The sequence below is a fragment of the Marinomonas sp. FW-1 genome (assembly GCF_005222245.1).
Taxonomy (GTDB): domain Bacteria; phylum Pseudomonadota; class Gammaproteobacteria; order Pseudomonadales; family Marinomonadaceae; genus Marinomonas; species Marinomonas alcarazii.
In genome coordinates this window covers 3,395,686-3,453,356 of sequence record NZ_CP025987.1, presented here as the reverse complement: position 1 = coordinate 3,453,356, position 57,671 = coordinate 3,395,686, and the positions used below count along the sequence as shown (strand labels likewise).

51 protein-coding genes (2 of these 51 only partly in view) are annotated in these 57,671 nt (G+C 44.8%); 35 read left to right on the top strand and 16 right to left on the bottom strand.

Features of this window, described 5'->3' with window-relative positions; genetic code table 11:
* The 3 genes in view from hisF to hisB are tightly spaced (at most 57 nt apart) and all read right to left on the bottom strand, a layout consistent with a single transcriptional unit that may run on beyond the window.
* On the bottom strand, window positions 1-11 hold the 5' end (the start) of the coding sequence (gene hisF / locus C1X04_RS16060) for an imidazole glycerol phosphate synthase subunit HisF (protein ID WP_110576674.1). The gene continues 763 nt to the left of window position 1, outside the view; the window shows 11 of its 774 coding nt (coding positions 1-11); its start codon is at window positions 9-11; its stop codon lies off the left edge, out of view.
* A gap of 57 nt (window positions 12-68) precedes the next feature.
* The gene (hisH, locus tag C1X04_RS16055; RefSeq protein ID WP_137170788.1) at window positions 69-731 is read right to left on the bottom strand and encodes an imidazole glycerol phosphate synthase subunit HisH; all 663 of its coding nucleotides are present in this window, start codon (window positions 729-731) and stop codon (window positions 69-71) included.
* 27 nt (window positions 732-758) lie between these two features.
* Window positions 759-1,352 (bottom strand): imidazoleglycerol-phosphate dehydratase HisB, encoded by a 594-nt coding sequence (gene hisB, locus C1X04_RS16050; RefSeq protein ID WP_110576672.1) that lies wholly within the window; start codon window positions 1,350-1,352, stop codon window positions 759-761.
* Window positions 1,353-2,064: 712 nt separating this feature from the next.
* Here hisB and C1X04_RS16045 point away from each other — a divergent pair.
* The 4 genes from C1X04_RS16045 (at window position 2,065) to C1X04_RS16030 (ending at window position 7,500) form a co-directional block, all read left to right on the top strand.
* On the top strand, window positions 2,065-4,353 hold the full coding sequence (locus C1X04_RS16045; protein WP_137170489.1) for an AsmA family protein: 2,289 nt from the start codon (window positions 2,065-2,067) through the stop codon (window positions 4,351-4,353).
* Between the two features lie 290 nt (window positions 4,354-4,643).
* Entirely contained in the window at window positions 4,644-5,693 is a 1,050-nt protein-coding gene (gene mutY / locus C1X04_RS16040; protein WP_137170488.1) for an A/G-specific adenine glycosylase, read from the top strand.
* Window positions 5,694-5,710: 17 nt separating this feature from the next.
* On the top strand, window positions 5,711-6,886 hold the full coding sequence (gene chrA / locus C1X04_RS16035) for a chromate efflux transporter (RefSeq protein ID WP_137170487.1): 1,176 nt from the start codon (window positions 5,711-5,713) through the stop codon (window positions 6,884-6,886).
* A 329-nt stretch (window positions 6,887-7,215) separates the two neighbouring features.
* On the top strand, window positions 7,216-7,500 hold the full coding sequence (locus C1X04_RS16030; RefSeq protein WP_137170486.1) for an oxidative damage protection protein: 285 nt from the start codon (window positions 7,216-7,218) through the stop codon (window positions 7,498-7,500).
* A 105-nt stretch (window positions 7,501-7,605) separates the two neighbouring features.
* Here the strand turns inward: C1X04_RS16030 and C1X04_RS16025 are convergent, their stop codons facing one another.
* Complete coding sequence (locus C1X04_RS16025) at window positions 7,606-8,031, bottom strand: flagellar basal body-associated FliL family protein (protein WP_110576668.1); 426 nt, start codon at window positions 8,029-8,031, stop codon at window positions 7,606-7,608.
* Window positions 8,032-8,184: 153 nt separating this feature from the next.
* Between C1X04_RS16025 and C1X04_RS16020 the strand changes: the two genes are divergently transcribed.
* The 5 genes from C1X04_RS16020 (at window position 8,185) to trmB (ending at window position 11,589) form a co-directional block, all read left to right on the top strand.
* Window positions 8,185-8,688, top strand: a complete 504-nt coding sequence (locus C1X04_RS16020) for a disulfide bond formation protein B (RefSeq protein ID WP_110576667.1) — start codon at window positions 8,185-8,187, stop codon at window positions 8,686-8,688.
* A gap of 171 nt (window positions 8,689-8,859) precedes the next feature.
* Window positions 8,860-9,330 carry a sigma D regulator gene (gene rsd / locus C1X04_RS16015; RefSeq protein ID WP_110576666.1) on the top strand — a complete coding sequence of 157 codons (471 nt, stop codon included), beginning with the start codon at window positions 8,860-8,862 and terminating at the stop codon, window positions 9,328-9,330.
* Entirely contained in the window at window positions 9,302-10,285 is a 984-nt protein-coding gene (locus C1X04_RS16010; RefSeq protein ID WP_137170485.1) for a WD40 repeat domain-containing protein, read from the top strand. The genes rsd and C1X04_RS16010 overlap by 29 nt, the downstream gene beginning before the upstream one ends.
* Window positions 10,286-10,316: 31 nt before the next feature.
* Window positions 10,317-10,739 (top strand): DUF423 domain-containing protein, encoded by a 423-nt coding sequence (locus C1X04_RS16005; protein WP_137170484.1) that lies wholly within the window; start codon window positions 10,317-10,319, stop codon window positions 10,737-10,739.
* Between the two features lie 142 nt (window positions 10,740-10,881).
* Window positions 10,882-11,589, top strand: coding sequence for a tRNA (guanosine(46)-N7)-methyltransferase TrmB (gene trmB / locus C1X04_RS16000; RefSeq protein WP_110576663.1), 708 nt, complete (start codon window positions 10,882-10,884; stop codon window positions 11,587-11,589).
* A gap of 105 nt (window positions 11,590-11,694) precedes the next feature.
* On the opposite strand, the gene C1X04_RS15995 is transcribed toward trmB, so the two are convergent.
* A complete protein-coding gene (locus tag C1X04_RS15995; RefSeq protein WP_110576662.1) occupies window positions 11,695-12,093 on the bottom strand; it encodes an H-NS family nucleoid-associated regulatory protein in 399 nt (132 codons plus the stop codon).
* Window positions 12,094-12,443: 350 nt separating this feature from the next.
* Here C1X04_RS15995 and C1X04_RS15990 point away from each other — a divergent pair, with 350 nt between their 5' ends.
* On the top strand, window positions 12,444-14,606 hold the full coding sequence (locus C1X04_RS15990; protein ID WP_137170483.1) for a Tex family protein: 2,163 nt from the start codon (window positions 12,444-12,446) through the stop codon (window positions 14,604-14,606).
* Between the two features lie 99 nt (window positions 14,607-14,705).
* Window positions 14,706-14,906 (top strand): hypothetical protein, encoded by a 201-nt coding sequence (locus C1X04_RS15985; RefSeq protein WP_137170482.1) that lies wholly within the window; start codon window positions 14,706-14,708, stop codon window positions 14,904-14,906.
* Between the two features lie 181 nt (window positions 14,907-15,087).
* Here the strand turns inward: C1X04_RS15985 and C1X04_RS15980 are convergent, their stop codons facing one another.
* A complete protein-coding gene (locus tag C1X04_RS15980; RefSeq protein WP_110576660.1) occupies window positions 15,088-15,681 on the bottom strand; it encodes an FMN-dependent NADH-azoreductase in 594 nt (197 codons plus the stop codon).
* A 165-nt stretch (window positions 15,682-15,846) separates the two neighbouring features.
* On the opposite strand from C1X04_RS15980, the gene C1X04_RS15975 reads away from it, so the two are divergent.
* Window positions 15,847-16,764 carry a LysR family transcriptional regulator gene (locus C1X04_RS15975; protein WP_110576745.1) on the top strand — a complete coding sequence of 306 codons (918 nt, stop codon included), beginning with the start codon at window positions 15,847-15,849 and terminating at the stop codon, window positions 16,762-16,764.
* Between the two features lie 38 nt (window positions 16,765-16,802).
* Here C1X04_RS15975 and C1X04_RS15970 read toward each other — a convergent pair whose 3' ends face one another.
* Window positions 16,803-17,357, bottom strand: a complete 555-nt coding sequence (locus C1X04_RS15970; RefSeq protein ID WP_137170481.1) for an MSMEG_1061 family FMN-dependent PPOX-type flavoprotein — start codon at window positions 17,355-17,357, stop codon at window positions 16,803-16,805.
* A 295-nt stretch (window positions 17,358-17,652) separates the two neighbouring features.
* On the opposite strand from C1X04_RS15970, the gene glmU reads away from it, so the two are divergent.
* From glmU to C1X04_RS15905, 13 genes are all read left to right on the top strand, one after another.
* Window positions 17,653-19,014, top strand: coding sequence for a bifunctional UDP-N-acetylglucosamine diphosphorylase/glucosamine-1-phosphate N-acetyltransferase GlmU (gene glmU, locus C1X04_RS15965; protein WP_137170480.1), 1,362 nt, complete (start codon window positions 17,653-17,655; stop codon window positions 19,012-19,014).
* Between the two features lie 278 nt (window positions 19,015-19,292).
* Entirely contained in the window at window positions 19,293-21,119 is a 1,827-nt protein-coding gene (gene glmS, locus C1X04_RS15960; RefSeq protein ID WP_137170479.1) for a glutamine--fructose-6-phosphate transaminase (isomerizing), read from the top strand.
* Between the two features lie 413 nt (window positions 21,120-21,532).
* Window positions 21,533-22,534 (top strand): D-xylose ABC transporter substrate-binding protein, encoded by a 1,002-nt coding sequence (gene xylF / locus C1X04_RS15955; protein WP_110576641.1) that lies wholly within the window; start codon window positions 21,533-21,535, stop codon window positions 22,532-22,534.
* A gap of 80 nt (window positions 22,535-22,614) precedes the next feature.
* The gene (locus C1X04_RS15950) at window positions 22,615-24,144 is read left to right on the top strand and encodes a xylose ABC transporter ATP-binding protein (protein ID WP_110576640.1); all 1,530 of its coding nucleotides are present in this window, start codon (window positions 22,615-22,617) and stop codon (window positions 24,142-24,144) included.
* Complete coding sequence (locus tag C1X04_RS15945; protein ID WP_137170478.1) at window positions 24,137-25,267, top strand: sugar ABC transporter permease; 1,131 nt, start codon at window positions 24,137-24,139, stop codon at window positions 25,265-25,267. The genes C1X04_RS15950 and C1X04_RS15945 overlap by 8 nt, the downstream gene beginning before the upstream one ends.
* Window positions 25,268-26,482: 1,215 nt before the next feature.
* Complete coding sequence (gene xylB, locus C1X04_RS15940; protein WP_137170477.1) at window positions 26,483-27,931, top strand: xylulokinase; 1,449 nt, start codon at window positions 26,483-26,485, stop codon at window positions 27,929-27,931.
* Window positions 27,932-28,088: 157 nt separating this feature from the next.
* Entirely contained in the window at window positions 28,089-29,270 is a 1,182-nt protein-coding gene (locus C1X04_RS15935; protein ID WP_137170476.1) for a DNA-binding transcriptional regulator, read from the top strand.
* Between the two features lie 223 nt (window positions 29,271-29,493).
* Window positions 29,494-30,507: a substrate-binding domain-containing protein gene (locus C1X04_RS15930; RefSeq protein ID WP_110576636.1), complete on the top strand. Its 1,014-nt coding sequence runs from the start codon at window positions 29,494-29,496 to the stop codon at window positions 30,505-30,507.
* Between the two features lie 338 nt (window positions 30,508-30,845).
* Complete coding sequence (locus tag C1X04_RS15925; RefSeq protein ID WP_137170475.1) at window positions 30,846-31,790, top strand: D-ribose ABC transporter substrate-binding protein; 945 nt, start codon at window positions 30,846-30,848, stop codon at window positions 31,788-31,790.
* A gap of 53 nt (window positions 31,791-31,843) precedes the next feature.
* Window positions 31,844-32,458: a DUF2291 family protein gene (locus tag C1X04_RS15920; protein WP_137170474.1), complete on the top strand. Its 615-nt coding sequence runs from the start codon at window positions 31,844-31,846 to the stop codon at window positions 32,456-32,458.
* Window positions 32,458-33,978: a sugar ABC transporter ATP-binding protein gene (locus C1X04_RS15915; protein WP_137170787.1), complete on the top strand. Its 1,521-nt coding sequence runs from the start codon at window positions 32,458-32,460 to the stop codon at window positions 33,976-33,978. The genes C1X04_RS15920 and C1X04_RS15915 overlap by 1 nt, the downstream gene beginning before the upstream one ends.
* A 1-nt stretch (window position 33,979) precedes the next feature.
* On the top strand, window positions 33,980-35,044 hold the full coding sequence (locus tag C1X04_RS15910) for an ABC transporter permease (protein ID WP_110576632.1): 1,065 nt from the start codon (window positions 33,980-33,982) through the stop codon (window positions 35,042-35,044).
* A gap of 45 nt (window positions 35,045-35,089) precedes the next feature.
* Window positions 35,090-35,530, top strand: coding sequence for an RbsD/FucU family protein (locus C1X04_RS15905; RefSeq protein ID WP_110576631.1), 441 nt, complete (start codon window positions 35,090-35,092; stop codon window positions 35,528-35,530).
* A 92-nt stretch (window positions 35,531-35,622) separates the two neighbouring features.
* On the opposite strand, the gene xylA is transcribed toward C1X04_RS15905, so the two are convergent.
* The 6 genes from xylA to C1X04_RS18515 all read right to left on the bottom strand — a co-directional run bounded on the left by xylA (window position 35,623) and on the right by C1X04_RS18515 (window position 43,292).
* Window positions 35,623-36,942, bottom strand: a complete 1,320-nt coding sequence (xylA, locus tag C1X04_RS15900) for a xylose isomerase (protein ID WP_137170473.1) — start codon at window positions 36,940-36,942, stop codon at window positions 35,623-35,625.
* A 1,512-nt stretch (window positions 36,943-38,454) separates the two neighbouring features.
* Window positions 38,455-38,907, bottom strand: a complete 453-nt coding sequence (locus C1X04_RS15895; protein WP_110576629.1) for a transposase — start codon at window positions 38,905-38,907, stop codon at window positions 38,455-38,457.
* A 193-nt stretch (window positions 38,908-39,100) separates the two neighbouring features.
* Complete coding sequence (locus C1X04_RS15890) at window positions 39,101-41,326, bottom strand: YjbH domain-containing protein (RefSeq protein WP_245927063.1); 2,226 nt, start codon at window positions 41,324-41,326, stop codon at window positions 39,101-39,103.
* The gene (locus C1X04_RS15885) at window positions 41,326-42,096 is read right to left on the bottom strand and encodes a capsule biosynthesis GfcC family protein (RefSeq protein WP_137170472.1); all 771 of its coding nucleotides are present in this window, start codon (window positions 42,094-42,096) and stop codon (window positions 41,326-41,328) included. The genes C1X04_RS15890 and C1X04_RS15885 overlap by 1 nt, the downstream gene beginning before the upstream one ends.
* On the bottom strand, window positions 42,093-42,854 hold the full coding sequence (locus C1X04_RS15880; protein ID WP_137170471.1) for a YjbF family lipoprotein: 762 nt from the start codon (window positions 42,852-42,854) through the stop codon (window positions 42,093-42,095). Before C1X04_RS15880 ends, C1X04_RS15885 begins: the two co-directional genes overlap by 4 nt.
* Before the next feature lie 90 nt (window positions 42,855-42,944).
* On the bottom strand, window positions 42,945-43,292 hold the full coding sequence (locus C1X04_RS18515; RefSeq protein WP_175404963.1) for a hypothetical protein: 348 nt from the start codon (window positions 43,290-43,292) through the stop codon (window positions 42,945-42,947).
* Between the two features lie 382 nt (window positions 43,293-43,674).
* Here C1X04_RS18515 and C1X04_RS15870 point away from each other — a divergent pair, with 382 nt between their 5' ends.
* The 3 genes from C1X04_RS15870 to C1X04_RS15860 all read left to right on the top strand — a co-directional run bounded on the left by C1X04_RS15870 (window position 43,675) and on the right by C1X04_RS15860 (window position 48,717).
* Window positions 43,675-44,943, top strand: a complete 1,269-nt coding sequence (locus C1X04_RS15870) for a capsule assembly Wzi family protein (RefSeq protein ID WP_137170470.1) — start codon at window positions 43,675-43,677, stop codon at window positions 44,941-44,943.
* Between the two features lie 68 nt (window positions 44,944-45,011).
* Window positions 45,012-47,615: an SLBB domain-containing protein gene (locus tag C1X04_RS15865; RefSeq protein WP_137170469.1), complete on the top strand. Its 2,604-nt coding sequence runs from the start codon at window positions 45,012-45,014 to the stop codon at window positions 47,613-47,615.
* A gap of 157 nt (window positions 47,616-47,772) precedes the next feature.
* Window positions 47,773-48,717, top strand: a complete 945-nt coding sequence (locus C1X04_RS15860) for a Wzz/FepE/Etk N-terminal domain-containing protein (RefSeq protein WP_137170468.1) — start codon at window positions 47,773-47,775, stop codon at window positions 48,715-48,717.
* Between the two features lie 167 nt (window positions 48,718-48,884).
* Here C1X04_RS15860 and C1X04_RS15855 read toward each other — a convergent pair whose 3' ends face one another.
* The 3 genes from C1X04_RS15855 to C1X04_RS15845 form a co-directional block, all read right to left on the bottom strand.
* On the bottom strand, window positions 48,885-49,307 hold the full coding sequence (locus C1X04_RS15855; RefSeq protein WP_137170467.1) for a type II toxin-antitoxin system HicB family antitoxin: 423 nt from the start codon (window positions 49,305-49,307) through the stop codon (window positions 48,885-48,887).
* Window positions 49,308-49,344: 37 nt separating this feature from the next.
* The gene (locus C1X04_RS15850; protein WP_137170466.1) at window positions 49,345-49,527 is read right to left on the bottom strand and encodes a type II toxin-antitoxin system HicA family toxin; all 183 of its coding nucleotides are present in this window, start codon (window positions 49,525-49,527) and stop codon (window positions 49,345-49,347) included.
* A gap of 76 nt (window positions 49,528-49,603) precedes the next feature.
* A complete protein-coding gene (locus C1X04_RS15845; protein WP_137170465.1) occupies window positions 49,604-51,094 on the bottom strand; it encodes an MBL fold metallo-hydrolase RNA specificity domain-containing protein in 1,491 nt (496 codons plus the stop codon).
* Window positions 51,095-51,490: 396 nt separating this feature from the next.
* On the opposite strand from C1X04_RS15845, the gene C1X04_RS15840 reads away from it, so the two are divergent.
* From C1X04_RS15840 to C1X04_RS15805, 7 genes are all read left to right on the top strand, one after another.
* Window positions 51,491-51,811 carry a MarR family EPS-associated transcriptional regulator gene (locus C1X04_RS15840; protein WP_137170464.1) on the top strand — a complete coding sequence of 107 codons (321 nt, stop codon included), beginning with the start codon at window positions 51,491-51,493 and terminating at the stop codon, window positions 51,809-51,811.
* Between the two features lie 230 nt (window positions 51,812-52,041).
* On the top strand, window positions 52,042-53,028 hold the full coding sequence (locus C1X04_RS15835; protein ID WP_137170463.1) for an NAD-dependent epimerase: 987 nt from the start codon (window positions 52,042-52,044) through the stop codon (window positions 53,026-53,028).
* Between the two features lie 138 nt (window positions 53,029-53,166).
* Window positions 53,167-54,468: a nucleotide sugar dehydrogenase gene (locus C1X04_RS18700; protein ID WP_254682283.1), complete on the top strand. Its 1,302-nt coding sequence runs from the start codon at window positions 53,167-53,169 to the stop codon at window positions 54,466-54,468.
* Between the two features lie 61 nt (window positions 54,469-54,529).
* Complete coding sequence (gene gmd, locus C1X04_RS15820) at window positions 54,530-55,657, top strand: GDP-mannose 4,6-dehydratase (protein ID WP_137170462.1); 1,128 nt, start codon at window positions 54,530-54,532, stop codon at window positions 55,655-55,657.
* A gap of 1 nt (window position 55,658) precedes the next feature.
* Entirely contained in the window at window positions 55,659-56,624 is a 966-nt protein-coding gene (locus C1X04_RS15815; RefSeq protein ID WP_137170461.1) for a GDP-L-fucose synthase, read from the top strand.
* A 50-nt stretch (window positions 56,625-56,674) separates the two neighbouring features.
* Window positions 56,675-57,313: a hypothetical protein gene (locus tag C1X04_RS15810; RefSeq protein WP_137170460.1), complete on the top strand. Its 639-nt coding sequence runs from the start codon at window positions 56,675-56,677 to the stop codon at window positions 57,311-57,313.
* A protein-coding gene (locus C1X04_RS15805; protein ID WP_137170459.1) for an HAD family phosphatase crosses the window boundary here: on the top strand, window positions 57,300-57,671 show its 5' portion. It continues 264 nt past the right edge of the window; 372 of the gene's 636 nt are visible here — the first part of the coding sequence; the start codon lies at window positions 57,300-57,302; its stop codon lies off the right edge, out of view. Before C1X04_RS15810 ends, C1X04_RS15805 begins: the two co-directional genes overlap by 14 nt.

Genomic DNA, 57,671 nt, shown 5'->3' with positions numbered 1-57,671 from the left:
GCTAAGCCCATATAATGGCGCTCCTAGAGTCTAATGTACTTCTGTCTAAACAAACTCAGGGTTTGTTGTTATGGCTTGCCATCCCAGTGAAGGAAGTTTTTGTATAACTGAAGACCATCTTTATGGCTTTTTTCTGGGTGAAATTGCACGGCGAATACATTGTCGCGGGCGATCGCTACACAGAACTCTAAACCATAGTCACAGGTGCCAGCCACTTCGCTTTTGTTCTCAGGCACAACATAAAAACTGTGCACAAAGTAAAAACGAGCGTTATCAGGAATATCTTTCCACAGTGGATGAGCCATGGTTTGTTTGACCTGATTCCAGCCCATGTGTGGCACTTTAAGTTTGCTGCCGTCATGGTCTGTGTGTTTTTCACCAAAGAAGAGGGCATTACCTTGGAAATGATTCAAGCAATCAACGCCGCCATTTTCTTCACTGTGTGACATCAAAGACTGAATGCCAACACAGATAGCCAAGAACGGCTTTTCTGCCATGGCTTTTTTAATGCTAGGCACAAGCCCAGCATTGTGCATTTCACCAATACAATCACGAATAGCGCCAACCCCAGGCAGTAAAACTCTATCTGCGGCATCAATGACCTTAGGGTCACTAGTGACAATAACCGAGGTATTTTCATCTGCCGCGTGTTCTAGGGCTTTGGCAACCGAGTGCAGGTTGCCCATGCCGTAATCAATAACCGCGACAGTGGATTTTTTCATCTCACTCATATTCTTACTACTCATTCCAAGAGAATCTTACAAAGAACCTTTAGTGGAAGGCATTTGCCCAGCCATACGTTCATCAGCTTCTAGTGCCATACGCAATGCGCGGCCAAATGCTTTAAAGATGGTTTCCGCTTGGTGGTGAGTGTTTTTACCGCGAAGATTGTCCAAATGCAGCGTGACTTTGGCGTGGTTAATAAAGCCGTGGAAGAATTCAGAGAATAAATCGACGTCAAAACCACCAACAGAAGCACGGCTGAACGGTACGTGCATTTCTAGGCCTGGACGACCAGAAAAGTCGATAACAACACGAGACAAGGCTTCATCTAGAGGGACATAGGCGTGGCCGTAGCGCTTGATGCCTTTTTTGTCACCTACCGCAATGTCAAACGCTTGCCCTAAGGTGATTCCCAAATCTTCGACTGTGTGGTGAGCGTCAATGTGAAGGTCGCCAACTGCATGGATGTCTAAGTCAATCAGGCCATGACGTGCAACTTGTTCAAGCATATGATCAAGGAAAGGGACGCCTGTGACGCAGTTGAATTTACCGGTACCGTCTAAGTTAATCGACACCTTGATCTGAGTTTCAAGCGTATTACGCTCGACACTGGCAATGCGATCTGACATTAATTGGTTTCTCCACAGTGATGGTGACGAACAGTCGTCACGTTTTTATATAATATGAGCATGACATAATTTCCCCATTATAGAACGTGGGCTCTTTGGCTTCTATGCCTTGTCTAGGTGTTTTTTAATGAGTTGTCGCTATTGCATCGATAAACACTAAGTTCGAGTGCTATGATAGGTCGATATTTTGTTCCTTCCCCTTGAAGATAAGGGGAAGGAACAAAAAACGAACTTAACTCCTCCCCCTGTTAAGGGGGAGGCTGGGAGGGGGTTAATAAAGTTAACAACCCCATCCTAACCTTCCCCTTGAAGATAAGGGGAAGGAACAAAAACGAACTTAGCTCCTCCCCCTGTTAAGGGGGAGGCTGGGAGGGAGTAATAAAGTTAACAACCCCATCCTAACCTTCCTCTTGAAGATAAGGGGAAGGAACAAAAAACGAACTTAGCTCCTCCCCCTGTTAAGGGGGAGGCTGGGAGGGGGTAAATAAAGTTAACAACCCCATCCTAACCTTCCCCTTGAAGATAAGGGGAAGGAATAAAAAACGAACTTAGCTCCTCCCCCTGTTAAGGGGGAGGCTGGGAGGGGGTAATAAAGTTAACAACCCCATCCTAACCTTCCCCTTGAAGATAAGGGGAAGGAACAAAAACGAACTTAACTCCTCTCCCTGTTAAGGGGGAGGTTTGGAAGGGGCAATTTATTGAGGAGTTTGCCATGGTTTGGATAAAGCGACTTTCACTTTTAGTGGCAGCGGTCTTTGCCATTATTGCTATTTTGTTGGCGTACGTAATGTTGTTCGTCAATCCAAACGACTTTAAAGACGAACTCAAAAGCGTCGCGCAGGAAAAAGCCAATGTTACTTTGCGTTTAGACGGTGATATTAGCTGGTCGTTTTTTCCTTGGTTAGGTTTAAGCTTAGAAGACATTGGCGTGGCGCTCGGCACGGATGCAGAAATAGTGCAATTCGACCGTGCTGAATTTGGCTTGGCCATATTGCCGCTATTGGAGCAAAAAATTCAGGTCAACAAGGTCAGCCTTGTGAATGTAAAAGCACGCTTAAACAAAGACGCCCAAGGCCAAGGTAATTGGCAGTTAGAAACGGCTGACGGTTTGAATGCTTCAGGCTCCACAGCTTCTGCGTCATCTGATACAACAATACCTGCAAGCTCTGCGCAGACTAACGATCAAAATGATGCCATCAATAAAAAGCTACCAGACATTCAGCTTGATGAACTACGAATCGAGAACGCCCAAGTTGAATACCGTGACGAACAAGCCAATCAGCTTATTAATGCCACGTTAAACGTGCAACTTAACGACGTTCAGTGGGATAAAGCATGGCCAATGGTGATGGATATCGCGGTCACACAAAGTGACTTGCAAGGACAGTCTCCCATTAAGGCCAAAGCCAGCCTTAATGCCAATCTAGCGGTTTTCCCAGAAAGAGAGTTTCTATCATTGGATTCTTTGGTTCTGTCCGCTGACGTAGAAAGTGCCGCGTTACCAACCAGTCCAATGAATGCCAAACTGAGCGCTGTAAAAGTGGATGTTGATTTGCCGCAAGAAAACGTCCTGATCGATGGCTTGAATTTGAGTTCTTTTGGCGTCAATTTGGACGCTAAAATACAAGCTTATCAAGTCCTCAGTGAGCCGCAATTCTCTGCCGTATTGTCAGTAGGAGAGTTTAATCCTCGTTATCTACTGACACGTTTAAAACTTCCTCTGCCAGAGATGTCAGACGAAACGGCAATGACCAAAGCAAGGGCAAATATCACCGTAGAAGGGGATATGAACTCGATTACCGCACAGCCTATTTCCATCGTGTTGGATGACACCAGTATTGAAGCAAACGCCGTGGTAGATTTGTCACCGTTGCGCTGGGATGTAAAGGTGGCGGGTAAAAATATGAATCTTGACCGTTATTTACCTACGCCTATAGAAGCTAATGAAAATGGTTCAAAAGAAGCCATAACGGACGCGCAAATTGAAGAGCAAGTCGAAACTGACGCGAGTGATTTGATTCCAGTTGAACTGATTCGTGGTTTAAATGGTCATGTCGGTATGACATTTGAAGGATTGACCGTTAAAAAATTAAAGATTGATAAAATCAGTTTGGACTCCACTCAGCAAAATGGCTTGGTGACGGTGTCTCTTTTGAATGTAGCTTTGTATAAGGGAACGGTATCGTCAAAAGCCAGTCTAGATGTTCGTGGAAAAACACCCATATTAGATGTGTCGCCAGCAATTGATGGTGTACAGATTCAGCCACTGTTAGTGGACTTTATGGAAATGGATAAAATTGCTGGGGCAACTTACCTAGATGGCGACCTTAGAGCCAAAGGGAATCGCATTGATGACTTGATGTCGTCTTTACAAGGGGATCTTCTGGTAGAGATTAAACAAGGGGCTTTGGTTGGAACGAATCTAACAAAGACAGTGTGTGAAGGCATTGCTGCGGTCAATAAGGACCAGCTCAACGCTGAGCAATTCGGCCCAGATACACCGTTTGAAACCATGCGTTTTCCTGCCCATATCGTGAATGGTCGGGTCTCCACACCAGGTTTGAAAATTAGCTCAGCTGGTATTCAAGTCACAGGTGATGGTGTGGTGTCATTACCAGATTCGTCACTGAATTATCAGGCTAATGTGAGCGTCGCGGGCAGTGCATTAGACAAAGCATGTCGGGTGAATGAAAAATTGACTCGGTTAGCTTTCCCCATTGTTTGTAAGGGGCAATTTAGTGATGACCCAGCGGGACTCTGTCGCCCGGATCTAAAAGGCTTTGCTTCCCTCTTCGCCAATATCGCGAAAGAAGAGCTAACGCTCAAATTAGATAAAGAAAAAGCTGAGTTAAAAGCAAAAGCCGAGGCGGAAAAAGCGCGTCTACAAGAGAAAGCAGACGCTGAAAAAGCCCGTTTGAAAGCCGAGCTGGAAGAAAAGCGTAAGGCGGAAGAAGAAAGAGCAAAAGAAAAGCTAAAAGAAAAACTAAAGAGTTTGTTTTAATCTCTTTGGGTGTAATTCTTCGCCGCTCGCGGCGCTAATAATTATAACCAATTGTCATTCCCGCGAAGGCGGGAAACCAGGGGGGGTTGTCTAAATAGGGTTATTTTTGATGACGATAAGTGATTGATTCCCACCTTCGCGGGAATGACGGAGAGTTCGGAAATGACCTATGAACAAAGTTTAGCATTGTTCGAATGATATACTGATACCTTGCCTCCTGGGGCGGGGTGGTTCATTCATTGCCTAATTGAAAAGTAGATAGATTAAAACGCCGTAAACGTGAGAAATAAATGCAACCAGTTGAAAACTTTGCGCCCCGTGTTCTAGCGTGGTTTGATGAACACGGGCGTAAAAACTTGCCCTGGCAAGAGAGTAAAACACCTTATCGTGTATGGATTTCAGAAATCATGTTGCAGCAAACGCAAGTGACGACAGTGATTCCTTATTACCAAAAATTCATGACATCTTTTCCAACAGTAGAAGCCTTAGCGGACGCCGAACAGGACGAAGTGCTCGCCCACTGGAGTGGGTTGGGTTATTACGCCCGCGCTCGTAATATGCATAAGGCTGCAAAAATGCTGGTGGACGAATTCGACAGTGAATTTCCTCAGACAGTTGAAGGTGTGTGTGAATTGCCTGGCATTGGCCGTTCTACAGCGGCGGCGATTTTATCTATTTCCCGTGGCGTTCAAGCGGCGATTTTAGATGGTAACGTAAAACGAGTGTTGGCACGTTTTCATGCGGTACCCACTTGGCCTGGTGAAAAGAAAACAGAGAATGCCATGTGGGAACTGGCTGAGTATTATATGCCCAGCGAACGTTGTGGTGATTACACGCAAGCTATGATGGATTTGGGGGCGACGCTTTGTACGCGCTCTAAACCGCAATGTTTGCTTTGCCCACTACAAAGTGACTGCCAAGCGCGCCTTAGCCAAGACCCTACGCAATTTCCTATTCGTAAACCGAAAAAAGCAGCTAAGCCAGAGAAGAGTATTCAGCTTTTGGTGTTGGTGAATCAGCAAGGCCAATGCTTGCTAGAAAAACGTCCTTCCACAGGAATTTGGGGTGGTCTTTGGAGCCTGCCAGAGTTAGCTTCTGACGAATCTGTGGTGCTGCATATTGAGCAACGATTTGCGACGCAAGTTTCTGCTGTAACACCCTTGTCACCTTTTAGACATACGTTTAGTCATTATCACTTGGATATTTCGCCCAGTAAAATTGAGATTGCCGATACAAAACAGGTAATGGAAGGTGAAAAATATCAGTGGTTCAATCAACAAGATGCCATGGCTCAGGGCTTACCCGCGCCTGTTAGAAGTATTTTGGAACAACTAAACTAACTAGGAAAAGAACCACAATGACAGACAAAAACCTCTCTTATTTAAAGCGTATATCAGAGGTATTTTTCTCTTTCTTATTGCTAGGCTTCACCAGCTTTGGTGGGCCTGCTGCCCATCTTGGTTATTTCAATCAAACCTTCATAAAACGTAAGCAATGGGCCAGTGAAGCTCAATATGCTCAATGGATCGCCTTGAGTCAGATTATCCCAGGGCCCGGATCGAGTCAGGTAGGGTTTGCGTTAGGTTATCATCGCGCAGGGTTGCTGGGAGCAATCGCGGCTTTTGTCGCGTTTACTTTACCGTCTTTTATCGTCATGGTGTTGTTGGCGCAATTTGATCACCATTGGCAAGGTAATATTTGGTTTGATGCGGTGGTTCATGCTTTGAAGCTATTGGCGGTGGTCGTCGTGGCTGATGCTTGCGTGAGTATGTGGCGGTCATTTTGTCAGAGTAAAACCATGGCGGGCGTCGCGGTTTTTAGTGCTGCATTTGTTATCTGGTCGCCATTCGGTTTTGCTAGCTTAGCGGTTTTGCTTATTGCTCTGTGTTTTGGTGTGATAACGCGACATTCCGCTGGTACCACAGTCACGGAGTCTTTACCTAAAGTGCGTTGTGCGTGGGCCTTCTTTGGGATCGCCATGGTCGTATTTTTGCTGAGTTTTTTACTCGCTGGAGGCATGGCGGGTTTGTTCGCAGACTTTTACCGAGCTGGGGCTTTGGTGTTCGGGGGCGGGCATGTCGTTTTGCCTATGTTAGCGACGTTTGTGCCTGCGTCGGAATCGGACTTGTTGTTAGGCTATGCCGCGGCTCAAGCCGTTCCAGGGCCTATGTTTACCATGGCGAGTTTTCTGGGGGCATCTGCGACGCCAGCGGGTGCTAATGTTTGGTTATGGGCTGGCATGGCAACCTTGGCGGTCTTTTTGTCTGGTTTGTTATTAATGTTGAGTGCTCAAGGAGCATGGCAAGGCTTATCTCGTCATGTTCAGTTTCGCTCCGCGGTGGCCAGCTTAAATGCCGCTGTGGTGGGGATTCTATTAGCAGCGTTATATCATCCTATTGGTACATCAAGCTTGCTAAGTGTTTGGGATATCGCCATTGTTGGCTTAGGGTTTATTTGGCTAATATCTAAGCGCCCGTCGATTTTTGTGTTGATTCTGATGTTTGTACTGGTTGGCTTGGCGAGAAGCCTTTAAGGATCACCCCCTCCCAGCTTTCCTCTAAGCAGGGGGAGGAGCTAATAGGCTTTTTGTTCCCTCCCCTTATCTTCAAGGGGAGGGTTAGGGTGGGGTTGTTAATTGAGGCAGCTGTATCACCCCTCCCAGCTTTCCTCTAAGCAGGGGGAGGAGCTAATAGGTTTTTTTGTTCCCTCCCCTTATCTTCAAGGGGAGGGTTAGGGTGGGGTAGTAGGGGAAGGAGCGAATAGTTTTTATCTCGTTTTATGACTTATTTCTATCATGCCTTGAATTCTGTACGCTTAACGCCATTATTCAACTTATACATTTTTATTAGACGGGTAGCTTCTATGGCGAACACAGTTTTTTGTAAAAAATTTCAAAAAGAAATGGAGGCGTTAGATCGAGCGCCGTTACCAGGAGCCAAAGGCCAAGAAATTCTGCAAAACGTGTCTAAACAGGCTTGGCAAGAATGGCAGTTGCTGCAAACCATGATGATCAATGAGAAGCAGTTGAATTTAATGCAGCCAGAGTCACGTAAATATGTGATGGAGCAGATGGACAAGTTTTTTAATAACGAAGCGACGGACAAATTGTCAGGTTATGTTGATCCAGATGAGATTAAAGAGCTTTAACCAATCCTGAATACGTTAAGTTACTGTAAAAAATGCCGCTGGTTTATGTCGTAAACAAGCGGCATTTTTTTGAATTCAATCATAGCGTCGAATCAGTGACAAAGCTTATTGAGTAACAAAGCTAGCAAATAAAATGTCTTTAACCGGCTCGAGTCCGGTTTCTTCTTTTAGAGCGGTGTTTACTGCCAAAGCCGCTTCTGCACGAGTTTCCTCGCGTGCGATAGCGCCAGTAACTTGCTCTGTCGTACGAGAGCTTAGAAACATCACTAAGGCATCCCTGATCAATGGCATATTGGCTTCAATAAGCTCTGTGTGGGATGCGTCGGTACGAATACTGATGCTGGTTTTGATGTATTTCAGACGATCTTCGTTGCCAACATGATTAACAACAAAGTTTGGTTTCAATTCAACATAAGCTGGCTGCGACGTCGTTTCATCTTCTTCAGCATAAGCTGTCAGGCTAGTCGTGCATAAAAGCAGCAATAATCCAAAGATTCGTGATTTACTGTTTAGGGACATCATCAATGACATTTGGTACTCTCGTATTCATTCCAATAGACAGTATACTAACTGCCATTAATGTTTTCTGCAGTAGGAATTTCGCACTTTTGGATTTCCTAACTGTCATAACGTTTATATTTGCTTTGAATTACTCTTAATTAGTCAGTTTAGGAACCCTTGTATATGTTTGCGTTTTTATCCGCTCGTCGTTTTCATGGTTTGGTTGCGTTTGCCGCGTTTGCGCTTTTAGCGGTGGCATTCTACATGGAATATCAAATGGGTTTAGAGCCTTGTCCTTTATGTATGTTGCAACGCATCGTTTTTTTCTGTGTTGGTATTGTGTCATTGGGCTCGGCTTTGTCTGCAAAGGTTTGTGTTCGAAAAGGCTGCGCTTGGCTGGTTGTTGTGTTATCTGTCATGGGCGCAGCACTGGCTATTCGCCATTTATACCTGCAAAGCTTGCCTATGGATGAGTTACCAGCATGTTTGCCTGGGTTGAGTTACATGTTTGAAGTGTTTCCATGGCAGGAAATTATGCAAGCTATGATTATGGGCACTGGCGAATGTGGTGACGTGGTTTGGACTTTTCTTGGTTTGAGTATCCCAGGTTGGACCTTAGTCGCATTTACAGGCATGGCCGTGATTAATATTGTTATTGCATTAAGAGTTAACAAAAAAATACGTTAATAAACGAGTATTTTGGCGCTGATTTTAGCAAAGTGATGGTGAGGACAGTCATGCTATTCCCACCTTTAAAAGGTTACAAATCCTTCTGACTATCTTATTGCAGGGGGTTGTGTATCGGAATATGCTTGAGAAAAGATAGTAATAATAATTAACGCCTAATGGAGTCTGCATATGTTAGAAGGTTGTAAAACAGCCCAAGAGCGATGGGGCGGAGTTCATGTCATTATTGATCGCTGGTTAGCTCAGCGTCGACAGCTGCTGGAGATGGGAGTGTATTTGCGAGAGCGTGGAGATTTAACGCCAACCGATACGCCAAAGATCCAATCCTTTTGTGAGTTGCTGGTGGATTATGTTTCCGCGGGTCACTTTACCGTCTATGAACAACTGGCTATAGAAGCGAAAGAGTTTCACGATGATAGCGCTGTAGTATTGTTGCGTGAATTACTGCCTAAGATCGACAGTACGACTGAGATCGCCATTGAATTTAACGACAAATACGACACCAAAGAGCATTGTAACGAGCAGCTGGAAGCCTTGCCTTTTTCACTGCAGGCGTTGGCTTTGGTTATGGCTGAACGATTCGAATACGAAGATCAGTTGATCAAGGAATTGCATGAAGCGCACAGTGAAAAAAACGCTTGAGCTTGGTGTCATCGCATTCTGCTCAATAGCACTTTTATCCTGCTCGGCAGAAGCACCCACTCGAACGGCAAAATACGCTGTGCAAGGATTGCATGCCGCGGTCTTGAGCGATGATGGCTCGGCCGCTTTAATTGGTTCCATTCAGCATGGGGGCAGTTATTGGGTAAACGCAATTAACGAGCGTCGCTTTAACTGGAACCATGCGCCAAACGAATATACGACCCTGTTGGGAGTCGACATTGATCCTAGCGGGCAATTTGCCGCAACGGGTGGTGGTCGTTCCTTGGTGTTGTGGAGTACAACAACGGGTAAGTCTGATGGCTTTTGGACGACACCTGGCGACATTCAATCATTAAAACTGACCCAAAACGGTAACTATGCGCTGGTTGGCTTAAATGACCAAACGGCGCGTTTTTTTGATATCAAACAAGGTGGTATCCGACAAACATTGCGGACGGGAGCAACCGTTCGTGCTGTTGATGTCACATCAGATGGCTTGTTAGGCATCACCGGCGATGACTTTTCAAAAGTAATCCTATGGGATATGCAAACCGGCGAGAAAAAATTCGAGTGGCCTTTAGATAATGCGATTGCTAGCGTGGCGTTATCGGCAGACGGTAAGTATGCCTTTGGTGCTGCTCAACTTGGTAGTGCTAAAATTTGGTCGACAAGAACAGGGCAAGAGTTGACGAAAATAGACACTGGGGCGTTAAAGTATCGTAATGTTACGATCAGTCAGGCCGCTTTTTCTCCAGACGACCGATCTATTCTTCTGGGGGAAGTAACAGGGCGCGTGTCTTTGGTTCAGGTCAGTACGGGTGAGGTACAAAAAGAATGGGACGTTATTCAAGAAAACGCCCGACTCACCGGTTCTAGTGTCCTAGCGCTGGCGCATGGTTCGGGTAATCGCTACTACGCAATTGGCAGCAATGGTTACTTGAACGTATTAGAATAATCCCTTCATTTAAACGATAAGTACGCGAGTCATGACGGATAAAAACAGACCTGCAGTTTCCTCTATTACTCAAAAAACCTTGTCCAAGTGGGCGGCTTTGTTTGCTATTCAGGCGGCTCTTTCTGTTGCTGCTGGTGCGTTTGGTGCGCATGCCTTAACGGCGATACTAGATGCCAAAGCCCTTGGCTGGTGGCACACAGCGAGTCAATATTTAATGTATCACGCCTTGGCTGGCTTGTTGGTAGTTGCCCTGTCTTCCCTAGTATCATCTTGTAAGCGCATACTGATATTACTTTCTTTAGGAAATCTGTTTTTTGCTGGAAGCTTATATATTATGGCATTAACAGGTTACACCTACCTAGGAGCCATAACGCCGATAGGTGGCTTTTGCTATTTGTTAGCTTGGTGTTATTTGGCTTTATGTTTATGGCGGTCTACGCGGCATCAAGGCTAATTTTTGATCTGACAAAGCAGGACAGGTTTAGGGTTTTCGGGTAGTATTGCGTCCAAAATTTACAGTGGGTGTTTTGTATTATCAAATATTGATCAATACGCTCATTCAAATCGAACATATTTAAGCTAAGCGATACGAAATCATGCAAGAGCAAGATACAGAAATACAAGAGCCGAGTCATAAACGTACCATCAGAAGCTTTGTAGTACGTGGTGGTCGTATGACAGAAGGCCAACAAAAGAACTATGACGCAAACTGGGCGGTATACGGTTTAAATCTCCCTGATGGTCGCATTGACTACAAAACCGTATTTGGTCGTGAAGCTGATGTGGTGATCGAAGTGGGTTTTGGCATGGGAGCATCCCTTGTTGAAATGGCAAAGAATGCACCAGAGAAAGACTTTATCGGTATTGAAGTACACCCGCCAGGCGTTGCTAAGCTGATGATGCTAGCAAAAGAAGAGGGTGTAACGAATTTGCGTGTGTATTGTGATGACGCCATTGAAGTAATGGCAAATTGCTTACCACAGCACAAGGCGAGTGGCTTTCAGCTATTTTTCCCAGACCCTTGGCACAAAAAGAAACACAACAAGCGTCGTATCGTACAGCCATTGTTTGCTCAGCAAGTGGCAAATGTCCTAAAAGAGGGTGGCCTTTTCCATATGGCGACCGACTGGGAACCTTATGCCGAACATATGATGGAAGTGATGGAAGCACAAGAAGGCTACCAAAATGCAGCTGGCAAAGGGCAGTATCATCCTCGTCCTGAATGGCGACCTTTGACGAAGTTTGAACAACGCGGCGAGCGTTTGGGGCATGGCGTTTGGGATTTGATTTATTCTAAAGTCTAAATCAAATCATGAGAACGCTAAATTAGCATTCCATGTCTAATATCGAGTTAATAAAAAAGCGACCTTGGGTCGCTTTTTTATTATTCGAAAGATGAGCATCAAATATTATTTGATTTCTACGCTTTCACGGCTGTTGCCAGCGTCAAAGTATTCTTGGAATACTTTTGGTGTGCGGCCACGGCCAGTCCATTCGTGTGTTTGACCATCAACAACTAGACGGTATTTAGGCTCTACTGTTTTGCCTTTTGTTGCGCCAGCTTTTGGCGTGGTCAACAGGGCAACTTCTTCCATTGTTAAGCCGCTTTTCGCGATAAGATTAGCAATTTCTTCTGCGCGAGCAGATTTTAATGCTTGCTCTGCTTCACGTGCTGCTTCTTCTTCTTTCGCTTTCTCAAGCGCATTAGTGAAGCCTGCGATTAGGTTTTCAAGCTGTGCAACGCTTAATTCTTTACCAGCAGCGCGAGCTTTCGCTTTATTGCCTGCTAATTCAACTAATAAACTCATTGGTGTCCCCTATCTATCTGTTAAGAACGAATTGTGTGGTCCTGCATTAAAAAAGAGATCCATCTATTACACACAGTGGTGTGGTAAAATCGTTAGTCAAAGCATGTTACTTTTTAATAATCAGCTTCGTTTACTCTTGTTCATGAATTGAAATTCAGATAAGAGATGACTTTCAATCTTCTAATGATGCTAATTCAATATTTAAGAAGATGTTGAATTACTGTCATTATATTTTGGTGTGATTCTATACTATTTCAAGTTTGTGTGTGGATTTTAATAAAAAATAACCTAACATGCTAATAAAATAATGTTCGTAGACTGTTATAAAAGTGTAAATAATAGGGTAATAAATGAATTCTATACCAGATAACTTAAGCGCAGAATTTTCTATATTAAAAAAGTACAGCAATAACATCATTAAGTTATTTGAAGAAGGAGCCACGGTACCTTTCATTGCTCGCTATAGAAAAGAAAGCACGGGTGGTATGAGTGATATGGATTTGCGTGCCTTTTTTGATAGATGGCAATATTTAGTCGAATTAAACAAACGCAAAGAAAGCATACTGTCTTTATTAGCTAATGATACAAATGTCACCGATACCGTTAGACAGAAAATACAAAGTGCGACGTCTAAAAACGAATTAGAAGATCTATATGCCCCCTTCAAAAAAGCGCGCAAAACAAAAGCGGATGAAGCAAGAGAGCAAGGCTTGCTGCCTTTGGCGTGTTTGATATGGTCAGGTGAAAGGTCAGACAGTGTATCCGCAATCGAGGCCTGGGTAAGACAAAACAATATTGCAATATCGGCTGAATCGGCACTGGATGGTGTCATTGAGATATTGAGTGACGCTATTTCAAATGATAGTGAGGTTCTAAAAAAAGGGCGTACAGAGTTACTTAAGAACGGTCGATTAGTCAGCCGAGTATTGCGAGGAAAAAAAGAAATCGGCGAAAAATTCCGAGACTATTTTGATTACCAAGAAGACATAAATAAAGTGCCCGCCCACAGACTATTGGCCCTATTTCGAGGAAAAAAAGAGGCTATATTAAAGTTAAGCATGGCTTTAAAGAGCGGAGATTCTTATCCAGAGAACTTAATGTTTCCTCATTTAAACCAATTGCTTGATGATCAACAAACAGAAACTCATCGACTAACTTCTGTACAGCGGCGTTATTTAAACATCGCCTGGGAGAAGAAACTGCTTACTAAGCTAGAAAGCGATGTATTAACACAACTCAAAGAGCGAGCAGAAGAAGGAGCGATTCAGGTATTTGCTGATAACCTGCAAGACTTACTTATGGCCGCGCCAGCGGGGGCACATAGAGTGTTGGGTGTTGACCCTGGTTTCCGTAACGGCGTCAAGCTGGCGGTAATCGATGAGCAAGGAAATGTACTGGATCACGGTGTGATTTATCCCCACGGCCCGCAAAATAAGACACAAGAGGCCAACGCTCGACTCTTGGCACTAATCAGTAAATACCGCATTACTTGGGTAGCGATTGGTAATGGAACCGCCTCACGTGAGACTGAGTCTTTATTAAAGGCTTTGATAGCGGAGCAGGGCTTAGACTGCCGTGCCGTTGTTGTCAGTGAAGCGGGAGCTTCTGTGTATTCCGCATCGCCCATTGCGATTCAAGAATTCCCTGATTTAGACGTCACCATTCGTGGTGCGGTGTCGATTGCGCGACGTTTTCAGGATCCCTTAGCCGAGCTAGTCAAAATTGATCCTCAAGCCATAGGCGTTGGGCAATATCAGCACGACGTTAAAGCCTCTCTGCTCTCAAAGTCCCTCGCTAATGTCGTGGAGGATTGTGTGAACCGCGTTGGGGTGGATATCAATCTAGCATCGGTGTCTTTGCTGTCTTATGTTTCGGGTCTAACCAATCGACTAGCGCAAAACATCGTTGAGTATCGACAGAAAAAAGGTCGTATCGAGTCCCGAGCCGAATTGTTGAAAATAAAAGGGGTAGGCGATAAGTGTTTTGAGCAATGTGCCGGATTTTTAAGGATCTTGAACGGCAAAGAGCCGCTGGATCAGTCCGGTGTTCACCCGGAATCTTATCCTTTGGTGAAGAAAATGGCTCAGCAAGTTTCTCTCAAAGCGAATGACCTTTTAAACAACGTCCAAGCTTTACAGCAATTAAAACAGCTGGCACCCAGTTTTGCACAAGCGGGTGATTTTACCTATTCCGACATTTTGGCTGAGCTTGCCAAGCCTGGTCGAGATCCACGTCCAGAATTTCGTTACGCGTCTTTTGATCACAGTATTCAGAAGCTTGAAGATGTACAGGAAGGTATGACCTTAGAAGGCGTTGTGACCAATGTGGCGGCGTTTGGTGCCTTTGTCGACCTTGGGGTGCATCAAGACGGTCTGATTCACATTTCGCAGCTTGCTAACCGATTTGTGAAAGACCCAAGAGAGTTGGTGCGCGTGGGACAAGTCGTCAATGTTACTGTGATAGAAGTGGATATACAGCGTAAGCGAATCGCGCTGAAAGCCAATGGGCTTTAAGAGAGAGGCTTATGGACGTCAGATCACGCCTCGTCTCATCAGACCTACGGAGCGTCTCATTTATGATGTTATTGTAGGTTGGATGAGGGAGGCACGACCGTGATCCAACACTGTCAGATCACGTCTCATCCGACCTACGGTTTTGTGGGTGCGATGTCTTTGTTGGAATGTCGGATCACGCCTCGTACCTCGTCTCATCCGACCTACGGTTTTGTGGGTGCGATGTCTTTGCCGGAATGTCGGATCACGCCTCGTGCCTTGTCTCATCCGACCTACGTTTTTGTGGGCGCGATGTCTTAGCTGGAATGTCGGATCACGCCTCGTGCCTTGTCTCATCCGACCTACGGTCTTGTGGGCGCGATGTCTTTGCTGGAATGTCGGATCACGCCTCGTTTATGGGTGGTGATTTGAATCTAAGCAAAAAAAACCGATTAGAAAATTCTAATCGGTTTTTTTAAAGGGAAAACGCGAGGCTAATAAATTAAGCCGCAGAAGCGATTTTTGCTTTTGCTTGGTTGAAAGATTCTTCGCCAGGCTCGCCAAGTGCTTGACCACCAGCAATGAAAGTTTCTTTTACAGTGATACCAACAAAACCTAAGAAAGTGTTTAGGTAAGGTACTTGGTGGTCCATTGGTGTTTCTGCCAAGAAGCTACCGCTTGCAACGAAAACGTAAGCGTCTTTGTTAAGCATACCAACAGGGCCAGTTTCCGTGTATTGGAAAGTACGACCAGCGCGAGCAATGTAATCAAAGTAAGACTTCAAAGTAGAAGGGATACCAAAGTTATACATAGGTGCAGAAACAGTGACAACGTCAGCCGCTTCGATTTCGCTAATCAGTTCATCACCAATCGCAACAATTGCTTTTTGCTCAGCAGTGCGGTCTTCTTCTGGTGTGAATAGTGCGCCCAAAGTTTCACTTGTAAAGTGTGGTAGTGGGTTCGCATCAACATCACGAACAACCACTTTGCCATCTGGGTTTTTTGCTAACCAGTTTTGAACAAATTCATTTGCTAGTTGACGTGATTTTGAATTTTCGCCAGAAGCACTAGAGTCGATACGTAATAATGTAGCCATGTTTGATTCTCCGTAATAAAGGGGTTAGAGCCTTTAAGGCGCTATGTATTGATTAATGTCCATCATAATATAACCAACATATTCGATAAAAAAGTGACATTTTTTGGGGATATTGATCGAAAAATACGATACATTGTTTCTTCTTATTTTATAGCGAGAATGATCTTGAAAGCTCCGAGAGTAACCCTAGAACAATGGCGAGTCTTGCAATCAGTGGTTGATAAAGGCGGCTTTGCCCAAGCAGCGGAAGCCCTACACAAAAGCCAGTCGTCGGTGAGTTACACGGTTGCTAAGCTGCAAGAACAGCTTGGATATCCGCTATTGATCATTGAAGGTCGAAAAGCCAAATTAACGGAACGGGGCGAAGTGCTATTACGCCGGTCTCGGCATTTAATAAAAGAAGCGGTAGACCTAGAAGAACTGGCTCATACGTTGGGGCAAGGCTGGGAGCCAGAACTTGAATTAGTAGTGGATCAAGCGTTTCCCACACCCGCTCTATTGAGGGCGCTGCAAGCATTCGAACCGCAAAGCCAAGGCACGCAAGTTCAGCTAAAAGAAGCGGTATTGAGCGGAGGCGAAGAAGCCCTGCGAAAAGGTAGCCCAGATTTAGTGCTCAGTAGCATTGTCCCGAAAGGCTATCTGGCGGATCCCATTGTGGAAGTAGAAATGATCGCCGTCGCAGCGAGCAGCCATCCATTGCTACAAGAAGCCGAGCCCATTAATAATGAGCGACTGAGCCGAGAGTTACAAATCGTCATTAGAGACTCTGCCTCTGAAACGTCTGTTGATGCGGGTTGGTTAGGCACGGATCGTCGTTGGACGGTATCGAGCGTGCAATCCGCACTTGAAATAGTGACCAGCGGTATTGGTTTTGCTTGGTTGCCTAAGGCCGACCTAGATTATGCCCTGCAAAGTGGAAAATTGAAAAAGCTAAAATTGATCTCTGGCAGTGAACGAAATTTCCATATGTATGCCATCTTCGGCAAAGGCGAACGAACAGGGCCGGCAACTAGGCTACTGGTTGAGCTGCTTCAGGCGGAATGCAATGCCTGCCCAAGTCGTAAAACCTCAACATTATCGTGAGAACCCCTCGAATTAGAATGACGCTAATCAAGTCTCAATTACTCAGAGACTTGATCTTGAATGATAGCCAATAATGAAGGCAAGAAAGAGCGCTCTACTTTGTTCTCTTCGCTCCAAAGCTTAGCAACCGCAATGGCTTTAGGGCAGTGAAAGAGTAATTTATGCACTTGTATTTTCACGACTAACTTAGGGGGCTTGTTGTCCTCAGCGAACAGCTCAAGTGTGCCCTTGTCGGTGTGCAGGCTTGCTGTGCCTTTTACACGCACCACTTCACCAATGCCAGGAATCATAAACAGCAGCCCAACTTCGGGGCGTTCCACAATGTTTCTTAGGCTGTCCAAGCGATTGTTACCAGGAAGGTCTGAAAAAGCCAGCGTATTAGCATCCACAACTTTGACAAATCCAGCGTCTCCTCCACGGGGAGATACATCAGCAAAGCCGTTTTCGTCCGACGTCGACATGACCATAAAAGGGCAGTGCTTAATAAATGTGATGGCGTGTTGTTCTAGGGCATCAATCTCTTTTTTTAACGCTAAAGGGTGCGCCTCTTTATAAAGTGCATCAAGTTGCTGTGGCTCGCTGAGTTTACTCATGCTCATCCTTTGTTGTGGGTGGAGCAGTAACCACTGATAATGGTTACTATTAATATTGAACGGTATTTTATACTGCAAACGCCCTAATGTAACCACTCGCCTTTAGATTGCTCATTCTCTGACAATATAGATTTGTGTCTCGCTTAGAAGTGTTGAAAATCATTGATTTACTATTTTTTAGATAAATTGTCATTTTTTTTGTGACAATTTGGGTTGTGGCGTTTTTGGCAAAAAGGTCTAATAGCTTACATTCAAAATTATTCATTGCATAAAGACGCCAACACAAGGACGCTTCATGACTCAGGACATCGTAATTCTTGCTGCCGGAAAAGGCAGCCGAATGAAATCCGCCTTTTCCAAAGTACTGCACAAAGTAGGCGGTATCGCCATGGTCAGAAGAGTGCTGACAACGGCAAGTACACTGGAAAACGCCAATTTACATCTTGTGGTCGGTCATCAAGGCGAGCAAGTCGAAGCAAATTGTCAGGATTTTTCAGCCAATATTGTTTGGCAGAATGATCCACAAGGTACGGGCGATGCGTTACGTCGCGTTGCGCCTTTTTTACAAGCAGACGGCGCAACCTTAACCTTGTATGGTGATGTGCCGCTTATCCGTGCCAGCACATTGCAAAAAATGACGGCGCTATCAAATTCTAACACCTTGGTTTTATTGACGATTTCTCTTGATAATCCAACGGGTTACGGGCGTATCGTGCGTGACGAGCAAGGTAAAGTTACCGCTATCGTAGAGCAAAAAGACGCCTCAGCAAGTGAACTTGCTATCAAAGAAGTGAACACTGGCATTCTATTAGCCCCAAATGCACACCTTCAAGCATGGCTTGCCGCTTTAACAAACAACAATGCCCAAGGTGAATATTACCTAACGGACGTGATTGCCATGGCGGCACGTGATGGCGTTGATATCGTTACGGTTAATCCAGAAAACGAAGCCGAAGTCGCGGGTGTCAATGATCGTGTGCAGTTGGCTGCGTTAGAGCGAGAGCTACAAAATCAGCAAGCCATTCGTCTAATGCAAAATGGCGCCACTTTATTGGACCCATCTCGCATTGATGTGCGTGGTGAACTCGTCACTGGTAATGACGTGATCATCGATGTGAACTGTGTATTTGAAGGTAAGGTCACATTAGGTGCAGGTGTAGAAATTGGGCCAAACTGCCACCTCAAAAACTGTACCGTGGGCGATAATACCATCATCAAAAGCAACACGCTGATCGAAGACAGCCAAGTTGGGGAATCCTGTGATATCGGGCCATTTGCACGCTTACGCCCAGGCACGCAACTTGCCAACAAAGCCAAAATTGGCAACTTTGTTGAAACCAAAAAAGCCATTATTGGTGAAGGCAGTAAAGTGAACCACTTGAGCTACATTGGTGACACGGAAATGGGCGCCAACGTCAACGTGGGCGCAGGCACCATTACTTGCAATTATGACGGTGTGAATAAACATAAGACGCAAGTGGCCGATAACGTATTTATTGGTTCTAACTCATCGTTAGTTGCTCCCGTCCAAATAGAAGAAGGCGCAACGATCGCCGCAGGGTCTACTATTACGAAACAAGTTGGCGAGAAACAATTGGCGTTCGCCAGGGCGCGACAAACCAACAAAGACAATTGGCCACGACCCACTAAAAAATAACGTTTCAGCTTTTAAGCTCTTTGGATGTAATTCCTCGGCGCTAATAATCATAGCCACGATTGTCATTCCCGCGAAGGCGGGAAGCCAGTGGTATTGTCTAAATAGGGTTATTTCCGATGACCATAAGTGATTGATTCCCGCCTTCGCGGGAATGACGGAATAGAAATGACGGAATAGAAAAGGGGTCAGATCCCTTTTACAGAACATTCGTAATTAGACTATTTATTATTAAATTTAAGGGGGCAGACCCCTTTTGCAGACTCAAAGAAGGATTCTCCATGTGCGGAATAGTTGGCGCCATTGCACGTCGTAACGTATCAAAGATTTTAATCGAAGGCCTAAGCCGTCTTGAATACCGTGGTTATGACTCTTCCGGTGTTGCGATTAACAACGAAGAAGGTGTGTTTTCACACCGTGCCGTTGGTAAGGTTCAGGCATTAAAAGACAAATTCGCAGCAGAACCATTGGATGGCAAAATGGGCATCGCACATACTCGTTGGGCGACCCATGGCAAGCCAACGGAAGCCAACGCACACCCTCACTTCTCTGGTGATGACCTTGCTCTAGTGCACAACGGCATTATTGAAAACCACGAGCCTTTGCGTCGTGAATTAAAAGCCAAAGGTTATGAGTTTAAATCCGAAACAGACACCGAAGTCATCGTTCACCTTATTCACGATGCCATGAAAACACAGCCAGACTTGCTTAAAGCCGTTCAAGCTGCGTTAACAAAACTGCATGGTGCTTTTGCGATAGGTGTGGTGCAAAAAGACGATAACGAACGCTTTATCGCGGCCCGAAAAGGCAGCCCGCTTGTTGTTGGGGTTGGTATTGAAGAAAATTTTGTCGCCTCTGATCAGCTTGCTCTGTTGCACGTTACAGACCAATTCATCTTCTTAGAAGAAGGCGATGTGGCGGAAGTAAGCCGTGATCAAGTATCTATTTATAATGCAAAAGGCGAATTGCAAGACCGTCCAATCAGCGTCTTTAACCACAACGTCGATGCCACAGACAAAGGCGAATTTCGTCATTACATGATGAAAGAAATCTACGAACAACCAAAAGTGATTAGCGCGTGTTTAGAAGGCCGCATCAGCGAAACGAAAGTGCTGACTAGCTGCTTTGGTGCTGACTCTGGCTTTTTAAAAGAAGTGGAAAATGTTCATATCGTTGCTTGTGGCACCAGCTACCATGCAGGCATGGTGGCCAAATACTGGATCGAAGATTTGGCTGGACTGCCATGTACCGTTGAAGTGGCCAGCGAATACCGCTACCGCAAAGTAGCCGTGCCTAAGAAAACCTTGTTCTTAACCTTGTCCCAGTCAGGTGAAACGGCGGATACCTTGGCGGCGTTACGCTTGGCAAAAGAGCTTGGTTATCTGACGACCTTGGCTATTTGTAACGTGCCATCTAGCACGCTAGTGCGTGAGTCAGCGCTTACTTTGTTGACCAATGCTGGCCCTGAAATTGGTGTGGCATCCACCAAAGCCTTTACCACTCAGCTAACCGCACTATTGATCACCAGTGTCGCCATTGCGGTTGAAAACGGTTTGTCCGCAGAGAAAGAAAAAGAGCTTGTACAAGCCATGCGTTCTTTGCCTGCCCATGTGAATGATGCGTTATTGGCTGACACTCATATTAAGAAAGTCGCCGATCAATTTGCTAATAAAACCAACGCGTTATTTTTGGGGCGTGGCACCATGTTCCCAATCGCGCTAGAAGGTTCATTGAAGCTGAAAGAGATTTCTTATATTCATGCGGAAGCTTACCCGGCAGGTGAACTGAAGCACGGGCCATTGGCATTGGTTGATGAAGATATGCCGATTATAGCTTTGGTTCCACATAACGACATGTTGGACAAACTTAAGTCAAACCTACAAGAAGTCGCCGCCCGCGGTGGTGAATTGTTCGTCTTTGCAGACAAAGACACAGACCTTCATAATGAAGAAAACATCACCTTCACAGAAGTGCCAAAAGTAGACAGCATCCTAGAGCCGATTGTGCATACCATTCCGCTGCAATTGTTGTCTTACCACGTTGCTGTAGTAAAAGGCACAGACGTGGATCAGCCGCGTAACCTAGCGAAATCCGTTACCGTTGAATAGTTTTCATAAGAACTAAGCAGTAGAGAAGCAATGGGTTATAAATAGCCTTTGCTTCTCTCAGCTGATTTTCCATCCGCTTCGGCCTTTAATAGGCTGTAAATTTATCAACTAGCAATAAGATGTAATGATAAAAATTTCATTGCTTGAAGCATGGTCAGATAAAAGAACATAGTCAAAAATCCCCCCTTGTAAGCAAGCTGCTGTCGCTCAACATAGCTAAGTAAAAGAGAGCCATTGTTGGCTGATCATGAGAGAAAACTCACACATATTTTTACTTCACTAGTGTGATTTTTTTATAAAAAACGCTACACGCAAACAAAAAAAGATAATACCGCTTCTTAAACCATCACTTTACATTTATCCCACTCCATATAGGAGATCGTTCACTTATAAAAATAACAAGGGATGAAAAAATGAAAAAAATAATGTCTATGAGTTTGCTGGCAACCCTCTGTGCAGCAACGTCTCTTCCTGCTCTAGCTGATGGCGAGAAAATTGGTTTGTTGATGTCAGACCTACGTTTAGAGCGCTGGCAGAAAGACCGAGACTTATTTACTTCTGCGGCGGAAGCCATGGGGGCAAAAGTCTATACCCAATCTGCTAACGGTGATGTCACCACGCAAATATCCCAAATCGAAAACATGATTTCTCGTGGCGTTGATGTGCTGGTTATCGTGCCTGAAAACGGTGAAGTATTAGGTAACGTACTGGCTGAAGCGAAAGCGGAAGGCATCAAAGTCTTGGCTTATGACCGATTAATCAAATTTGCAGACATCGATTTGTATGTGTCCTTTGACAACATTCGCGTGGGTGAAATGCAAGCCGAAGCCCTGCTTAAACGTAAACCAACAGGCAATTATTTTCTAATGGGCGGTTCGCCTACCGATAACAACGCAAAAATGTTTCGTCAGGGGCAAATGAACGTGCTTCAACCGGCCATTGATTCTAAAAAAATTAAAGTGGTTGGTGACCAATGGGCTATGGGTTGGTCTGCCGAAGCGGCCTTGAACATCATGGAAAACGGTCTAACAGCGAACGCCAATAAAATCGATGCAGTGGTTGCTTCCAACGACTCAACGGCGGGTGGCGCGGTACAAGCGCTAGCGGCACAAGGCTTAAGTGGCAAAGTGGTTATTTCTGGTCAAGATGCAGACCTTGCAGCAGTGCGCCGTATTGTCGCTGGAACACAAACCATGACGGTGTACAAACCGATTTCTAAGCTGGCGACAACCAGTGCGGAAATGGCCGTTAAGCTGGCTCGTGGTGAAAGCATCAAGGTGAATGGTCAGGTTAACAACGGCAAAAAAGAGGTTGATGCTGTGTTGTTGACGCCTATTTCTGTCAATAAAGACAACCTAGATTCCACCGTAATTGCCGATGGTTATCACTCACGTAGCGCTGTTTACAACCCTTAGTACATTCCTATAAACAGCACCCGAAAAGGGTGCTGTTTGCTTTTCTGGTTTAAAAAAGAGATGTAGAAAGAGGCGTAAACATGAAGCAACCCTTATTGGACATGCGTGGGATCATAAAAAGTTTTTCCGGTGTCCGTGCATTAAACGGCGTCAGCATTCAGCTAGAACCTGGTGAAGTCTTGTCTATTTGTGGTGAGAATGGTTCAGGCAAATCCACCTTGATGAAAGTATTAAGCGGTGTCTGGCCGTTTGGCTCTTACGAAGGTGAGATTTATTTTGAAGGGGATCTTGTTAAGGCATCCAGCATTCGAGATACCGAAGCCTTGGGTATTGTCATCATTCACCAAGAACTGGCACTCGTTAAAGAAATGACCGTCTTAGAAAATATCTTTCTCGGCAATGAACTGGGTTCATTCGCAAGGCTGAATGATGAAGAAATGCACCGTCGTACGTCGGAACTGCTGGCGCGAGTCAAGTTGGATATTTTGCCAGATACACCAATCCGCGAGCTTGGTGTGGGCCAGCAGCAACTGGTCGAGATTGCCAAAGCCTTAAACAAAAACGTAAAACTATTAATACTGGACGAGCCAACGTCTTCTCTGACCACCACAGAAATCGAAATCCTATTGAATATTGTCAGCGAGCTGAAACAACAGGGCATTGCTTGCATCTATATTTCCCATAAATTGGAAGAAGTATTGGCTTTGTCCAATTGGGTTACAGTCATTCGTGATGGCGATCATATAGACACTCGATCCGTCGAAAATCTAACGCAAAATGACATTATCAGCATGATGGTTGGTCGTGAACTAGATGAACTCTTCCCAAGAGAAGATCACGACATTGGTGATCTTGTATTAAAAGTAAATCATGCGACAGCAAAACAGGCCGGTGCCGCTCGAGCTCAGGTTGACGACGTGAGTTTTGAGTTACGCCAAGGAGAAATTCTAGGTATCGCAGGTTTGATTGGCTCTGGTCGAACGGAACTGATGCAATGTTTGTACGGATCGTACGACGGACATTATGAGGCCGACATTGAACTGCATGGTAAGCCGTTAATGATTCGCTCTCAGCGCACGGCGTTGGAAGCGGGCATTGCTATGGTGCCAGAAGACCGAAAACGCCACGGTATCGTGCCCATTATGAGTGTTGGGCGGAACATTACTTTATCGGTATTGAAGCAATACTCTTCTTGGTTTGGCACAGTGAATGAAGATAAAGAAAGCCAAGATATTGATCATTATATTGCTCAGCTGAAGGTAAAAACAGCGTCCCCTGACTTGTCTATTAAAAACCTGAGTGGCGGTAATCAACAAAAAGCCATTATCGCTAAATGCTTATTAACACACCCGAAAATTTTAATACTCGATGAGCCGACTCGTGGCATTGATGTGGGCGCGAAATACGAAATTTATAAGCTGATGTTTGCACTCGTCAAACAGGGCGTGTCCATCATCATGGTGTCGTCTGAACTATCAGAAGTTATTGGGATTAGTGACCGCGTCCTAGTCATGCACGAAGGGCGACTAAAAGGGCAATTTGACCATCAAGGATTGACCCAAGAAATGATAATGAATTGCGCGATAAAAGAGGATACAGCGAATGTTTAAAACAATAAAAACCAGTCAATTACAACTGTTTGCCATGTTGGCCGCCATGTTGTTAATCGTCGTGTTCTTTTCCTTTGCGACAGACGGTGCCTTTGTGTCACCGCGAAATATTTCTAACTTAATTCGTCAAACGGCCATTGTAGGCGTGCTCGCCATTGGCATGGTATTTGTGATTATCAGCGCGGAAATCGATTTATCCGTTGGCTCTATGATGGGCTTATTGGGTGGTGTGGCCGCGATTTTGGATGTCTGGTTTCACTTTCCTATTATGCTCACCGTTTTAATCACGGTCGCTGCGGGTTTGGTGTTGGGCTTGTTTAACGGCTGGTGGGTCGCTTATCAAAAAGTGCCGTCTTTTATTGTCACCTTGGCAGGCATGTTGGCGTTTCGTGGGATTTTAGTGGGCTTAACCAACGGTGCGACGGTTGCGCCTACCTCCAGTTCTCTGGCGATTGTGGGGCAAAGTTACATTCCGTCTGGTTGGGGGATCAGTGTTGTGTCCTTGCTATGCCTTGGCTTGGTAGCCAAAGTTTATGCCCGACGCAAAGCAAGACATAAGCACGGCGTGGAAAATCAGTCGGCTAAGTTTGAATACGCCAAAGCAACGATTGCCGTTGCCGTGTTAATGGGCTTGTTGTTTATCTTGGAAAGTTACCGCGGTATTCCAACGCCAATCTTGATCATGGGCGGGCTGATTTTAATCGCCACTTATGTAGCAAAAAGAACATCGTTTGGTCGTCGAATTTACGCGATTGGTGGCAACATCGAAGCGACTCGCATGTCGGGAGTTAACGTAGAACGCACTAAAATGTTGGTGTTTGGCTTCAATGGCATGATGGTCGCGGTGGCCGCTTTAATACTCACATCTCGACTTGGAGCGGGCTCTCCTGCGGCGGGAAACATGGCAGAGCTGGATGCTATCGCAGCCTGTGTTATTGGCGGCGCCAGTTTGGCTGGCGGGGTTGGGGCGGTATTTGGTGCCATCATGGGTGCACTGATTATGGCGAGCTTGGACAATGGCATGAGCATGTTGGATGTGCCGACCTTCTGGCAATTAATCGTAAAAGGCATGATTTTATTGCTCGCTGTTTGGTTGGATGTGAAAACCAAAAAAGCGCAGTAAAACTTCGTGCGCGAAGGTTGGATAGGTTTTGTAGGTCGCGGCTTTAGCCCGACAAGACCTAATTGGATGCGCATGGCTTTTTGTCGGCATAAATGCACGACCTACACTTTTCTCTGTAGGTCGCGGCTTTAGCCCGACAAGACCTAATTGGGTGTTGTATGGCTTTTTGTCGGCATAAATGCACGACCTACACTTTTCTCTGTAGGTCGCGGCTTTAGCCCGACAAGACCTAATTGGATGCCGCATGGCTTTTTGTCGGCATAAATGCACGACCTACATTTTTCTCTGTAGGTCGCGGCTTTAGCCCGACAAGACCTAATTGGATGCGCATGGCTTTTTGTCGGCATAAATGCACGACCTACACTTTTCTCTGTAGGTCGCGGCTTTAGCCCGACAAGACCTAATTGGATGCCGCATGGCTTTTTGTCGGCATAAATGCACGACCTACACTTTTCTCTGTAGGTCGTGGCTTTAGCCCGACAAGACCTAATTGGGTGTTGCATGGCTTTTTTTGTCGGCATAAATGCACGACCTACATTTTTCTCTGTAGGTCGCGGCTTTAGCCGGACAAGATCTAATTGTATGCCGCATGGTTTTTTTGTCGGCATAAATGCACGACCTACACTTTTCTCTATAGGTCGCGGCTTTAGCCGGACAAGATCTAATTGTATGCCGCATGGTTTTTTTGTCGGCATAAATACACGACCTACACTTTTCTCTATAGGTCGCGGCTTTAGCTCGACAAGGCCTAATTGGGTGTCGCATGGTTTTTTTGTCGGCATAAATGCACGACCTACACTTTTCTCTGTAGGTCGCGGCTTTAGCCCGACAAGACCTAATTGGATGCCGCATGGCTTTTTGTCGGCATAAATGCACGACCTACACTTTTCTCTATAGGTCGCGGCTTTAGCTCGACAAGACCTAATTGGATGCCGCATGGCTTTTTGTCGGCATAAATGCACGACCTACACTTTTCTCTGTAGGTCGTGGCTTTAGCCCGACAAGATCTAATTGGATGCCGCATGGCTTTTTGTCGGCATAAATGCACGACCTACACTTTTCTCTGTAGGTCGTGGCTTTAGCCCGACAAGACCTAATAGGGTGTCGTATGGTTTTTTTGTCGGCATAAATGCACGACCTACAAGATCGACAGAAGTCGTTTATTGATAGCCTCACGCGCGAGGATGACGATTAACAAGATAAAGGATATTTTTCATGTATATAGGCATTGACCTCGGTACCTCAGGCGTCAAAGTAATTCTTATGGATAAAAGCGGACGCGTAGCGGCAAGCTGTTCGTCGCCTCTTTCGGTGTCGCGCCCTTTTGATCTTTGGTCGGAGCAAAACCCAGAAGACTGGTGGCAAGCAACTGACTTAGCAATGTTGCAGCTGGCTACAGAGCATAATCTACAAGATGTAAAAGCTATTGGACTATCAGGGCAAATGCATGGTGCGACCTTGCTGGGCAAGCAGGGGGAAGTATTACGCCCTGCGGTCCTTTGGAATGATGGCCGCTCCCATGAAGAGTGCCTGCTATTGCAACGGCGCTGCCCAGAAGTGCAAGCCATTACGGGAAACCTAGTGATGCCAGGTTTTACTGCCCCTAAATTGCTTTGGGTAAAGCAACACGAACCAGATGTTTTCGCACAAATAGACAAGGTGCTGTTACCCAAAGATTACCTACGTTTTCGCCTGACAGGCGAGTTTGCGACCGATGTGTCAGATGCTTCAGGTACGCTTTGGTTGAACATGGAGCAACGCGCTTGGAGCGAGACCATGCTGCAAGCAACAGGCTTAAATAAACAGCAAATGCCAAAGGTATACGAAGGTTCAGAAATCACTGGAACGATTGCTGAAACATTGGCGAAACGTTGGTCAATACCTGTTGTGCCTGTTGTTGCTGGTGGTGGGGATAATGCCGCGGGTGCGGTTGGTATGGGCATAATCTCACCTGAACAAACTATGCTATCACTGGGGACATCTGGGGTGATTTTTGCGGTAAGTGATGGCTTCACTGCGAACCCAGCTGCGGCCTTGCATAGTTTTGGTCATGCGATTCCAAATACTTGGCACACGATGTCGGTGATGTTGAGCGCCGCCAGTTGTATTGATTGGGTCACGAAATTGGCACAGTTTAGCAGTGTGGAGCAGGCTTTATTAGCGGCGGAGAATCGTGTCGATTATGATAGCAAGCTGACTTTTTTGCCTTATCTAAGCGGAGAAAGAACACCGCACAATGATGCCAATGCAAAAGGCGTTTTTTGGGGAATGAGCCACGAAACGACGTCAGCGGACCTGGTTCATGCGGTACTTGAAGGGGTGAGCTTTGCCCTACTGGATGGGTTGGATGCGGTGCGTTCGGCACAAAGTATCAGTGAAGGGATAGACGTGATTGGTGGCGGAGCCAAAAGCACCTATTGGCTACAAATGCTGGCGGATGTCTTTAATGTGCCCATGGATTACCGTGCAGGTGGTGACGTTGGCCCCGCCTTGGGTGCTGCTCGATTAGCCGCTATTGGCGATCAAGGTCAGGATGTATTAAGCGACATTTGCACCAAGCCTGCGCTCATTAAACGCTATTTGCCTAACCAGAAAGACAGTGCTCGATATGCAGAGAAACGCAGGCGCTTTCAGGATTTATACCAAAGAGTAAAAGGGCTTTAATGAGCAAGAGCGGTGTTGTTGCATAACAGCGCTCTTTTTTTGCCAACTTTTTATTACGATTTCTGTTATTTCCTTTTTGATTTTTATCATTATCTAGAACCTGAATTATCAACAAGAGTATGATCAAGCTAATAATAAAAATTAGAGATGCTTTTGTATGTTTGAAAAACGCTATCGACTCAACTTGGTGTTTAATGCCAATAAAGTGTATGACCGACAAGTTATAGAAGGTATTGGTGAATACTTACATGCAGCTCAATGTGATTGGGATGTATATTTTGAAGACGATTTTCGCAGTCGGCTAGATGCCCTAAAACACTGGCAAGGGGACGGCATTATTGCCGATTTCGACAACCCCGAAGTGGAGGAGATTCTTAAAGACACCAATATTCCCACCGTAGCGGTTGGTGGCTCTTATCATCATAAAGAAGATTATCCACGGCTGCCTTATGTGGCCACAGACAATGCCGCCTTGGTTCACTGTGCGTACCAACACTTGAAGCGAAAAGGCCTGCCAGCGTTTGCCTTTTATGGTGTGCCAAGCACAATTTACAGTAGATGGGCCAGTGAGCGCGAGCATGCCTTTGTTGAGCAAGTGCGCTCTGATGGATTTGAACCACATGTGCATCAAGGCTTCTGCACCTCGGCAGAGGTTTGGGAAACCGCACAGCGCGAATTAGAAAACTGGCTAACAAACCTCCCTAAACCGATTGGCATTATTGCTGTCACAGATTCCCGAGCGCGCCATTTACTCCAGGTTTGCGACCATTTGAATATCTTGGTGCCAGAGCAAGTGGCCATTGTAGGCATTGATAATGAAAGCATGGCGAGAAACTTGAATCGTACGGCTCTGTCTTCAGTGGAACAGGGGAGTAAACAAATGGGCTACGAAGCGGCAAAAATGCTGCACCGTATGTTACAAGGCTATTCTGCAGAAAACTCGCTAGTGGTGGTCGATCCTATTGGCGTTGAAGAGAGACAGTCATCTGATTACCGAGCCTTGCACGACCCTTATGTCATTCAAGCTATGCATTTTATTCGTCATAATGCGTGTCGAGGGGTGAAAGTCGCGCAAGTGGTGGATTACATTGGTATATCAAGAACCAACTTGGAAACCCGCTTTATCGACGAAATCGGCTGCTCAATGCACGAACAACTGCATATGACCAAGTTTTACCGCGCCTGTGAATTGATCACTTCGACCAACCTGCCATTTGATGAAATTGCCCGAACCTGCGGTTATCCATCCGTGCAATACATGTACACGGTATCGCGTAAAAACTTGGGCATGACGCCTGGAGAGTATCGTGTGTCGTCACGGCTTGATAAAGAGTCTTAAGCGATTTTTTAGCAAGAAAAGACACGTAAACGAAAGATTATAAAAAACTCTTGATGCATTTTAACGATGTCGTTAAGTATACTTCCTGAAATAGTATTGGATTCTAAGTCGTTCTTTTGTAGGTAAAGGCAAGTCATAAGCGATTGATCTATCGGCCTTTATTTTCATAAATTGGCTGCGATGAAATTCAGTTAACACAATTCATGCAAAGGGGAGTGTAAGTTTGTCTGCGACAATAAAAGACGTTGCGTTACGGGCTGGAGTATCAACAACCACCGTATCTCATGTTTTGAACAAAACGCGTTTTGTCGCCAAAACGACGCAAGAGCGTGTGCTGCAAGCAGCGGAAGAGCTTAATTATGCTCCCAGTGCGGTAGCACGTAGCTTAAAGGTTAAAAATACCAAAAGTCTTGGCATGCTAGTCACCACCACCTTAAACCCCTTTTTCGCCGAATTGGTCAACGAAGTAGAAAAATGTTGTTACCGAGAAGGTTACAACCTTGTGCTGTGTAATACCGATGGCGAGCTTGAAAAAACCAACTCTTACTTACGAATGCTGACGCAAAAACGTGTCGATGGCATTTTAGTTATGTGTTCCGCCTATGACGACTCGTTATTTAGTTCTTTGATCGGCCAGCGTAATTTGCCCATGGTCGTCATGGATTGGGGCCCATCTGATGATTATGTCGATCGCATTCAAGACAACTCGGTAAAAGGCGCACATTTGGCGATTCGGCATCTAATTGAACAAGGCCATAAGCGTATTGCTTATATTGGCGGTCCACTAGAAAAGTTACCTGCAAAGCAGCGTTTTGACGGCTTTATGGAAGCTATGGAGCAAGCCGATTTAGCTATCCAAGACGATTGGGTAATTGAATCCGACTTCGAATTTGAAGGCGGTAAATTAGGGATGCGCCAATTGTTGTCTTGTTCGAGTTTGCCAAGTGCCGTGTTTATCGGTAATGATGCCATGGCGATGGGCGCCATGAGTGAAGCGCAGTTGTCAGGTATTAAAATCCCGCAGCAATTGTCTGTCATTGGTTATGATAATTGTATGTACTCTGCTTACTTTAGCCCACCTTTAACCACTATTAATCAGCCTAAAGAGCGATTAGCCGAGTTGGCGATCAGCACCATGATAGAGCGAATTGAGAATCCACGCCAAGAGGGCAAGATGATCATGCTGGAGCCAAATCTGGTGGTTCGTTCGTCGGTGGCTGCTGTTTCTACAAAATAGTTCCAACTTCTTGTTGTTTTCTGTGTATTTTACTTTCAGCTTTTTGGTGCCTCACTTTGAAATGAGACTAAAAACGCGTTTTAAGGTTGAAAATAGGACTTTTAATAAGTCGTTTTACATAGAAAAACCTTATAATTCAGTTGCTTGATTATTTGTTGTTAAATTACACCAGCATTTCATGATTTCATTGTCATAACCGTTTGATAAATATAGATTTTTTCTTATCGGTCAAGAATTTATTGACAAGCTCCGTGCGCTTAATATAAAAATAGCAAACGATTACGCAATCGTTTGCTATTCGACTATTTTAATAAAAATAAGCATACCGGAGACATACAATGAAAAAGAAAGCCTTCTTGAAATCTTGCTTTGCTGCAACATTACTGACCTTGGCCAGCAGCAGTGTTTTAGCTAGTAATGGTTTGATCGCCATTATTACTCCATCCCACGACAATCCATTTTTTAAAGCCGGTGCCGAAGGCGCGGATGCGAAAGCGAAAGAATTAGGTTATGACACCTTGGTGGCTTCCCATGACGGTGATGTAAACAAACAAAACCAATTAATTGAAACAGCGATTGCTCGTCAAGCCAAAGCGGTGATTTTGGATAACGCAGACGCAGACGCCAGTATCGGATCACTAGAGCGTTTGAAAAAAGCGGGTATTCCAGCTTTTCTATATGACCGTGAAATCAATAAAACCGGTATCGCTGTCACGCAAATCGTATCGAATAACTTCCAAGGCGCTCAGCTTGCAGGTGAGAAGTTTGTAGAATTAATGGGTGAAGGTGGTGAATACGTTGAGCTAGTAGGGCCAGAGTCCGACACTAATGCGCAAGTACGTAGTGAAGGTTTTCACGATATCGTTGATAACTTCCCTGAGTTTAAAATGGTTGCTCGCCAGTCTGCCAACTGGAGCCAAACCGAAGCGTTTAGTCGTATGGAGTCGATCTTACAAGCGAACCCAAACATTAAAGGCGTGTTCACTGGTAACGATTCGATGGCGTTGGGTGCAGAAGCGGCACTTCAAGCAGCGGGCCGTAAAGATGTTTTCATCGTTGGTTTTGACGGTTTAGATTATGCGCGTGATTCCATCCTAAAAGGCACTAATATCAAAGCAACCGTTATGCAACCAGCCTATGCTCAAGCTCAGCGCGTTGCTGAACAAGCTGATCTATACATTCGTACTGGCTCAACAGGATTGCCAGAAAAACAACTTATGGATTGCGTATTGATTGATAGCTCTAATGCGAAAAATCTAAGTAACTTCGCTCTAAAAAAATAACAACCTGACTCGAAGCTTTCATTTTTGAAGGCTTCGACTCCTTGGGTATCATTATGTCTTATAAAAAACTCTTTCAATGTATCGGGCTCTTTGCGTGCCTTAATTTGCTGACAGCCTGTACCGTTACAGACTTAGACGCTGACGGCAATCCTATTATTCCTAAAGATCCTAATGCCGTGGTTAGCTTTGCAGACTTCACCTTGTCTGAAGTGGCCGATCAGCTTTGGCAGCCAAAAGTCTTTCCAGAAGCTACACAAGAATTTACCCCATGGGAAAGCATTAAATCCCAGCTGGATGCGCAGCAAATTAATACCAAGCAAAGCTTTTTTGTGCGTTTAAATGGCACCATCGAAAGCGTGAATTTAGGCAAAATGAGAGGTGTGATAACGCTAAAAGTGGGCGATACCAATATTGATTTACAAGTTGGCCGCATCATCAAAGGCAATGCGATTCGTGACGCGTCTAAATACGTTCTGTTCGACGATTTTAAAAACCAGATTCGTTTTGCTCAAATCTCACGAGAGTTTAATAATCGCGCTATGGCATCGGTTGGTGAGCCTGACACTAGTTGGGTAGGCGAAAAAGCCACGGTTATTGCAGCGATTACCATAGACCAAAATACCATCAGTGATGCTGTACCAATGCAGATTACTCGTGGAGGCAAATGATGAGCCAAGCTAACGCAGATATCGTCATTCGCACCGAAAAAATCTCCATGATTTACCCAGGCACTATCGCGTTAAACGAAGTGGATTACCGAGTTTATCGCGGCAAAGTGAACGTCATCATAGGTGAAAATGGCGCGGGTAAATCCACCTTGATGAAAATTCTGGCGGGTGTTCAGCAGCCGAGCAAAGGCAGCATTTATCTCAACGATGAAGCTGTGTCTTTTCAGCACACACGGGACGCAGCCGCCAAAGGCATTGGCATGGTTCATCAAGAGCTGAATCTGTTTGGCAACTTAACGGTGGCTGAAAATATCTTCTTGGGTCGCGAAAAACAGCATGGCCTGATGCCGCTAGATACCGCGGAACAACACAGAGTCACCGCTGAACTCATGGCGCGTCTTGACCAAGACATCGCGCCATCTGAATTACTGTCTAACTTGAAAGTTGGACAACAGCAACTAATCGAAATCGCCAAAGCCTTGGCCGATGAAGCCGATGTGCTGATTTTGGATGAGCCGACTTCGGCGCTGAGTAAAACCGAGGTTGAGTTGCTGTTTAAAGTCATTCGAGACTTAACCGCTCAGGGTGTTTCTATTATCTATATTTCCCATCGTTTAGAAGAGTTAATGGCAATTGGCGATCACATTACGATTCTGCGTGATGGTAACTTCCAGTCTGAAGCGGAAGTCAAAGACATCGATGTGCCGTGGATTGTCAGAGAGATGTTGGGCAGTGACCCTGTTTCTAACTTCTTGAAACCGGGTCGTAAGTTTGGCGAGCCAGTATTAGACGTAAAAAACATCAAATTGATCAATGAAATGGGTCTTACCTTAGTTGACGATGTGTCGATGGATGTGAAATCCGGCGAGATAGTTGGTGTATACGGACTCATGGGCGCAGGTCGAACCGAGCTAATGGAATGTCTACTTGGTCTGCAAGAATACTCAGGCGACGTAGATATTGCGGGGCATAAAGTATCTGCCAAAATGGACACCAGCGAACGCATTAAATTGGGCATTTGTTTGGTACCAGAAGATCGAAAAAAGAACGGTATTTTTCCCATTTCATCAGTCAGCAATAACATGACGATTTCTAGCTTATGGCGTCGACTCAAGCATCGTTTTTCCATTGATGAAAAAGCCGAAACCGAAGCGGTAACGTCCGCTATTGGTGATTTATCTATCAAGGTGTCTTCGCCTGATATTGAAATACGCGCATTGAGCGGAGGTAACCAACAAAAAGTGGTGATTGGTCGAACCCTGTTAACCAGTCCGAAAGTATTGTTATTGGATGAGCCAACTCGCGGTATTGATATCGGTGCCAAAGGCGACGTATTTAACATGATGGTGAAGCTTTCTGAACAGGGTATCGGGGTGTTGTTCTCGACCTCCGACCTGAAAGAAATAATGGCGGTTTCTGATCGCATTCTGGTGATGTCCGGAGGCAAACTCACCGCCAATATACTTCGTTCTGAAGCCACAGAATCTGCACTTGTGTCAGCAAGCGCGCAAGGACTTTAATATGAAAACTTCTCAAAATATTGCATCTCAACAATCGTCTGTTTTTTCTGGCGAAAGTCTGTTGTTACTGGCGTTAAAAATGCGCACCTTTATTGCGTTGTTTTTAATCCTCGCTTTCTTCACCTTTATGGTGCCGGGATTCTTGGCGGCGAGTAGCGTGGTCATCATGGTTAAGCATATTGCCATTAACGCCTTTTTGGCTCTTGGTATTACCTTCGTCATTATCACTGCAGGTATCGATCTCTCAATCGGCGCGATTCTCGGGTTTTGTGGCATGGTCGCGGGTTGGCTGATCACTAAGGGAATCGTCTTGCCAATGTTTGGCATCGCTATTTTTCCTAGCGTTTGGCTGATTGTGCCTATCGTTTTGGTTATCGGTGGTTTAATCGGTGCGGTAAATGGCATCTTGATAACGCGCTATAACGTCGCGCCTTTCATTTGCACCTTGGGCACCATGTATATCGTTCGTGGCGCGTCCATGTTGTTGTCCGGTGGTGAAACTTTTACAGGCTTGTCTGGAAATGAACAGCTGGGCAATACGGGGTTTGAGTTAATTGGTTCTGCGAAATTATTGGGTCTGCCTTACGCGATTTGGATGATGTTTATCCTTGCTGGTGTGATTGCCTACATCGCTAAAAGAACGCAGTTTGGTCGCCATGTGTTTGCCATTGGTGACAACGAGCATTCTGCCGAATTGTCTGGCGTAAAAGTGCGCAGTGTCAAAGTTTGGGTTTACACCATTTCTGGTTTTTGTGCAGCGATTGCGGGCATTGTGGTGTCTTCACAGTTAGTGGCTAGTCATCCAGCAACGGGTGTCTCTTTTGAAATGAACGCCATTGCCGCTGTGGTATTAGGCGGAACCTCATTGGCTGGTGGTCGCGGCACCATTATGGGGACGCTGATTGGCGCTTTCGTAATTGGTATTTTAGCCGATGGTTTGGTGATGATGGGCGTGAGCGAATTTTGGCAAATGGTGATTAAAGGTGTGGTGATTATTCTTGCTGTCATCATCGACCAAAAACAAAGCCGTTTGCAGCATAAAGCCGCCATCGTGCAGCAAAAATAGACTATCAATATTTGCTTTCAGCCTATCGGTGATTAGGGAAAAAACATGTTAAAAAATATAGATCCTTTGCTAAGTGGTGAATTACTGAACGTGCTACGTACCATGGGTCACGGTGATGACATCGTGCTGGTCGATCGTAATTTTCCAGCGGCTTCGATGGCAGCTGGAAAACCGGTTATTCGTTTAGATGGTGTGAACGTCATTCAGGCCGCTAAGGCGATTTTATCGGTATTGCCATTGGATACCTTTGTTGATCAGCCAGTGACTCGTATGCAAGTGGTCGGTGAAGATGAATCCGTGATGCCAGAAGTGCAGCAAGAATTCGCTGCCGTGCTAAAAGCGGCTAATAGCGACAATGCGGAAATGGGCTCGTTAGAACGTTTTGCTTTTTACGAAACAGCGAAACAAGCCTACGCTTTTGTTGTGACTGGCGAAGGGCGAGGTTACGGCTGTTTTCTATTGAAGAAAGGCGTGATCTTTTCTTAACTTTTTCGTACAACCAAGTCATACAAAAACACAGGCCATCTTTCGTTGGCCTGTGTTTTTTATTTTAAACGGTTTAACGTTTATCTAACGGCTTATTTAAAAATGTAGCCATTCACCATGTTTTCGAGCATTTCTTGGCGACCGGAAACCGGTTTAGGGTTTAAGTTGTTTTTCTCTGCATACGTCGCAAGGTCCTGCAGAGTATAGTTACCAGCCAAAATATCGGCTCCCAAAGAGTCGTTCCATTTCGCATAGCGTTGTTCAACCAGTGTCGCTAGTTTTTCGTCTTCCATCATTTTTACTGCCCGTTCTAAAGACAGCGCCAAAGTATCCATCGCACCAATATGGCCATGGAACAAATCTTCTAGATCCATGGACTGACGACGTAACTTGGTGTCGAACATGTAGCCGCCGTTCTGGAATCCACCGTTTTTCAAGATTTCATAAGTAACCAACGTGTATTCTTCGACACTGGTGGGGAATTGGTCTGTGTCCCAACCGAGTTGCGCGTCGCCTTGGTTGGCGTCGACAGAGCCAAGAATGCCCAAAGAACAAGCCGTGGCGATTTCATGATGGAAGCTATGACCCGCCAAGGTCGCGTGGTTAGCTTCTATATTGACCTTAATTTCTTTCTCAAGACCAAACTCTTTTAAGAAGCCATAAACCGTCGCAGTATCGTAATCGTATTGGTGCTTGGTTGGTTCTGCAGGTTTTGGCTCGATCAACAAAGTGCCTTCAAAACCGATTTTGTATTTGTGTTCAACCACCATTTGCATAAAGCGACCAAGCTGCGCACGTTCGCGCTTTAAGTCAGTATTCAGCAAGGTTTCATAGCCTTCGCGACCGCCCCATAGAACATAGTTTTGACCACCTAGTGCCTTGGTTGCATTCATTGCATGAAACACCTGAGTCGCTGCGTAGGCAAAGATTTCAGGGTTCGGATTGGACGCCGCGCCAGACATGTACCTTGGGTTGGAAAAGGCATTCGCCGTGCCCCATAACAGCTTGATGCCAGTGGCTTCTTGTTTGGCTTGGAGCACATCGACCATTTGTGCGAAGTTATTAATGTACTCTTTTAGTGAGCTGCCCTCTGGGCTGACATCCACATCGTGAAAACTGTAATAAGAAATACCCAGCTTTGTAAAAAATTCAAACGCCGCGTCGGCTTTCATCTTTGCCGCTTCCATCTCGGACGTCGCCTTGTACCAAGGGCGGTCAAAAGTATTTGCCCCAAATACATCGCTTCCTTGCCAACAGAAACTGTGCCAATAACAGACAGCCATTCTTAAATGCTCAGCCATGGTCTTGCCCATTAGAACCTTGTTGGCATCGTAATGTTTAAAAGCAAAAGGGTTTCCGGAATTCGCACCTTCGTATTTTATATGTGGCACGTTCTTAAAAAATTCACTCATATCAGAACTCCTGATTGTTGTTATTTTTGTCCCTATGAATGATTGGTTTTTTGAGCGATGGCTTCAATTACGAAATTTCTTGAGACGATTATTGAATTTGTCGATAAATGTAGGTCGTGCATTTATGCTGACAAAACGTTATGTGGCATCAAATTAGGTCTTGTCGGGCTAAAGCCGCGACCTACAGCAAAAAATGTAGGTCGTGCATTTATGCCGACACAAAGTTATGTGGTACCAAATTAGATCTTGTCGGGCTAAAGCCGCGACCTACAGCGAAAAATGTAGGTCGTGCATTTATGCCGACAAAACGTTATGTGGCATCCAATTAGATCTTATCGGGTTAAAGCCGCGACCTACAGCGAAAAATGTAGGTCGTGCATTTATGCCGACAAAACGTTATGTGGCATCAAATTAGGTCTTGTCGGGCTAAAGCCGCGACCTACAGCAAAAAATGTAGGTCGTGCATTTATGCCGACACAAAGTTATGTAGCATCCAATTAGATCTTGTCGGGCTAAAGCCGCGACCTACAGCGAAAAATGTAGGTCGTGCATTTATGCCGACAAAACGTTATGTGGCATCAAATTAGGTCTTGTCGGGCTAAAGCCGCGACCTACAGCAAAAAATGTAGGTCGTGCATTTATGCCGACACAAAGTTATGTAGCATCCAATTAGATCTTGTCGGGCTAAAGCCGCGACCTACAGCAAAAAATGTAGGTCGTGCATTTATGCCGACAAAACGTTATGTGGCATCAAATTAGGTCTTGTCGGGCTAAAGCCGCGACCTACAGCGAAAAATGTAGGTCGTGCATTTATGCCGACAAAACGTTATGTGGCATCAAATTAGATCTTGTCGGGCTAAAGCCGCGACCTACAGCAAAAAATGTAGGTCGTGCATTTATGCCGACACAAAGTTATGTAGCATCCAATTAGATCTTGTCGGGCTAAAGCCGCGACCTACAGCAAAAAATGTAGGTCGTGCATTTATGCCGACAAAACGTTATGTGGCACCCAATTAGGTCTTGTCGGGCTAAAGCCGCGACCTACAGCGAAAAATGTAGGTCGTGCATTTATGCTGATACAAAGTTATGTGGTACCAAATTAGATCTTGTCGGGCTAAAGCCGCGACCTACAGCGAAAAATGTAGGTCGTGCATTTATGCCGACAAAACGTTATGTGGCATCAAATTAGGTCTTGTCGGGCTAAAGCCGCGACCTACAGCAAAAAATGTAGGTCGTGCATTTATGCTGACAAAACGTTATGTGGTACCAAATTAGATCTAGTCGGGCTAAAGCCGCGACCTACAGCAAAAAATGTAGGTCGTGCATTTATGCCGACACAAAGTTATGTAGCATCCAATTAGATCTTGTCGGGCTAAAGCCGCGACCTACAGCAAAAAATGTAGGTCGTGCATTTATGCTGACAAAACGTTATGTGGTACCAAATTAGGTCTTGTCGGGCTAAAGCCGCGACCTACAGCAAAAAATGTAGGTCGTGCATTTATGCCGACAACACTACAAATAGACCGAATCCCAATAAGGGTAATCTCTTATACTTTTAACTAATTTTTTTCGTAAAGGATTCGCAACAATGTATCGCGCTATATGAAGGCGGTCGTCTTCAGCTCGTAAAGCGTGATCATGAAAAGAAGGTTGCCATAAGTTTCCATTCTTTTTTAGGTATTTATTTATCTTAAAGGCACTAGCTCCTTTCAAGTCCCCAACAATGCGAGGCAGTGTTGAGCTATTACTTTTTAGCTCTAATAAACCGTGGAAATGGTCGGGCATAAGAACCCATGTTAACCATTTGCAATTATTGCGTTTTTGGTTTGTCTCTATCTGCTCGCAAAATAAGCTAGCAGTATAAAAATCATTGAAGTAGGGGATTCGGTTAAATGTATTAAAAGTAATTAAATATTCACGATTGGGCTCTGAATACCTTCCTTTTCTCAAGTCATTCCATGACATAAAGTCTCCTTATTGATATTAAAGCCGCGACCTACAGCAAAAAATGTAGGTCGTGCATTTATGCCGACAAAACGTTATGTGGCATCAAATTAGATCTTGTCGGGCTAAAGCCGCGACCTACAAAGGTACGTTTGTCGGGCTAAAGCCGCGACCTACAAAGGTACGTTTTGTCGCGGCTTGTAGGAAACGAATATTATTCGTTCTGACTGGGGCGTTGGTACCAAGGTGACACCATGTCGGTAATACTGAATAAGCTGTTGCGTTTATTCAACACTTGTCCACCGTCGCGGGTGATTGGTTGCCAGTTGAGGTTGCCTCGGCTGGTGGTTGGTTTTAGTGATACTGTGTCGAACGGAATGGACAAATAGAAGCCTTTGGTAAAGCTGCCTTCACCAAATTCCTCTGCAGACATATTCGTCCGGCTGGCGTACGCGCCGATAATCATGCCGCTGTCAAACTGCTTAGAAAAGTCAAAACGGGCGCCAACATCTGCGGCTAAGAATTTGCCCACATCCAAACGAAACAGGGTGTCTTCTAAGAATGACCATTCGGGTTGATAATACAAAGACAAATGCCCTGTGGTGCCTCTGGCAAGTACCTTGGTATTGTTACCGTAGGTGCTTTCTTCAGAAAAAATACCAAACACTGAGTTTGGATCGCGCTGAGAAATGGCGTTTATGTCTGCACCAATGGCCCAGTTTGAGTTAGGCTGACGATACAAGACCTCTGTCCCAAAACCTGCAAACATGGTTTCTAAATAACCGCCATAGATTTGTTGATACCAATTCTTACCATAGCGATCAAACCAAGTTAGTTGCAGGTTATTCAAACTGGCATCGTTATCACTTACATAGGCCCGCACTAGAGTACGAACACGGTAATTAGATGTGCCATCATCAGGGACAGCGAAATTAAGTTTGTCGTAGTTATCTACTAAGTTAACTGACACGGCACTGGATAATTCTAAATTTCGGCTAAGCCAGTAAGACGCGCCACCTTGCATAGTTAAGCTGTACATATAAAAGTTTTCTGGGCCACCAAAAGATTGGCTTAAATGTGGTGCGAAGCCGTAATTAAAAGGCTCAAAATTATCGTATAAAGGCGTGTCATTAATGTCTTCTGGTGGTAACTCAATAATGGCGTCTTTAATGGATGGATTAAAATAGTCGACCGTCGCCACATCGAGGTAATCTCTGGCTGAAATCTCAGTGGATTTGACAGGAATATTTTTTGATTCTTCAATGATCTTGTAAGCGCCCACATTGGTTGGCACATGGTTCGCGATCACCGCCGCAGCGCGTTCGATCGCCACATCACGATCACGATATTTGCTTTGCTGAGTGACAAAAGTCACCGTGTTGCCTTGTTGATATACGCGGTCGGTTTTATACCCTGCCACATCATTCAGTTCTTGGTCGAGGACTTGCCAGTCAACTCCACTGAGCGTAGCGGCTTGGTTGTTGCCCAAAGCAGGAGCATTGTTGTCTATCCATGGGCTTTTCATGGTATTAAAGTTGGTGGACAGCGTAAAGCCAAGCGCTACAGTGGTGCCGCGTTCGTAGCTCAAACGCACATCTACACCATCCGTTACCTCATAAATTGCCCCAAAGTTCCATGGTGTTTTGGGTGTCATATCCACACCACCACGAGTAACCGGGTAATCCTGACTGTAGTCGTTGCCGTCGTATTCCAGTTTTAAGCGCAATGGTTCATAAGGGGTCTGATATTCGATACCGCCAAACAAGGAGGCGCTGCCAGTAAACCAGCGGTTGTAATCGATAGAGCCACCGTTGTCAGCATAGTCTGAAATACGCTCACAGAAGCGGTCGGCTGCAGTACACAGCGGGTTACTGATGTTGCCACGTTCGCCAAAATAGCCCCAGCCTAAGCCGAGTGTGACATCAAACTGACCGTAGTTTTCCGTGGAAAAACGCTTAGTCGCCGCTATAAATTCCCCGTCGAACAAGCCCGTTCCGCCAAGGTCGCGAAAACCAACAGACACTTCAGGAAGCCAGTAATCTTCTTTGATTAGCCTTAATTTGGCATCAATGCCTTTGTCAGCCAGTTTGGTATTGCCACTAAAGTCTTTTCTGTCGCTATATAATAGGTCTTCTACTTGAGTGTAGCGAATAGTGGTTTCTAACCAAGGCATCAGCTGCAAAGACACAGTGTAAAATTTGTATTCACTGTTATCGTTGTAACCAAAACTGAATGCTCCATCTTCTGCCATGCGACCAGACGGCATTTGTATTAAACCCACACCACCCAGATCCGTTTGTGATGGTGTAAGTTGTGGTCCTTGAAACGGCAAAGCAAAATAGGCATCGTCTTCAGCATGGCTTTTAGCGTATAGATCGCCGTTCAACAAAAAAACACAGCCAGCAAGAAAGGGTGTCATAGGGAAACATTTAAATGACATTATAGCTCCAAACGAAAAGCAAGCAGATGGGCGATATTGGCATTCAAATCGCGGTAGTCATCAGGGAGGTTTTGCAGCCCAACAAACACAATGGCACCAGGGCTAAGAAAATATAAGGTGTTTTTCCAGGATAAGTTGTCAACCTGATATACTGCTCGATCTGCCTGAATAATCCACGCCGAATCATAGCGATCTTGTTTTGTCATCTGGCTTAGCTTGGCTAGATAGTCTCGTAAGTCAGCGTTTTCTTGCAGCGCCATGGTCACGCTATGGTCCAAGGTTGGGTCAAACGCCTTGATATGAGTAGGGCGCTTGGGCAACGATAGCCAGTAATCTTGTTTAATGAGCGGGTTGAACTTAGATGAAATGCGAACTTTCGTGAGGTCTGTTGCAATCTGCTCATGATAAACCAAAGGCAGCGAATCGAGCTGCTTAGCCATATTTGTAGCTTCTGGTGTATTCAGCTGTTTTAACTGACGCATAATCACGCGCTTTTGCGTATCGATAATGGTTTGCTTATGTGGATCAATCAAGCCAGTGCCTAGCGCATATATCTCTCCATTAGACTGAGCATAGGCATCGCTCAGTACTTGAGAAAAGCGTACGTCTTGTGAATAAGATAAGGTTATCTGGCTTGGTAATAAAGTAACTCTGGTTGTATAAATATTCGGTGTTTCAGCGTCTGCTCGGCTAGTGGGTAACGCCGCCATTAGTAATAAACCACCTAATAAAATGGTGCGTAACAGGTTTATGTTTAACGGCAGTATCATGACTGAATATCCTTAGTCTTTGTTTCTCTGGTATTTGAGCGTGGCGGCACAAAAGGCTTCACCATCAGCATTTCCACCTTGTCCATATTGGGCCCTAAATATTGGATGCTTTTGACCACAAAAGGGTCTGCCGTTTCTGTTGCAGGCGTAAGCCAGAAAAGATTATTAAATGACGCGTCTAGATTGTTAAATACCACGGTTTCTTGGATTTGCTCTGCTTCTTGGTGCCATAAATCGGTGATGACCGTGTCCATACCAAGAGAGCGAGCGGTCACTTGGGCAGTAAAATTATAGCGATAGCCAGGTGACCAATCGTATCGGGCTTGCCAAGAGGTGGTACTGGCAAGTTTAGGGAAAGGTGTCGCAACCGTCGAACTGGGAGAAGTCGCAGAGGATGGCGTCATTGATGAAGTAATCGGCATCAGAGTGTCTAAATTATCACTCGTAAAGCCAGTGGTATGAACGATACGACCATTTTCGGTGACGATACTGCCTGCGTCTTGGGTTAACCAGGTAAGTCGGTAAGTATTTGTTAGTGGGTCGTGGTCGACAAAGGTCAGAATCAAAAGCAAAGGTCGAGAATCGTTGACAGTGACCAGAGTGCTAGCATAAGGCAAAGACGAGATATAATCAGGAGTGATAGCTTGGTTTAAGTTGATGGCCGCTTTCGCCGAGTCTAAGCTGTTTTTGAAGTTGCCCGAGCAGCCCGTTAACGCCAATAAAATAAAAGCCATGGAAAAGTAACGAAGAAAACGCATGCAATCGCCAATACGAAAGAAGAAAGAAGGAGCCGCCTGATAAGTTATTATCAAGCGGCTTAGGGGGATTACTTAGTAGTAATACTCGTGCTAATTAGTAGTAACAGTCGTGCTAACGGTGGTGTTGTCGTTTGCAGACACCGCAACTGCTGCACTTACTGCCACGGCGGCTGCTGCCGCTGCCGCTGCTGCCAAACCGCCTACTGCTGCTGACGTCGCTGCACCAACACCCGCCGCTGCTACGCCAGCACCTGCAGCACCCGCACCCGCTGCGCCTGCAGCACCTGCTGCGCCCGCACCTGCTCCTGCGCCCGCACCTGCTGCACCAGCACCTGCGCCCGCACCACCAGTAGAGGCTGCTCCAGCACCAGCCGCTTCACCATATGCTTGGCTAGCTAGGCCAAGTGCTACAATTGTAGCCAAAGTAACAAGTTTCATAATATTTCCTTATCATTAAACATCGATGTTTGAAGAATGTTCTTCATTTTCGATTTTAGAGCAAGATTTATGACAATGTAAGCGTAAAAGAGGAATTATTTGATAGTTTTTTATACAATTTTGATGCATTGCTAGACTGAAAAAGGTCGATCGACACTATAAAAGCCACTTTCTCTGTCAGTAAACCGTTTATTCTGGCTAAAAATGATACAAGAGAATAAGGCTATTCCAAAAAGCGCTTAGCTTTGTGAAAGCATTAAGTAAGCGACCTTTATTTTTGCGGTGTTTTGGGACATTATGTGCACCACCCTAATAATAGTCTGATAAGAATTATGCTCATAACAGCGTCAACTCTTTCAATACAAGGAACTGTGAGCTATTAATGTCCTCGTTTAATGTAAAAACAACGTTCTGGTTGGCTTTTTTGGGCTGTGCTTCGGCTCCAGTGATTGCCTCCCCTTGGCTAGAGGCCAATGATCCCTTCTTACGTTCTTCCTTGGTGTTGCTTTCCGATACGGGGCAATTAAGGTCTCCCGTTAACCATTATCCTATGCGTTGGTCTATGTTTGGTGACGATCTAACTTATACCAAACAAGAAAGTGATACTGTGCTGTTGGCCAATCAAGAGCTGCTTTACACATTGAATACAGCGAAATTAAATCGCGGTAATAGAATGTTTAGACTATTATACGGCACCAATCCATCCATACCATTAGGTTTTGGGCAGTTCAATGAAGACGAAAAAGGCGTTTATAGCAGCTTCGAACATTTAGGTGACTCTTTTTCTTACCGTTTAACCGCGGGCTACAGCGAATACCAAGATGATACAAGTCTAAATTTAGATAATAGTTACTTAGCTTTTAGTGCTGGGGCTTGGTTTTGGTCTATCGGTAATATAGATCGCTGGTGGGGGCAGGGCTGGCAGCATAATTTGATTTTGGGGTCTTATGCAAAAGCAGCGCCCGATATCAGTGTTAGTTACCTTGGCGAAAACGATATGTTGGGTGTGTGGAGTGTCGAAAGTATCTTGGCGAAACCTGCAAAGTCGTATTACGACTATCATAGTGCAACGCGATTCGTATCAAAGCCTTTTTCGCTTTTTGAGTATGGCGTTACTTATCAAACCTGGCTTTCAGATATGGATTCAGGCGAGCAGGATGAACAGCTAGCGTTGGATGCCAAGCTGACTTTACCCCGCGTCGCGAGTCTGTATCACAGTGTATATGCCGAAGCCGCTTCTACTGCGGATAGCACAGAGCTGGGGGCTTGGTTGTTGGGTTGGACGGGCAGCTTTCCAGTCGGCAACAACACCGCACGAATCGTTTTAGAATCCCAACAAACCACAGATGCACATGATACGACAATATGGAAATCGGGCAGTTACCCTTCAGTGACGGATGGCGTTGCGAATACAAGCTATTTATTGGATGACAGCGCATCTATTGCATTTTATCTGCAATTGGCAAATGACCATCAGGTGGGCTTGAGCTACCAAAGTGCCACCCAAAACGACGAAAAAACCAATACCAGCCAATTCACTTACAACCTTCCAGCACTGGCCGGGATGGTGCGTTTAGGGGCGAGCTATCAACAGGTAAAAGGCGGCGATAATCAAACCAACCTATGGGCTGACTATGAATTCCGCTTTTAGGCGGTGCTCATAAGTTGTTTCTTAAACCAGAATTTAATTTTTAATTGAACCTAAATAGACCACACAGTATGCGATTTAAAAAATTACTAACAGCGTTAATGATGACACTTGCAGGAAGCGTGTTTGCTTTTACCCCTACCGCGGCGCAAATTAGTCAATTTCAAAATCTTCCGAAGGCGCAACAAGAGGCACTAGCACGTCAGTATGGTGTTGATATAAGCGCCTTTGCAAATGGTTCTGGCGGTTCTGTTACAGACGTTCAGCAAGCGCCAATGTTAGAACCTGTCGAGAACAAGGAGCCCGCCCCAGCACCGGTTCGTCATGCCGCAGAAGATGATGATTCGGGATTGCCATTGTTTGGTTACGATGTATTTAGCGGTAATAGTTTGGGGCTTACTGTGGTGGATGATTTGCCCGTGCCACTGGACTACCAAATGGGGCCTGGCGATGTGATAAACGTGCAAACCTTTGGCAAAACCAATCAGAATTTGTCTTTAACAATAGGTCGAAACGGTTCTATTAACTTGCCCGATATTGGTCCTGTTGCTGTGTCTGGTCAGAGCTTTGCGCAACTTCGCAAACAGATTAATGACGTTATAAAGAACAAAACCATCGGTGTGGATGTGTCCGTTACCATGGGCGCTATGCGAACCATGCAGGTATACATTGTTGGTGAGGCTACTCAGCCTGGTGCTTATAATGTGAATGGCTTGACGACAATAACACAAGCACTTATTGCCAGTGGTGGTGTGAAAAAATCAGGCAGCCTGCGTCATATTCAGTTAATACGTAAAGGTAAGGTGGTTTCAGAGTTTGACTTGTATGATTTGTTAATCAAAGGCGATACCTCGAAAGATCTGCGATTATCATCTGGCGATACCTTGTTTATACCTATTCGTGATAACGCCCTTACTATAGAAGGGCAAGTGGCACGTCCTGCCGTATATGAAGCCAAGGGTGGTACGACGCTTGCTCAGCTATTATCGCTAGCAGGTGGTGCAAAACCAAATGCTTACCTTTCTCGCGTTAGTGTGCGCAGAACAAGCACCAAGGGCGTGCAGCAATTTACGTTGGATCTTTCTTCTTCATCAGGAAGAAGGTTTAAGTTAGAAAATGGCGACAAGGTGAATTTGTCTGCGGTTTCTAAGTCCCTTAAAAATGCGGTCGCTGTTCGTGGTGAAGTGGTAAGGCAGGGGGCGCTTAACTTCAAACGAGGCATGAAAGTAAGTGATGCGATTGGGTCTATCGAGGACGGTTTAAAACAAACCGCGGATTTGAATTACGCATTATTGGTGCGAGAGGTTAACGCTAATCAGGATATAGAGGTGTATCAATTCAGTTTATTGGATGCGATCACCCATCGTGGTTCGGCAGCTAACCTGACACTGCAAGAAAAAGATCAAATATTTGTGTTTGATAATGGCTTGGCGCAGGACTACTGGTTTGGGTCTTATGCAAACAGTAAAGTCAAATCAACTGCTGGATCTGATAAAACGCGTGAAGTACTGGATACGGAAACAGGGGCTGTTATCACTAAACAAGAAAGTACCGCGTTGAAGGTCCCGACTGCGGATGCCGTGTCTGATGCTGCAGAGCTTCGCAAAGCGAGTCGCGAGGCGTTGCTTAAGCCGATTATTGAACGTTTAAAAGAACAGGCGAGCTACGGAAGCCCAGCAAAAGTTATCGAAGTGTCTGGCGCGGTTAAATTTCCTGGTCTTTACCCTTTGGCTAAAAATACCAATGTGTCTTCTTTGCTCGCCGCTGCGGGTGGTTTAAACCAAGATGCCTATTTAACGTCGGCGGAATTGAGTCGTCGATTGATGCAAGGTGATAAGACTACTTTCGAACGCATTGATTTTTCATTAAAAGATGCAATTAGCGGCAAGTATCCGGTTAGCTTAGGCGCACAAGATACGCTTATTGTTAAAACTCAGCCGGGTTGGCAAGAAGGTATGGTGGTCGAGCTTCAGGGGGAGTTTGTTTTCCCTGGGACTTATACCTTTAAACGTGGCGAAACGTTAAAAGACGTTGTCGAGCGTGCTGGCGGCTTTACAGAATTTGCTTACCCTGAAGGCGCCGTGTTTAGCCGTGAACGCCTAAAGCGTCAGGAAGCAGAAAGACTTAAATTTATCAATGCACAGCTCAAACAAGAAATCAGCACCATGTCGTTGCGTCGCCAAGGGTCTTCGGTGCCTGATCCTGCGCAAGCGATTGCGGTAGTGGATCAGCTTGAAAATGCTCAGCCTGTAGGGCGTTTGGTCATTGACCTGAATTCAGCGGTTGAGGGCGACAAACTGGCTAACCTGATGCTAGAAAAAGGCGATAAGCTTTTTGTGCCTGCCGTGAACCCAGTAGTCAGTGTGGTTGGCGAAGTGCAATTTACATCGAATCATACCTTTAACCCGAACTTAACGGTTGAAGATTACATCACATCGGCAGGTGGCACGAAACGCCAAGCCGACACAGATCGTATTTATATTGTTAAATCCAATGGCTCGGTTGAATTGCCTAATAACTCCTTCTGGTTTAGCCGCAATTATGAACCTTTAGAGCCGGGCGATACCATCATTGTGCCAGTAAATACCGATTACCTAGATGGCTTAAGTACCTTGTCTACGGCGACTCAAATACTTTATCAAATTGGTGTGGCTTGGAGTGCGGTCAAAAATTAACTTAGCAGCCTAATGCTAGAGTGAAAACAGAAAACATCAGAGGTAAGTCTTGAGTGAAAACTTACCTCGTTTACTTAATAGAATTGAATAGGATAAAACAGAAAGGGTTGGGTGTTGGTGAGTTAAGACTGGCATTCACCTTTTTCTAATATTTAATATGGCTGATAATCACAATTTTCCCCCGCAAGCATACCAACAGCATGACGATGAAATAGACCTTAAAGAGTTATTTTTGGCTCTATGGAAAGGCAAATGGATCATTATATTCGTGACCGCTATTTTTGCAGTTGGCGGTGTTCTTTATGCCTTGTCGCAGCCTAATACCTATAAAGCCGAAGCTGTATTAGCATCGGCAAATGACGGTCAATCAGGTGGCCTTGCGGCCATGGCATCGCAATTTGGTGGTTTGGCTTCCTTGGCGGGCATTAGCCTTGGCGGCGGTGGTACAGACAGCAAAGCCATGGCGTTGGCAACCTTGCAGTCACGTCAATTCTTGAACGCTTTTATCCACAAATACGACTTACTTGCTCCATTGATGGCTGTTGAAAAATGGGATAAATCGCAAAATAAACTTATATATAATACAGATATTTATAATGTAGAGAAAAAGGAGTGGGCTACCAATGATCAAGGGGAGTCTTTTCAACCCTCAGACTGGAAAGCGTATAATGCTTTTAAAGGTGCCCTTTCTATATCTGAGAGCAAAGATAATGGCTTAATCAACTTATCCATTACGCATTTATCTCCGACTATTGCTAAGCAATGGGTGGATTGGCTCGTTATCGATATAAACGCCTGGGTGAAAAAAGAGTCGTTGGATGAAGCGAAGCGCAATATTACCTATCTGGAAGAGCAAATTGAAAGAACCAGTATATCTGACATGCAATCGGTGTTTTATCAGTTGATAGAAGAGCAAACCAAGAACCTTATGCTGGCCCAGGTACAAGAAGAATTCGCCTTTAAAATCATTGACCCAGCCGTCGTTCCAGAAGAAAAAGCCGGCCCGAAACGTGCCCTAATTTGCATACTCGCCGTCTTGCTTGGTGGTATGCTGGGGATGGGAATCGTGCTTATCCGTTACGCCTTCGCCAAAAAAGACTAACGTAGCGTTTATGAAAGCCACAAGACCTACGGAAACCAACGGACCCGTAGGTCAGATGAGGCGAGGAACGAGGCGTGATCTGACGAATGGCCACAAATCAACGTCGTTAATGACCACATCACACTCCGCTAATCATGGCCTACGAAAACATGACAACCCACCAAATGTTACTTCGATTGCATATAACGGTCGGCTGCTTTGGCTAAAAAATCCGATCGATCTTTAAACTCATGATGAAATCCAACATAGGCATCGACTCGTGCTAATAGCGGTTCAGATAAAGTGATGTTAACGCGTTTTTGTTTGCCTTTTAAGCCTTCAACGGGCACTTCAATGGCTAACCATTCGGTAAACTCTGGGTACTTAGTGCGATAATCAACAAACCCAGTATTTAACATCGATAATATATGTCCATCAGCTATAACCTCTTCGGCCATTAAAAGAATGACCTCTTTGGCGCGATACAATACTTCTTCTTGTTCATCGGCTGCAGAAATACAACCGTATCCTAATTCTTCAAACGCCGGAACAATAATGCCCCATGCTGTGTGGTTGTCCTGTGGGCGTTCTATACCAACCATAAATAACATAATCACCTCGTTTGCTATTGGTGTCCTAGGGTACTGATTAAATCCCTGCCATTTTCTTAATGCTTGCTAATGTACCAATCGGAAGGTGTTTTTTAGGGTGAGGAATGGGGAATTTCTTTCCTGTTATGGGGGAGAACCATATTTGATAGTCTCCTTTACCATGCCTGATAAACGCGCATCCATTGGCTTTGAGCCGTTTAATAAGATCCTTTGAGTTCATGTTTACATCCTTATACCGAACTGGCTTCCTTGGATCAGGATAAATTATACACACGCATAAGTATAGTTCGAGTTTTTTACGGCACCACAACCTCACTCGCTGGATGGGCTATTTCAATCAACCCCTTTAGCGTCCGTTTGGCACCATCATCCCCGTGCACCAAATGAATTTTTTGTGGCTTTACTCGCATACGATTTATGAAATTCAATAAATCCCGTTGTCCTGCATGGGCGGAATACCCGCTTATTTGCTGTACCTTGGCGTTAATGGCATATCGTTCACCATCGAACATGACATATCCATTGGATTTATTGTGATACTTCAAAATGTCCCGGCCTGGCGTCCCTGTCGCCTGATAACCCACAAACAACACGTCATTGCGTTCATCGCCCAATAATGCTTTTAAATAATTTACGATCCGCCCACCGGCGCACATGCCGGAAGCGGCGATAATAATGGCAGGACGAGTTTGACGTTGCAGGTAAGAGACAGTTTGTAAGTGTGTGGCATGATCATCAATTGTGGTGACTTGATCAAAACTCAACGGATGGCGACCCGAACTCACGCGGCGCTTGGCTTCGTCATCCCAATAGCTCGCCAAAGACCGATACACATCTGTAAAGCGGCTCGCTAAAGGGGAATCGATAATAATGTCGATGTCCTCCCAATTTAACAAAAAACCAGAACGCGTCTTGCTTACGGCCTTTTGTTTGTTCTGGTGGATAATATGTTCCAGCTCATACAGCAATTCTTGTGTGCGGCCAATGCTAAATGCAGGGATCAACACAGTACCAGAATCGCTTAACGCGTGTTCCAAACTTTGTTGTAGGCGCTGGCGTCTTGTGGCTCGGTTTTCATGATTGCGATCCCCGTAAGTGCTTTCTAAAACAAGCTGATCAGCGCGATAAGGTGACTGCGGCGCACATAATAAAGGCGAGTAGGGCGCGCCCAAATCCCCAGAAAACAACACATCCCAATAATTTTGTTGAATCGTACCTTGTAACTGACGATCAGCAGTACCTTCTGTTCTGTAAGTCGTGCCTTTAGGCCGACAAACGTCATCACCCTCAACTCTAAAAATCACATACGCCGACCCTAATATATGCCCTGCACGGCACAGCTGTACTTGCGCTTTAGCGTTATTGTTTAAAGGAATATTCGTCCATACCTTATAGTCCAACGGCACCAACTGCGATGCCAACCTGTCTAGGCAAGCTTTTATAATACTGGCATTACGCGTCACCCCTACCTTAAGTGCATCTTCAATCACCAAAGGCAACAAGGCTGCACTCGGCTTAGAACAATAAATCGGCCCAGTAAATCCCGCTGCTAACAAATACGGCAAACGCCCGACATGATCGATATGAACATGAGTAATAACCAACGCCTGAACAGCTGAAAGGTCAAAATCTATTTCTAAACTGTTTGAGTCCGCCCCCGATCCAGATGTCTCCGCCCCCTGAAACAAACCGCAATCCACCAACACAGACTGATCAGAATCAATAAACAACTCATGACAAGACCCCGTCACACCCTGCACAGCACCGTGATGCTTAATATCCAACATACAAATCCTTATGTATCGTTTAAAAGAGGCGCCAAGATTAAACTACAACCCTGATCAGCATCAACCTAACGGTTCCTTCCCCACTCACTTGTAGGTCAGATGAGCCGAGGCACGAGGCGTGATCTGACGAATGATCATAACCAAGAATATCTTTATACCCAAAAACGCTTAAAAAACGGCCACTTTACAAACATTTTTCAAACACATTCTTTGCATAATTCCTCCCCTTGAATTATCATCGTTCACCAATTGAACACAGCATCAAAAAGTAATAAATAACACCAAACGAGGTTAATGCATGGAAAGCGTAGACTCACCTTCACACACAACACCTTTTCATACTCATTTTTTCTCGTTTTCATGCACCACGTTTAGTCTTATATCTAAGGTGCTTAAATGCTAACAGACGAATACCGCTATAAAATTTTAAAAGAACTGCAACAAGACCCAGACATTAGCCAGCGTGAGCTAGCCAAGCGCCTAGACATAAGCCTAGGAAAAGCCAATTTTTGTCTAAAAGCGCTAATAGAAAAAGGCCTAATAAAAGCCGAGAACTTTAAAAACAGCACCAACAAGGTTGGCTACTTATATTTGCTGACGCCTAAGGGCATAGAAGAAAAAGTCTCACTTACGCAGCGCTTTCTACAAAGAAAGCTAAAAGAACACGAAGCCCTAGAAAAAGAAATAGAACAACTTCGCAAAGAAGTTAGATCGTAATAAGCACAAGCTACGTTATGTAGGTCGCGCCTTTAGGCCGACAATCTAGCTTGTCGGTCAGATGAGACGAAGCACGAAGCGTGATCTGACGATTCGTCACTGGTGCGGTTGAAGTGCAGTTCGTAGCTCAGAATAGACAAGACACTAGGCGCTTTACTTGAAACAAAAGTAACGACAAAAGATGAGCTGGCAATAAACAACAAAATTTTAAAAACTATGGATACGATAAAATGAAGTTTTTAGTCACCGGAGCCGCAGGCTTTATTGGCATGAACGTTTCTAAACGTTTGCTGGAAGCAGGCCATGATGTGGTCGGTCTAGACAATTTAAATACTTATTATATGCCAGAACTTAAGCAGCACCGTTTAGACCAACTTTTGCCTTATCAGAATTTTCGTTTTGTGAAAATGGACCTTGCTGACCGTGACGGAATAGCGCAATTATTTACTGAAGAGCAATTTCAGCGAGTGATTCATTTAGCAGCTCAAGCAGGCGTGCGTTATTCCCTAGAAGCACCGTTCGACTATGTAGACAGTAATCTCGTTGGCATGATGACCATTTTAGAAGGTTGCCGTCAAAATAAAGTAGAGCATCTAGTCTATGCCTCTTCCAGTTCCGTTTACGGCATGAATGCTAAAATTCCATTCAGTGAATCCGATACAGTTGATCACCCTGTGTCACTGTATGCTGCGACCAAAAAAGCCAATGAACTGATGGCGCATTCCTATTCGTATTTGTATAACATCCCAACTACTGGCTTACGTTTCTTCACCGTTTATGGCCCAGGTGGTCGCCCTGATATGGCGCCTTGGTTGTTTACGGAAGCCATATTGAATGACAAACCGATTAAGGTGTTCAATCATGGCAAAATGATGCGCGACTTTACTTACATCGATGACATTGTGGAAGGCGTCATTCGCATTCAAGATGTGTTGCCACAAGCGCAACAGAGCCAAGGCACCACAGCACCTTACGCGATTTACAATATTGGTAATAACCAACCGATTCAACTGTCTGAATTTATTGAAGCGATTGAAGCTGCCTGTGGTAAAACCGCACAGAAAAACTATATGGACATGCAACCGGGCGATGTTCCAAAAACCTATGCAGACACAGCTCAACTAGAGGGCGCAGTAGGATACAAGCCCGCCACGACGATACAAGAGGGCATGGTCAAATTTGTTGAATGGTACAAAGCCTTTCAGAAAGAGTTATGAGATTGTAGACCTCTCTGTAGGTCAGATGAGCCGAGGCACGAGGCGTGATCTGACGCACGATGCGGCTCTGACAATAAACGACGTAACTATAAACACGTCGTTCTTTGGCAAATGACTTTATATATTATGGTAAACACAATGAAGAAATACAAAATTGCCATTGCTGGAACGGGTTACGTTGGCCTATCCAATGCTATGTTATTGGCGCAACACAATGATGTCATCGCAGTGGATATCGTTCCTGAAAAAGTGACCATGCTAAACAACAAGCATTCACCGATTGAAGACGTTGAAATCGAAGACTTTTTACAAAACAAAGCCCTCAGCTTTACCGCGACATTAGATAAGCAAGCCGCTTACCAACACGCTGACTTTGTGATTATTGCCACGCCAACCGACTATGATCCAACAACAAACTATTTCAATACGAAGTCGGTGGAAAGTGTCATTGAAGATGTAATGTCTATAAACCCAAATGCGGTAATGGTGATCAAATCCACCGTGCCAGTGGGCTACACACAAAGTATCATCGAAAAATATCATGATCTTTGTTCCTTAGAAGGCGATAACCCAAAAGTCAGTCATTCCCGCGAAGGCGGGAATCCAGAAGTTAGTCATTCCCGTGAATACGGAAATCCAGAGGTCAGTCATTCCCGTGAAGACGGGAATCCACCTAATATCTTCTTCTCACCTGAATTCCTACGCGAAGGCAAAGCCCTTCATGACAACTTGTACCCATCGCGGATCATAGTCGGTGAACGCAGTGAGCGTGCAGAGGTGTTCGCAAACTTACTCGCACAAGGTGCGATAAAAAGCGATATAGAGATACTTTTTACCGACAGCACAGAAGCCGAAGCTGTTAAGCTTTTTTCCAATACCTACTTAGCTCTTCGTGTTGCTTACTTTAATGAGTTGGACACTTACTGTGAATCTCATGGTTTAGACACCAAACAAATCATCGATGGTGTGTCGTTAGACCCTCGTATTGGCAACCACTACAACAACCCAAGTTTCGGCTACGGTGGTTACTGTTTGCCAAAAGATACCAAGCAGTTGTTGGCCAACTACCAAGATGTGCCTAATAACCTGATTCGTGCCATTGTGGAGTCTAACTCAACCCGTAAGGATTTTATTGCGGAATCTATTTTGAAGCGTAACCCAAAAGTGGTGGGGATCTACCGGCTGGTGATGAAAACTGGTAGTGACAATTTTAGGGCGTCGGCTATTCAAGGCATCATGAAGCGTATCAAGGCCAAAGGAGTTGAAGTAGTGATCTACGAGCCTGTGTTGGAGGAAAGCGAATTTTTCCACTCGAAAGTCATAAAGGATCTAGAAGAATTTAAAAACGTAGCAGATGTGATTATCGCCAATAGACAAGACAAAGTGTTGAGTGATGTGGCGGATAAGCTCTATACCCGTGATTTGTTTGGAAATGATTAGGTCTAATCGAGTAACAAGCTAGTTATTGAATGCAATTTAATTATGAAAATGGAAGAGAAAGATGAAAAAGAAAGCTCTTATTACCGGTGTAACAGGTCAGGATGGTTCTTACCTAGCCGAGTTTTTGTTGGAAAAAGGCTACGAAGTACACGGTATTAAACGTCGCGCTTCTTCTTTTAATACACAGCGTGTAGACCATATCTACCAAGACCCACATGTAGATAATGCTAACTTCATTTTACATTATGGTGATTTGACAGATTCTTCGAACCTAACGCGTATTTTGCAAGAAGTTCAGCCGGACGAAGTGTACAACTTGGGGGCTCAGTCTCATGTAGCTGTGTCGTTTGAATCCCCTGAATACACAGCGGATGTGGATGCGATGGGTACATTGCGGCTGCTGGAAGCGATTCGTTTGTTGGGTCTAGAAAAGAAAACCAAATTCTATCAAGCGTCAACGTCTGAGCTGTACGGCTTAGTGCAGGAAATACCACAAAAAGAAACCACGCCTTTTTACCCTCGTTCACCTTATGCAGTAGCTAAAATGTACGCTTACTGGATTGTGGTGAACTACCGTGAATCCTACGGTATGTATGCATGTAATGGCATTTTGTTTAACCATGAGTCTCCTCGCCGTGGTGAGACCTTCGTAACTCGTAAGATTACCCGTGGTTTGGCAAACATCGCCCAAGGTTTAGAGAAATGCCTGTACATGGGGAATATGGATGCTTTGCGTGACTGGGGGCATGCCAAAGACTATGTGCGCATGCAGTGGATGATGCTTCAACAAGAACAAGCGGAAGACTTTGTAATTGCCACAGGTGTGCAATATTCAGTGCGTCAGTTCATCGAATGGTCTGCGAAAGAACTAGGTGTGAGCTTGAAGTTTGAAGGTGAAGGGGTAAACGAAAAAGCCATTGTTACTGCAATTGAAGGTGATAAAGCGCCAGCGTTAAAAGTAGGCGATGTGGTGGTACAGATAGACCCACGTTATTTCCGCCCTGCGGAAGTGGAAACTTTGTTGGGTGACCCAAGCAAAGCGAAGCAAAAGTTGGGTTGGATTCCAGAGATTACAGTACAAGAAATGTGCTCAGAAATGGTGGCGGAAGATTTGAATGTTGCGAAACGCCACGCCTTTTTGAAGGCCAATGGTCATGACATTTCAGTATCGGTAGAGTGGAGTCACTAATATGTCCCCAAAACGCATTTTTGTGGCTGGGCATAATGGTATGGTGGGCAGTGCACTTGTCCGCCAACTCTCTCAGGATACAAATAATCAGATTATTACCGCAACCCGCCACGAGCTAGACTTAACCAATCAGCAGGCAGTGCAGAATTTCTTTGCAGAGCAGTCTATTGATGAAGTGTATTTGGCAGCAGCAAAAGTGGGTGGTATACACGCCAACAATACTTACCCAGCAGACTTCATTTATGAAAACCTGATGATCGAAGCCAACATCATTCATGCCGCGCATAAGCATGATGTACAAAAGCTGTTGTTCTTGGGGTCGTCTTGTATTTATCCGAAATTGGCCGAGCAGCCAATGCGAGAAGATGCCTTGCTGACAGCGACGTTAGAGCCAACGAACGAGCCGTATGCCATTGCGAAGATCGCTGGCATCAAGTTGTGTGAAAGTTATAACCGACAATACGGTCGCGATTACCGCAGTGTGATGCCGACCAACCTTTATGGACCTGGTGATAATTTCCACCCAGAAAATAGTCATGTAATTCCTGCGTTGATTCGTCGTTTTCATGAGGCGAAAGAGGCCAATGCGCTAGTGGTAATGGCATGGGGAACGGGCACGCCCATGCGAGAGTTTTTATACGTGGATGATATGGCTGCAGCGTCTATTTTTGTGATGAATTTAGACGATGAGACCTATCAGAAAGAAACTCAACCAATGTTGTCGCACATTAACGTAGGCAGTGGTGTGGATTGTACGATTAGAGAGCTAACAGAAACAGTTGCTCAAGTGGTGGGTTACCAAGGGAAGATAGAATGGGATACAAGTAAGCCAGATGGAACACCAAGAAAGCTGATGGATGTTTCGCGTTTAGAGAGACTAGGTTGGCGAGCGAAGACAGCTCTACAGTTAGGGCTACAAGCTAGCTATGAATGGTTTATAAAAAATATGGATAATACAAGAGTCTAGTACTTGATTGTAGAAATTGATTTTCCGAAAAATTATCAAAGGAACTACTAATGGAAGTTATTTCTCACAGAGGTTATTGGTTGAACCCAAAAGAAAAGAATACTGAATTGGCTTTTGAGAGATCTTTTCGATTGGGGTTCGGTACTGAGACAGATATTAGAGACTGTTTAGGAGAATTAGTTATTAGTCATGATATGCCGAAAGGCAATGAAATGACTGTTGCCAGACTATTTGAAATCTACAATGAGAATAGCTGTACATCACCACTTGCTCTAAACATCAAATCAGATGGCTTACAAGAGCCTTTAAAACAGCTTTTAAAAGAGCACAGGATCGAAAATTACTTTCTATTCGATATGTCTGTGCCTGATGCTATTGTGAGTATTGAGCATGGATTAACTTGCTTTACAAGGCAGAGTGAGTATGAAAAGGATTGTTCTTTTTATGATCAGTCTTCAGGTGTTTGGCTGGATGAGTTTATCAATGACTGGATTGGCTTGGATGCGATCGAACAGCATAAGAAAAATGGAAAAAAAATTTGTATTGTTTCACCTGACCTACATGGAAGAGACCCACTTGACAAATGGCAAGAACTAAAAGCAATCAGCAATAAATATAATTTAGATGATGTGATCTTGTGCACGGATCACCCTGAAAAAGCTATGGACATACTAAATGAAAAAAATTAAGGCAATTTTATTTGATATGGATGGGGTGCTAATTGAGGCAAAAGATTGGCATTTTGAAGCACTAAATAAAGCTCTTGGCTTATTTGGAATGAGCATTAGCCGTTATGACCACATCGTTACTTATGATGGGCTACCAACAAAAGAAAAATTGAATATGCTTAGTGTAGAAAGGGGATTGCCAACTTCTTTACATAAATTCATTAATGATATGAAGCAAATCTATACTATGGATATGGTTTATGCGCTTTGTAAACCAAAATTTCACCATGAATTTGCTTTATCAAAGTTAAAAAATGAAGGTTATAATATTGCGGTATGTTCGAACTCTATTTCTAATACTATTAAAATAATGATGGAA

Bases quoted from the DNA above. Each gene is read 5' to 3' on its own strand.
- C1X04_RS15835 (WP_137170463.1), top strand. From the start codon at position 52,042: ATGAAGTTTTTAGTCACCGGAGCCGCAGGCTTTATTGGCATGAACGTT.
- C1X04_RS15925 (WP_137170475.1), top strand. From the start codon at position 30,846: ATGAAAAAGAAAGCCTTCTTGAAATCTTGCTTTGCTGCAACATTACTG.
- hisH (WP_137170788.1), bottom strand. From the start codon at position 731: ATGAGTGAGATGAAAAAATCCACTGTCGCGGTTATTGATTACGGCATG.
- C1X04_RS15860 (WP_137170468.1), top strand. From the start codon at position 47,773: ATGGCTGATAATCACAATTTTCCCCCGCAAGCATACCAACAGCATGAC.
- glmU (WP_137170480.1), top strand. From the start codon at position 17,653: ATGACTCAGGACATCGTAATTCTTGCTGCCGGAAAAGGCAGCCGAATG.
- C1X04_RS16045 (WP_137170489.1), top strand. From the start codon at position 2,065: ATGGTTTGGATAAAGCGACTTTCACTTTTAGTGGCAGCGGTCTTTGCC.
- xylA (WP_137170473.1), bottom strand. From the start codon at position 36,942: ATGAGTGAATTTTTTAAGAACGTGCCACATATAAAATACGAAGGTGCG.
- mutY (WP_137170488.1), top strand. From the start codon at position 4,644: ATGCAACCAGTTGAAAACTTTGCGCCCCGTGTTCTAGCGTGGTTTGAT.
- C1X04_RS15815 (WP_137170461.1), top strand. From the start codon at position 55,659: ATGTCCCCAAAACGCATTTTTGTGGCTGGGCATAATGGTATGGTGGGC.
- C1X04_RS15845 (WP_137170465.1), bottom strand. From the start codon at position 51,094: ATGTTGGATATTAAGCATCACGGTGCTGTGCAGGGTGTGACGGGGTCT.
- C1X04_RS15905 (WP_110576631.1), top strand. From the start codon at position 35,090: ATGTTAAAAAATATAGATCCTTTGCTAAGTGGTGAATTACTGAACGTG.
- C1X04_RS16020 (WP_110576667.1), top strand. From the start codon at position 8,185: ATGTTTGCGTTTTTATCCGCTCGTCGTTTTCATGGTTTGGTTGCGTTT.
- C1X04_RS15910 (WP_110576632.1), top strand. From the start codon at position 33,980: ATGAAAACTTCTCAAAATATTGCATCTCAACAATCGTCTGTTTTTTCT.
- C1X04_RS16005 (WP_137170484.1), top strand. From the start codon at position 10,317: ATGACGGATAAAAACAGACCTGCAGTTTCCTCTATTACTCAAAAAACC.
- C1X04_RS16030 (WP_137170486.1), top strand. From the start codon at position 7,216: ATGGCGAACACAGTTTTTTGTAAAAAATTTCAAAAAGAAATGGAGGCG.
- glmS (WP_137170479.1), top strand. From the start codon at position 19,293: ATGTGCGGAATAGTTGGCGCCATTGCACGTCGTAACGTATCAAAGATT.
- C1X04_RS15850 (WP_137170466.1), bottom strand. From the start codon at position 49,527: ATGAACTCAAAGGATCTTATTAAACGGCTCAAAGCCAATGGATGCGCG.
- C1X04_RS15840 (WP_137170464.1), top strand. From the start codon at position 51,491: ATGCTAACAGACGAATACCGCTATAAAATTTTAAAAGAACTGCAACAA.
- C1X04_RS15810 (WP_137170460.1), top strand. From the start codon at position 56,675: ATGGAAGTTATTTCTCACAGAGGTTATTGGTTGAACCCAAAAGAAAAG.
- C1X04_RS15935 (WP_137170476.1), top strand. From the start codon at position 28,089: ATGTTTGAAAAACGCTATCGACTCAACTTGGTGTTTAATGCCAATAAA.
- C1X04_RS16010 (WP_137170485.1), top strand. From the start codon at position 9,302: ATGAAGCGCACAGTGAAAAAAACGCTTGAGCTTGGTGTCATCGCATTC.
- C1X04_RS15995 (WP_110576662.1), bottom strand. From the start codon at position 12,093: ATGAGTTTATTAGTTGAATTAGCAGGCAATAAAGCGAAAGCTCGCGCT.
- gmd (WP_137170462.1), top strand. From the start codon at position 54,530: ATGAAAAAGAAAGCTCTTATTACCGGTGTAACAGGTCAGGATGGTTCT.
- C1X04_RS16025 (WP_110576668.1), bottom strand. From the start codon at position 8,031: ATGTCATTGATGATGTCCCTAAACAGTAAATCACGAATCTTTGGATTA.
- trmB (WP_110576663.1), top strand. From the start codon at position 10,882: ATGCAAGAGCAAGATACAGAAATACAAGAGCCGAGTCATAAACGTACC.
- chrA (WP_137170487.1), top strand. From the start codon at position 5,711: ATGACAGACAAAAACCTCTCTTATTTAAAGCGTATATCAGAGGTATTT.
- C1X04_RS15895 (WP_110576629.1), bottom strand. From the start codon at position 38,907: ATGTCATGGAATGACTTGAGAAAAGGAAGGTATTCAGAGCCCAATCGT.
- C1X04_RS15970 (WP_137170481.1), bottom strand. From the start codon at position 17,357: ATGAGTAAACTCAGCGAGCCACAGCAACTTGATGCACTTTATAAAGAG.
- C1X04_RS15980 (WP_110576660.1), bottom strand. From the start codon at position 15,681: ATGGCTACATTATTACGTATCGACTCTAGTGCTTCTGGCGAAAATTCA.
- C1X04_RS15890 (WP_245927063.1), bottom strand. From the start codon at position 41,326: ATGTCATTTAAATGTTTCCCTATGACACCCTTTCTTGCTGGCTGTGTT.
- hisB (WP_110576672.1), bottom strand. From the start codon at position 1,352: ATGTCAGATCGCATTGCCAGTGTCGAGCGTAATACGCTTGAAACTCAG.
- C1X04_RS18515 (WP_175404963.1), bottom strand. From the start codon at position 43,292: ATGAAACTTGTTACTTTGGCTACAATTGTAGCACTTGGCCTAGCTAGC.
- xylB (WP_137170477.1), top strand. From the start codon at position 26,483: ATGTATATAGGCATTGACCTCGGTACCTCAGGCGTCAAAGTAATTCTT.
- C1X04_RS15885 (WP_137170472.1), bottom strand. From the start codon at position 42,096: ATGATACTGCCGTTAAACATAAACCTGTTACGCACCATTTTATTAGGT.
- C1X04_RS15865 (WP_137170469.1), top strand. From the start codon at position 45,012: ATGCGATTTAAAAAATTACTAACAGCGTTAATGATGACACTTGCAGGA.
- C1X04_RS15870 (WP_137170470.1), top strand. From the start codon at position 43,675: ATGTCCTCGTTTAATGTAAAAACAACGTTCTGGTTGGCTTTTTTGGGC.
- xylF (WP_110576641.1), top strand. From the start codon at position 21,533: ATGAAAAAAATAATGTCTATGAGTTTGCTGGCAACCCTCTGTGCAGCA.
- C1X04_RS15950 (WP_110576640.1), top strand. From the start codon at position 22,615: ATGAAGCAACCCTTATTGGACATGCGTGGGATCATAAAAAGTTTTTCC.
- C1X04_RS18700 (WP_254682283.1), top strand. From the start codon at position 53,167: ATGAAGAAATACAAAATTGCCATTGCTGGAACGGGTTACGTTGGCCTA.
- C1X04_RS15920 (WP_137170474.1), top strand. From the start codon at position 31,844: ATGTCTTATAAAAAACTCTTTCAATGTATCGGGCTCTTTGCGTGCCTT.
- C1X04_RS15945 (WP_137170478.1), top strand. From the start codon at position 24,137: ATGTTTAAAACAATAAAAACCAGTCAATTACAACTGTTTGCCATGTTG.
- C1X04_RS15880 (WP_137170471.1), bottom strand. From the start codon at position 42,854: ATGCGTTTTCTTCGTTACTTTTCCATGGCTTTTATTTTATTGGCGTTA.
- C1X04_RS15855 (WP_137170467.1), bottom strand. From the start codon at position 49,307: ATGTTATTTATGGTTGGTATAGAACGCCCACAGGACAACCACACAGCA.
- rsd (WP_110576666.1), top strand. From the start codon at position 8,860: ATGTTAGAAGGTTGTAAAACAGCCCAAGAGCGATGGGGCGGAGTTCAT.
- C1X04_RS15915 (WP_137170787.1), top strand. From the start codon at position 32,458: ATGAGCCAAGCTAACGCAGATATCGTCATTCGCACCGAAAAAATCTCC.
- C1X04_RS15990 (WP_137170483.1), top strand. From the start codon at position 12,444: ATGAATTCTATACCAGATAACTTAAGCGCAGAATTTTCTATATTAAAA.